This is a genomic window from Providencia sp. 2024EL-00732, assembly GCF_044006275.1.
GTDB lineage: Bacteria > Pseudomonadota > Gammaproteobacteria > Enterobacterales > Enterobacteriaceae > Providencia > Providencia huashanensis.
In genome coordinates, this window is sequence record NZ_JBIPDG010000003.1 from 115,343 (window position 1) to 173,013 (window position 57,671).

53 protein-coding genes (1 of these 53 cut by a window edge) are annotated in these 57,671 nt (G+C 39.5%); 20 read left to right on the plus strand and 33 right to left on the minus strand.

Going from position 1 to position 57,671, the window contains the following annotated elements; all coding sequences use genetic code 11:
• The first annotated feature begins 103 nt into the window (after positions 1-103).
• A complete protein-coding gene (locus ACHB7C_RS07295; protein WP_048607963.1) occupies positions 104-745 on the plus strand; it encodes an NAD(P)-dependent oxidoreductase in 642 nt (213 codons plus the stop codon).
• 91 nt (positions 746-836) lie between these two features.
• On the opposite strand, the gene iolB is transcribed toward ACHB7C_RS07295, so the two are convergent.
• From iolB to ACHB7C_RS07340, 9 genes are all read right to left on the minus strand, one after another.
• Positions 837-1,667, minus strand: a complete 831-nt coding sequence (iolB, locus tag ACHB7C_RS07300; protein ID WP_042845181.1) for a 5-deoxy-glucuronate isomerase — start codon at positions 1,665-1,667, stop codon at positions 837-839.
• A 501-nt stretch (positions 1,668-2,168) separates the two neighbouring features.
• The gene (gene iolE / locus ACHB7C_RS07305; RefSeq protein ID WP_042845183.1) at positions 2,169-3,062 is read right to left on the minus strand and encodes a myo-inosose-2 dehydratase; all 894 of its coding nucleotides are present in this window, start codon (positions 3,060-3,062) and stop codon (positions 2,169-2,171) included.
• Between the two features lie 30 nt (positions 3,063-3,092).
• Positions 3,093-4,997, minus strand: a complete 1,905-nt coding sequence (iolC, locus tag ACHB7C_RS07310) for a 5-dehydro-2-deoxygluconokinase (RefSeq protein ID WP_042845185.1) — start codon at positions 4,995-4,997, stop codon at positions 3,093-3,095.
• Positions 4,998-5,022: 25 nt separating this feature from the next.
• Positions 5,023-6,156 (minus strand): Gfo/Idh/MocA family protein, encoded by a 1,134-nt coding sequence (locus tag ACHB7C_RS07315; RefSeq protein ID WP_395346890.1) that lies wholly within the window; start codon positions 6,154-6,156, stop codon positions 5,023-5,025.
• Positions 6,157-6,767: 611 nt separating this feature from the next.
• The gene (locus ACHB7C_RS07320) at positions 6,768-7,196 is read right to left on the minus strand and encodes a PTS sugar transporter subunit IIA (protein ID WP_042845189.1); all 429 of its coding nucleotides are present in this window, start codon (positions 7,194-7,196) and stop codon (positions 6,768-6,770) included.
• Positions 7,197-7,250: 54 nt separating this feature from the next.
• On the minus strand, positions 7,251-8,657 hold the full coding sequence (locus ACHB7C_RS07325; RefSeq protein ID WP_042845190.1) for a sugar porter family MFS transporter: 1,407 nt from the start codon (positions 8,655-8,657) through the stop codon (positions 7,251-7,253).
• A 391-nt stretch (positions 8,658-9,048) separates the two neighbouring features.
• Complete coding sequence (gene iolG / locus ACHB7C_RS07330; RefSeq protein ID WP_395346893.1) at positions 9,049-10,035, minus strand: inositol 2-dehydrogenase; 987 nt, start codon at positions 10,033-10,035, stop codon at positions 9,049-9,051.
• A 501-nt stretch (positions 10,036-10,536) separates the two neighbouring features.
• Positions 10,537-12,474, minus strand: a complete 1,938-nt coding sequence (iolD, locus tag ACHB7C_RS07335; RefSeq protein WP_349483740.1) for a 3D-(3,5/4)-trihydroxycyclohexane-1,2-dione acylhydrolase (decyclizing) — start codon at positions 12,472-12,474, stop codon at positions 10,537-10,539.
• A 12-nt stretch (positions 12,475-12,486) separates the two neighbouring features.
• The gene (locus ACHB7C_RS07340) at positions 12,487-13,998 is read right to left on the minus strand and encodes a CoA-acylating methylmalonate-semialdehyde dehydrogenase (RefSeq protein ID WP_395346897.1); all 1,512 of its coding nucleotides are present in this window, start codon (positions 13,996-13,998) and stop codon (positions 12,487-12,489) included.
• A gap of 394 nt (positions 13,999-14,392) precedes the next feature.
• Between ACHB7C_RS07340 and ACHB7C_RS07345 the strand changes: the two genes are divergently transcribed.
• Together ACHB7C_RS07345 and ACHB7C_RS07350 are read left to right on the plus strand one after the other, a co-directional pair.
• Positions 14,393-15,229 (plus strand): MurR/RpiR family transcriptional regulator, encoded by an 837-nt coding sequence (locus ACHB7C_RS07345; protein WP_042845197.1) that lies wholly within the window; start codon positions 14,393-14,395, stop codon positions 15,227-15,229.
• A 250-nt stretch (positions 15,230-15,479) separates the two neighbouring features.
• Positions 15,480-16,475 (plus strand): hypothetical protein, encoded by a 996-nt coding sequence (locus ACHB7C_RS07350; RefSeq protein ID WP_233102463.1) that lies wholly within the window; start codon positions 15,480-15,482, stop codon positions 16,473-16,475.
• Positions 16,476-16,617: 142 nt separating this feature from the next.
• Here ACHB7C_RS07350 and ACHB7C_RS07355 read toward each other — a convergent pair whose 3' ends face one another.
• Positions 16,618-16,872 (minus strand): helix-turn-helix domain-containing protein, encoded by a 255-nt coding sequence (locus tag ACHB7C_RS07355; protein ID WP_042845200.1) that lies wholly within the window; start codon positions 16,870-16,872, stop codon positions 16,618-16,620.
• Positions 16,873-17,766: 894 nt separating this feature from the next.
• Between ACHB7C_RS07355 and ACHB7C_RS07360 the strand changes: the two genes are divergently transcribed.
• Positions 17,767-18,651 (plus strand): helix-turn-helix domain-containing protein, encoded by an 885-nt coding sequence (locus ACHB7C_RS07360; protein WP_042845201.1) that lies wholly within the window; start codon positions 17,767-17,769, stop codon positions 18,649-18,651.
• Between the two features lie 54 nt (positions 18,652-18,705).
• Here ACHB7C_RS07360 and ACHB7C_RS07365 read toward each other — a convergent pair whose 3' ends face one another.
• From ACHB7C_RS07365 to napF, 15 genes are all read right to left on the minus strand, one after another.
• Entirely contained in the window at positions 18,706-20,733 is a 2,028-nt protein-coding gene (locus ACHB7C_RS07365; RefSeq protein WP_042845202.1) for a TonB-dependent copper receptor, read from the minus strand.
• A 157-nt stretch (positions 20,734-20,890) separates the two neighbouring features.
• Positions 20,891-21,334, minus strand: coding sequence for a DUF2946 domain-containing protein (locus ACHB7C_RS07370; RefSeq protein ID WP_042845422.1), 444 nt, complete (start codon positions 21,332-21,334; stop codon positions 20,891-20,893).
• Between the two features lie 439 nt (positions 21,335-21,773).
• Positions 21,774-22,844, minus strand: a complete 1,071-nt coding sequence (locus ACHB7C_RS07375) for a cytochrome c-type biogenesis protein CcmH (RefSeq protein ID WP_042845203.1) — start codon at positions 22,842-22,844, stop codon at positions 21,774-21,776.
• Positions 22,841-23,398, minus strand: a complete 558-nt coding sequence (gene dsbE, locus ACHB7C_RS07380) for a thiol:disulfide interchange protein DsbE (RefSeq protein WP_042845205.1) — start codon at positions 23,396-23,398, stop codon at positions 22,841-22,843. Before dsbE ends, ACHB7C_RS07375 begins: the two co-directional genes overlap by 4 nt.
• Positions 23,395-25,326 carry a heme lyase CcmF/NrfE family subunit gene (locus tag ACHB7C_RS07385; protein WP_042845207.1) on the minus strand — a complete coding sequence of 644 codons (1,932 nt, stop codon included), beginning with the start codon at positions 25,324-25,326 and terminating at the stop codon, positions 23,395-23,397. The genes dsbE and ACHB7C_RS07385 overlap by 4 nt, the downstream gene beginning before the upstream one ends.
• Positions 25,323-25,811, minus strand: a complete 489-nt coding sequence (ccmE, locus tag ACHB7C_RS07390) for a cytochrome c maturation protein CcmE (RefSeq protein WP_042845209.1) — start codon at positions 25,809-25,811, stop codon at positions 25,323-25,325. The genes ACHB7C_RS07385 and ccmE overlap by 4 nt, the downstream gene beginning before the upstream one ends.
• Positions 25,808-26,020 (minus strand): heme exporter protein CcmD, encoded by a 213-nt coding sequence (ccmD, locus tag ACHB7C_RS07395; protein WP_048607973.1) that lies wholly within the window; start codon positions 26,018-26,020, stop codon positions 25,808-25,810. Before ccmD ends, ccmE begins: the two co-directional genes overlap by 4 nt.
• The gene (locus ACHB7C_RS07400) at positions 26,017-26,757 is read right to left on the minus strand and encodes a heme ABC transporter permease (protein WP_042845213.1); all 741 of its coding nucleotides are present in this window, start codon (positions 26,755-26,757) and stop codon (positions 26,017-26,019) included. Before ACHB7C_RS07400 ends, ccmD begins: the two co-directional genes overlap by 4 nt.
• Before the next feature lie 199 nt (positions 26,758-26,956).
• Positions 26,957-27,595: a cytochrome c-type protein NapC gene (gene napC, locus ACHB7C_RS07405; protein ID WP_048607975.1), complete on the minus strand. Its 639-nt coding sequence runs from the start codon at positions 27,593-27,595 to the stop codon at positions 26,957-26,959.
• 9 nt (positions 27,596-27,604) lie between these two features.
• The gene (gene napB / locus ACHB7C_RS07410) at positions 27,605-28,054 is read right to left on the minus strand and encodes a nitrate reductase cytochrome c-type subunit (protein ID WP_042845215.1); all 450 of its coding nucleotides are present in this window, start codon (positions 28,052-28,054) and stop codon (positions 27,605-27,607) included.
• Entirely contained in the window at positions 28,051-28,914 is an 864-nt protein-coding gene (gene napH / locus ACHB7C_RS07415; RefSeq protein ID WP_131680664.1) for a quinol dehydrogenase ferredoxin subunit NapH, read from the minus strand. The genes napB and napH overlap by 4 nt, the downstream gene beginning before the upstream one ends.
• Entirely contained in the window at positions 28,901-29,611 is a 711-nt protein-coding gene (gene napG / locus ACHB7C_RS07420) for a ferredoxin-type protein NapG (protein WP_042845217.1), read from the minus strand. Before napG ends, napH begins: the two co-directional genes overlap by 14 nt.
• A 6-nt stretch (positions 29,612-29,617) precedes the next feature.
• Positions 29,618-32,104 carry a nitrate reductase catalytic subunit NapA gene (napA, locus tag ACHB7C_RS07425; protein WP_048607977.1) on the minus strand — a complete coding sequence of 829 codons (2,487 nt, stop codon included), beginning with the start codon at positions 32,102-32,104 and terminating at the stop codon, positions 29,618-29,620.
• The gene (gene napD, locus ACHB7C_RS07430) at positions 32,085-32,363 is read right to left on the minus strand and encodes a chaperone NapD (RefSeq protein WP_071548302.1); all 279 of its coding nucleotides are present in this window, start codon (positions 32,361-32,363) and stop codon (positions 32,085-32,087) included. Before napD ends, napA begins: the two co-directional genes overlap by 20 nt.
• A complete protein-coding gene (gene napF, locus ACHB7C_RS07435) occupies positions 32,353-32,844 on the minus strand; it encodes a ferredoxin-type protein NapF (RefSeq protein ID WP_129466237.1) in 492 nt (163 codons plus the stop codon). Before napF ends, napD begins: the two co-directional genes overlap by 11 nt.
• Positions 32,845-33,651: 807 nt before the next feature.
• Here napF and nrfA point away from each other — a divergent pair.
• The 9 genes from nrfA (at position 33,652) to ACHB7C_RS07480 (ending at position 43,859) form a co-directional block, all read left to right on the plus strand.
• Entirely contained in the window at positions 33,652-35,088 is a 1,437-nt protein-coding gene (gene nrfA, locus ACHB7C_RS07440) for an ammonia-forming nitrite reductase cytochrome c552 subunit (RefSeq protein ID WP_042845221.1), read from the plus strand.
• 47 nt (positions 35,089-35,135) lie between these two features.
• Positions 35,136-35,705, plus strand: a complete 570-nt coding sequence (nrfB, locus tag ACHB7C_RS07445) for a cytochrome c nitrite reductase pentaheme subunit (protein ID WP_042845222.1) — start codon at positions 35,136-35,138, stop codon at positions 35,703-35,705.
• Positions 35,702-36,373, plus strand: a complete 672-nt coding sequence (gene nrfC, locus ACHB7C_RS07450; RefSeq protein WP_042845223.1) for a cytochrome c nitrite reductase Fe-S protein — start codon at positions 35,702-35,704, stop codon at positions 36,371-36,373. The genes nrfB and nrfC overlap by 4 nt, the downstream gene beginning before the upstream one ends.
• Entirely contained in the window at positions 36,370-37,326 is a 957-nt protein-coding gene (gene nrfD, locus ACHB7C_RS07455; protein WP_206227039.1) for a cytochrome c nitrite reductase subunit NrfD, read from the plus strand. The genes nrfC and nrfD overlap by 4 nt, the downstream gene beginning before the upstream one ends.
• Before the next feature lie 24 nt (positions 37,327-37,350).
• Positions 37,351-39,225: a heme lyase CcmF/NrfE family subunit gene (locus ACHB7C_RS07460; protein ID WP_210831892.1), complete on the plus strand. Its 1,875-nt coding sequence runs from the start codon at positions 37,351-37,353 to the stop codon at positions 39,223-39,225.
• Complete coding sequence (gene nrfF / locus ACHB7C_RS07465) at positions 39,218-40,258, plus strand: heme lyase NrfEFG subunit NrfF (protein ID WP_166685703.1); 1,041 nt, start codon at positions 39,218-39,220, stop codon at positions 40,256-40,258. The genes ACHB7C_RS07460 and nrfF overlap by 8 nt, the downstream gene beginning before the upstream one ends.
• A 324-nt stretch (positions 40,259-40,582) precedes the next feature.
• The gene (locus tag ACHB7C_RS07470) at positions 40,583-40,981 is read left to right on the plus strand and encodes a hypothetical protein (protein WP_166685702.1); all 399 of its coding nucleotides are present in this window, start codon (positions 40,583-40,585) and stop codon (positions 40,979-40,981) included.
• 490 nt (positions 40,982-41,471) lie between these two features.
• Positions 41,472-42,824: a molecular chaperone gene (yegD, locus tag ACHB7C_RS07475; protein ID WP_349483736.1), complete on the plus strand. Its 1,353-nt coding sequence runs from the start codon at positions 41,472-41,474 to the stop codon at positions 42,822-42,824.
• Between the two features lie 90 nt (positions 42,825-42,914).
• Positions 42,915-43,859, plus strand: coding sequence for a phosphotransferase (locus ACHB7C_RS07480; RefSeq protein ID WP_071548304.1), 945 nt, complete (start codon positions 42,915-42,917; stop codon positions 43,857-43,859).
• A gap of 60 nt (positions 43,860-43,919) precedes the next feature.
• On the opposite strand, the gene ACHB7C_RS07485 is transcribed toward ACHB7C_RS07480, so the two are convergent.
• Positions 43,920-44,399, minus strand: coding sequence for a DUF4822 domain-containing protein (locus tag ACHB7C_RS07485; RefSeq protein WP_071548305.1), 480 nt, complete (start codon positions 44,397-44,399; stop codon positions 43,920-43,922).
• Positions 44,400-44,588: 189 nt separating this feature from the next.
• A complete protein-coding gene (locus ACHB7C_RS07490; RefSeq protein WP_042845235.1) occupies positions 44,589-45,443 on the minus strand; it encodes a LysR family transcriptional regulator in 855 nt (284 codons plus the stop codon).
• A 110-nt stretch (positions 45,444-45,553) separates the two neighbouring features.
• Between ACHB7C_RS07490 and ACHB7C_RS07495 the strand changes: the two genes are divergently transcribed.
• The 4 genes from ACHB7C_RS07495 to dmsD all read left to right on the plus strand — a co-directional run bounded on the left by ACHB7C_RS07495 (position 45,554) and on the right by dmsD (position 48,325).
• Complete coding sequence (locus ACHB7C_RS07495; RefSeq protein WP_042845237.1) at positions 45,554-46,024, plus strand: multidrug/biocide efflux PACE transporter; 471 nt, start codon at positions 45,554-45,556, stop codon at positions 46,022-46,024.
• A gap of 33 nt (positions 46,025-46,057) precedes the next feature.
• On the plus strand, positions 46,058-46,225 hold the full coding sequence (locus ACHB7C_RS07500) for a hypothetical protein (protein WP_272659445.1): 168 nt from the start codon (positions 46,058-46,060) through the stop codon (positions 46,223-46,225).
• Between the two features lie 358 nt (positions 46,226-46,583).
• Positions 46,584-47,336: an energy transducer TonB gene (locus tag ACHB7C_RS07505; RefSeq protein ID WP_349486788.1), complete on the plus strand. Its 753-nt coding sequence runs from the start codon at positions 46,584-46,586 to the stop codon at positions 47,334-47,336.
• A 371-nt stretch (positions 47,337-47,707) separates the two neighbouring features.
• Positions 47,708-48,325 (plus strand): Tat proofreading chaperone DmsD, encoded by a 618-nt coding sequence (dmsD, locus tag ACHB7C_RS07510; protein ID WP_042845240.1) that lies wholly within the window; start codon positions 47,708-47,710, stop codon positions 48,323-48,325.
• Positions 48,326-48,408: 83 nt separating this feature from the next.
• On the opposite strand, the gene ACHB7C_RS07515 is transcribed toward dmsD, so the two are convergent.
• From ACHB7C_RS07515 to ACHB7C_RS07535, 5 genes are read right to left on the minus strand one after another with little or no spacing between them, the layout of a single operon-like run.
• Complete coding sequence (locus ACHB7C_RS07515) at positions 48,409-48,753, minus strand: DUF3088 family protein (RefSeq protein WP_272686164.1); 345 nt, start codon at positions 48,751-48,753, stop codon at positions 48,409-48,411.
• Between the two features lie 55 nt (positions 48,754-48,808).
• Positions 48,809-49,951, minus strand: coding sequence for a PLP-dependent aspartate aminotransferase family protein (locus ACHB7C_RS07520; protein ID WP_166685696.1), 1,143 nt, complete (start codon positions 49,949-49,951; stop codon positions 48,809-48,811).
• Positions 49,952-49,979: 28 nt separating this feature from the next.
• Positions 49,980-50,975, minus strand: coding sequence for a D-cysteine desulfhydrase (locus tag ACHB7C_RS07525; protein WP_071548307.1), 996 nt, complete (start codon positions 50,973-50,975; stop codon positions 49,980-49,982).
• A 15-nt stretch (positions 50,976-50,990) separates the two neighbouring features.
• Positions 50,991-52,415 carry a Na+/H+ antiporter NhaC family protein gene (locus ACHB7C_RS07530; RefSeq protein WP_042845248.1) on the minus strand — a complete coding sequence of 475 codons (1,425 nt, stop codon included), beginning with the start codon at positions 52,413-52,415 and terminating at the stop codon, positions 50,991-50,993.
• 40 nt (positions 52,416-52,455) lie between these two features.
• Positions 52,456-53,601, minus strand: coding sequence for a PLP-dependent aspartate aminotransferase family protein (locus ACHB7C_RS07535; RefSeq protein ID WP_042845250.1), 1,146 nt, complete (start codon positions 53,599-53,601; stop codon positions 52,456-52,458).
• Positions 53,602-54,152: 551 nt separating this feature from the next.
• Between ACHB7C_RS07535 and dbpA the strand changes: the two genes are divergently transcribed.
• Positions 54,153-55,526 (plus strand): ATP-dependent RNA helicase DbpA, encoded by a 1,374-nt coding sequence (dbpA, locus tag ACHB7C_RS07540; protein ID WP_166685692.1) that lies wholly within the window; start codon positions 54,153-54,155, stop codon positions 55,524-55,526.
• Positions 55,527-55,584: 58 nt separating this feature from the next.
• Here the strand turns inward: dbpA and ACHB7C_RS07545 are convergent, their stop codons facing one another.
• Positions 55,585-56,028 (minus strand): PACE efflux transporter, encoded by a 444-nt coding sequence (locus tag ACHB7C_RS07545; RefSeq protein ID WP_042845253.1) that lies wholly within the window; start codon positions 56,026-56,028, stop codon positions 55,585-55,587.
• A gap of 100 nt (positions 56,029-56,128) precedes the next feature.
• On the opposite strand from ACHB7C_RS07545, the gene ACHB7C_RS07550 reads away from it, so the two are divergent.
• Entirely contained in the window at positions 56,129-57,016 is an 888-nt protein-coding gene (locus ACHB7C_RS07550) for a LysR family transcriptional regulator (protein WP_042845255.1), read from the plus strand.
• Between the two features lie 157 nt (positions 57,017-57,173).
• Positions 57,174-57,671 carry the beginning of a cytosine permease gene (gene codB / locus ACHB7C_RS07555; RefSeq protein WP_395346912.1) on the plus strand. It continues 750 nt past the right edge of the window, so only the first 498 of its 1,248 coding nucleotides appear in the window; the start codon lies at positions 57,174-57,176; its stop codon lies beyond the right edge, outside the window.

Below are 57,671 nucleotides of genomic sequence, written 5' to 3' on the forward strand. Positions count from 1 at the left end.
GAATAAGTCTGTTCTATACTTTGATAAGGATAAAAAACACTCAAGTCAGTAATTTTGGGATCATTATTGATGCATTTCACATTCAAGTAACGCGAGGCTCAAAATGAAAATATCCATCATTGGCGCAACAGGGTTTGTGGGTAAGGCCATCGTAGCTGAGGCGTTACTCCGTCATCATCAAGTCACGGCTATTTCTCGTCACAGCAACCAATTGTCTCAACATGCGTATTTAATTACCGCATCTGGTGATATCACCGATGTTGCTTGGCTAACCTCTCGGCTCAAAGGGCAAGATGTCGTCATTAGTGCTTTTAATGGTGGCTGGCAAAACCCAAATTTATATCAAGATACCGTGGCAGGTAACCAAGCGATTTTACAAGCTGTACAAAAATCAATGGTAAAACGGTTTATCGTTGTCGGTGGTGCGGGGAGTTTAAAAACCTCTTCAGGTGTTGATTTAATTGATTCTCCTAATTTCCCAACTGAAATAAAACCTGGGGCTCAAGCCATGAGGGAACTCAAAAGCCACTTACAATCTATCGATTCTCTTGATTGGACCTATGTTTCCCCTGCTGCGGTACTTGAACCAGGAGAAAGAACCGAAACATTCCGTTTAGGTGGAAGCCAGTTACTCATGAATGGCCAACACCCCGCAAAGATTTCCGTTGAAGATCTCGCTGTCGCCATCCTTGATGAAGCTGAACATGCACAATTTATTCGCCAACAGTTTACCGTTGCATATTAAATTAAATAAAAAAGCCGGTAACTATATACTTACCGGCAAAATTGATAACAGATTTGGTGTTTACTCAACTTAATTCACGTATAACTTTCACTTACTTTTCACGATGTTTTGCTGCATAAATCTCACTATTAACCCAATTGTGGTCTTTTTCCCACGTAAATAACCATTTACGTGTTGGGCCAGCCATCACATTAAGGTAATAGTTGTCATAACCTGCCATTGTTGCCATTGGGTGATACCCTTTTGGCACCATAACCACATCTTTGTTATACACCGCCATACACTCATCTAATTCACGATCATCTGTATAAACACGCTGCATACAAAAACCTTGAGATGGATTTAATCGGTGATAATAGGTTTCTTCCAAATACGTTTCATTTGGCTCGTTATCAGTATCATGCTTGTGGCTTGGATAGGAACTAGTACAGCCTTCATCCGTATAAACTTCCACCACTAACAAGCTATCTGCCGCTTTATCATCGGGTAAAATATTATGTACATAGCGTTTATTGTTGCCATAACCCCGTTGCTCTGCCCCAATATCATCAGGGCCAATTAAGCGAGTTGGGTAAGTGCCCTTTCCTTTTGCACTGCAAACTGCGAGTTCCAATGCTGTTTCAGCTTTAACTTCAGCAAACTCTTGGGCTGTGACATAAACTGCATATGGTTTTTTACGTTCAAAAGGGTCCATGCGGTCGCCAATATTATCAAATGTTTGATTTGGCGTTTTAATCGTCGCTTTACCTGCCACTAGCACTAAGCACATTTCATTTTCACAAGCGGGTAAAGAAATCGACTCACCTTGTTTTAATTCATAAACATCAAAGTGAACATATCCCCAGTTAGCGATTTTCGGAGTGATATGCTGAGTTCGCTTATGTGCATCTGGAGCATGATATTTCGACAGTAATTTTGACATAATTTTCCTCTGACACTTTAAGATTGCCTACTAACACCTGCAATCTGTTTTATTGACCTGTGGCCATCACTCAAAATACAGCCATCTAACTTTTTAATTCTTTTGAGCCTTTCGCTCTAAATACACTAAATAGTTCAGTTTGTGGCTAGGCGGCAAACAAGAGCAACGCAGGGAGCATACATAAGTATGTGACCTGTGTGGTCGAGTCCAACCACCAACACCTCAGAGCCTCAGACTGAAATATAATGCCTAATCGTCTAAATAGTTCAGTTTGTGGCTAGGCGGCAAACAAGAGCAACGCAGGGAGCATACATAAGTATGTGACCTGTGTGGTCGAGTCCAACCACCAACACCTCAGACTGAAATATAATGCCTAATCGTCTAAATAGTTCAGTTTGTGGCTAGGCGGCAAACAAGAGCATCGCAGGGAGCATACATAAGTATGTGACCTGTGTGGTCGAGTGCAGCCAACAACGCCACAGACTGAAATATGACGACGATTTAGATTAGCCCGGCTTCTTTGGCTAACCTATGTAAATTGTTATAGCCCAGTGTCGCGTAAGTCAACGGGTGGGCAATCGCTGGGTCTTGCTCCGCTTCTACCACTAACCAACCATTTTCGTATTGGCTATTTTTTAATACTTTAAAGACTTCTGGGTAGTTAACACAGCCATCACCGGGTACTGTAAACACCCCAGCTAATACTGCATCTAAGAAACTTGTTTTGCGGTTTTTAACATCTTTTAATACATCTGCACGCACATCTTTGCAATGCACATGATTAATTCGTTTTGCCCAACGTTTAGCGACTTCTACTGGGTCCGCACCTGCAAATGTTAAGTGCCCTGTATCCAGTAATAAGCCTACTTCATCACCGGTATGTTTCATCAGGTTATCAACATCTTCTGCTGACTCGATAACCGTCCCCATATGGTGGTGATAGGCGATTTTAACCCCTTGAGATAAGGTATATTTCGCAAACTCAGTCAGCTTCCTGCCGTATTCTTCCCATTGGTCATTTGGAAATAGTGGTCGCATATGAACGGGTTTATTTTGATCGCCATGAATACAGTGAGTCACTTCGGCAAATACCATCACTTTCGCGCCTAAATCACGCAGTAATGCTAAGTGACCTTGTACCGCTTCAATTTCCTCTTCCACGCTGCGAGTCAACAATTCACCCGAATACCAGCCTGAAACCAGTTGTAAATCATGCTGTTTTAAAATTGGCCCTAAGATTTCCGCTTTACGTGGAAACTTATTTCCTAACTCAAAACCAGCAAACCCTGCTTGACGACCTTCAGTTAAACATGTTTCTAGAGACGTTTCTGCCCCTAAAGTGGGTAAATCATCATTGGTCCATGTCAAAGGGTTAATACCAAGTTGGATTGCCATGATGAAGCTCCTGTGTAGGTAAGAGTAATATTATTTACGCTGACGCCATAAGGCGATCAGATTTAAGTAATTGCTTTTTATTTTCTGAACCAGCTCGTCGTCATTGATTTCACCTTTCATCCACTCATAAGAAGGCTTACCAAATAAAGTACGACCAACGGCAAATCCTTTTACGATTGACTTCCCAGCAGCGGCATTAAAGCCCGCTTGTAATTCTGCTTGTGGCGCATCAAGCCCTAGTAATACAACACCACGGCAATAAGGGTCACGCTCTTGGACCAATGCATCAACCTCATCCCAATTTTCTGCCTGTAGCGGTGGTAATTTCCACCAGTCTGGCTTGATGCCTAAGTTATAAAAACGTTTAATGGCTCGTAAATACAACTCATCATTACGCTCCATATCAGCTGGTAATATTACTTCCAGTAATAATTCATGGCCTGATTGGCAGCATGCGCTATACACCTCTTGAACGGTTTTCTCTTGCTCTAAACGCAGCGGATGATTATCTTCAGGGTGGAAAAATACTAAGCATTTCACGATATGCTCTTTCGGCCAGCTAATCAGCTGCGAACCAATATTGCCATGCTCTAAACATAGTGGTCTGGACGCTGGTAGCTCAATGGGTCGCCCTATCCACCAACCACGCCCTGTCACATCATTCAAAACATCCTGACCAAAAGTGCTATCACACAATAAACCTGCTTTACCCTGTAAGTTTGCCTCTTCAGCTACTTCACGGCTGGCACGGAAAATCAATTTTTTCAAATAAGGGATACATGAAATATCTGCACCTGCATTACGTGCCATATCGACAAATTGGATCCGATGGTCAAACGCCATTACACATAATTCATCCCACTGAGTGCTACGTGATGTCACTCGGTGCAAGTGATTAAGCATCGGGTCGAGATCAGGACGCGGTACAGCCGCAGCGCGCTCAAGGTAGTTATCCAGTTCAACTTTCGTTGGCATCGCGGGCGCACAACCGTGGCGCGAAACAACTAATGCCCCACATGCGTTAGCAAAAGCGCAGGCTTTTTCCCAACCATCTCCATTCAAATAACCGCGTAATAGACCAGACATGAAGGCATCACCTGCACCTAATACATTAAGGACTTCCACCCTCACGCCATGTACTGTAATCCCTTCGTCTAAGGTCTCTGGGATCTCACCACTGAACACTGAGCACCCTAAAGAACCGCGTTTACACACTAGTTCAGCATTTGTTAATTGACGAATATTTTTAAGGGCTTGAACAGTATCCGTTGTCCCACCGGCAATATGAAACTCTTCTTCGGTTCCGACAATCAGATCAAACAGTGACAACACGTCTTGTAATTGCTGAGTTACGCTTTGAGAAGCAATAAAACGCGTTTCACCATCACCTAGGGAAGTTAGCCCCCATAAGACTGGGCGATAATCTATATCAATGGCAGTTTTTACATCATTACGTTTGGCATATTCCAATGCTTTTAGCACAGCGGCACGGGTTTTAGGGTTAGATAAATGCGTCCCTGTAATTGCCAGACAACGAGAGGATGCAATATATTCTTCCGTAAAATCGTCTGGACTAATTGCCATATCAGCACAATTATCACGATAGAAAATCAATGGAAAAGTGTCTTGATCTTTGATCCCTAATATTACCAATGCCGTTAATCTATCTTTATCAGTAATAAGATGACTGGTATCGCACCCTACACGCTTTAATTCCTCACGTAAAAAACGGCCCATATGCTCATCACCAACACGGGCAAGCATTGATGACCTTAATCCTTGTATCGCAGTTCCAAATGCCACATTCCCCGAAGAGCCACCTAAATATTTGGCAAATGTACTCATATCTTCTAAACGAGAACCTATCTGTTGTCCGTACAGGTCAACGGCAATACGGCCCATACAGATAACATCTAACTTCTTCTGCTTATCCATTAATCACCCCTTAACTACAACAGAATCAATTGATTTCTTTGACTTTAACCCAGCGCTGTTCTTCATATGAGCGCGCGATTGCATCTAAAATTCGCGATACTTTCCAGCCTTCTTCAAAATCAGGCCACATTGGTGTGCCTGTGGCTACCCCATTAATGAGATCGCGCACTTCTACGGTTTTTTGATCGTTAAAGCCAATACCATGGCCTGCACCACCACAAAACGGTGCATAATCTGGATGTTCTGGCCCAACTAAGATTGTTTTAAAACCTTGACGGTTACTTGGGTCGTCGTGACGATATAGTTTTAGTTCAGCCATTCTTTCTTGTGTGAAGGTTAATGTCCCTTTAGTACCCGTCACCACATAGGTCAGCCCCATTTTACGTCCAGCTGCAATGCGTGAAGTTTCGATAACCCCCATCGCTCCGCTTGAAAAACGTACCATCGCATGTGCTTGGTCTTCATTTTCAACAGGCACCATCACAGATGAGCCTTCTTTCTCTGGGCGTTGTTTAATAACAATTTCCATGTCACCACAAACGGTTTCAATATCGCCAACTAAAAATTGTGCCATATTGATAATGTGTGCAGATAAGTCACCCAGCGTCCCTAAACCCGCTTTTTCTTTGAAACAATGCCAATGAATGGGGGCATTGGGATCTGCCATATAATCTTCATTATGGGTACCATAAAAATGGATAACCTCACCAATCTCACCATTAGCAATAATTTCTTTTGCGAGTTGTGATGTTGGGTTTTTCATGTAATTAAAACCCACCAAGGTTAAAACACCGGCTTTCTTTGCCGCTTCTACCATTTTTTTTGCATCATCAGAGTTAAGCGCTAATGGCTTTTCACAATAAACATGTTTGCCATGTTTAATTGCTTCCATTGCCATTTCTTTATGCAGAAAATTAGGGGAACAAATATCCACCACATCAATATTTGGGTCAGCCACGAGTTTGCGCCAATCATTGGTTGAACGATTGAACCCCATTTCTTGAGCCCGAGCTTGAGCTAGCTCTGGTGTAATCTCGGCAATCATTTCGCGAACCAATTTTCCTTGTAGTGGAAAAACAGTAGGGGCCTGTGCATAAGCAATGGCATGAGCTCGCCCAATATAGCCAGTACCAATCATACCGATACGGATTTCCTTCATTTGTTCTTCCCCTCGCTCATTTTTAGTGGCGCACTGGCTAACCCAATGCGGGTCTGATTTATTCAGAAGTTGATAATAATGTTATACGGAATATTCATTTCATTTTCAATGAAATCAGGAATATTAGTTTCATTATGTGATCTAGCGTTAATTTTTTATGTAATTAGCTAATATATAAAGAATTAACTCTATTACTCAGGAACCTAAAGAGGTAAGGCGGAGATAAATGATGAAATAAAAGAATAAAAAATGGAATGAAAAAGCAAAAAATGAAATGAAATGAAACATTGCACCTCAGTTGTTCATTGCTGTTTTACACAGCTAAGTAAATAAACAATGTGTTTATTCCCTGTATGTTTGCAGACCATACCGTTCCTTGGGCTCGTAAGTTATCATCGCTGGTTTGTTCTAGGTGTACATTAACTTAGTTAGTTGGTATATGAAATGACATCAATGACTTCCTATCAATTAAGGTAAAGGAGCAATATCATTTTATAAAAAGAGCGACTATCTTCCCAATATTGTCCCTATTCTTACTTTTTCAGTGAATATAAAAAACCGTCATGAGTATGTTATTGTTCTCATAACGGTTTAAGATGAAAACAGTATAATTAGCGATGTAAAATACTGAGAAATTCTTCTTTACTCGACGTTAAAGATAATGCATTAGCAATAAACTCATCACTGAAAATCAATGCAATCTCTTTGAGTACATCAATATGCTCCCTTGATTTAGCAATCACACCGATGGCAATGAACATCACATTGGTTCTATCCCAAATCACCCCATCAGGGAATTGAAAAATTTCCACTCCCGTATGTAAGATGATGTCATTCGCTGATTTAGGTAAATGTGGCAGAGTGATACCATTGCCTAAAAAAGTCGAGATTTGCTGCTCTCTTTCAGTTAGAAAATGGACACAGTCCCTATCTACGTAGCCTTTATTTTTAAACTCGGTACCTACCATCTTTAATACTTCAGCTTTATTTCTGGCCTGACACCCTAAATGCAGATTATTTGTGGTCAGTTGTTCAATCATATCTAACCCTCTTTTAAGTTAACTAGGTACATTCGTATCATGAATGGTTAACAACTACATTGATGACAACTCTTCTTCTAACTGCTCTAACGATTTATTCGATGTTTCAGGAAGTAGTTTCACCACAAAGACAATTGCTAAGTAGTTTATTACCGCGAAAATTAAGAATACAGGTCCTAAACCAAGTTCGGCTTGCAATACAGGGAACAAGTAACTCACGATCGCATTCATAATCCACATAAAGAAAACAGAAATCCCCATCGATAACCCACGGATTTTTAATGGGAATAACTCGGCTAATACCACCCAAGTTAAAAAGCCCATTGTCCCTTGCATCACACCAACAAATACCGCACCAAGTAACCAGATCAACGTTGCTTTAATATCCCCAGTTAAGAAATAATCCGTTGCTGCGATTAATAAATGTAACGATGCCATTAAAGCAAAACCACCGACAATTAATGTCTTGCGCTTAAAGCGGTCAACTAAGAACAGTACCCCGATAACCATTCCCCCAACAGAGAACACACCATTTAATACGTTAAAAACCAAAGAAGTTTGTTCAGAAAAACCAGCCGTTTTCAGTATTTCTGTACCATAGTACATAATTACGTTAACCCCTGTGGTTTGCTGTAAAGCAGCCCATACCATCCCAATCAAAACTAATTTAAAAATCCAAGGGGTATTGAAAATTAAAGCTAGATTTTGTTTTTTTCCATTTGGGTTTTTCTTTGCTTCTGCGGCTTCAACATCTAACAATGTGACAATATCTTCATATTCCTGAATAGCACGTTTTTCTGGGCGAATTTGTTTTAAAATGTTCAATGCTTCTTCACGACGATTTTTACTCATCAACCAACGCGGGCTTTCCGGAGCTTTCCACATACCAAAAAGTAAGCATAAAGCAGGTACAGCTTGCACTAACAACATATAACGCCAAACGTCTGGTAAATGCCCCCAAATAGAACCAATAATCGCATTAATCGCAAAGGCAGCAAGTTGACCTATCACAATTGCCACTTCGTTTAACCCGGTGAGTTTGCCTCGCATTTCTGTAGGCGCAACCTCTGAAATAAATGTTGGTGCAGTGACTGATGCACCACCAACAGCAAAACCGAGAATAAATCGAGCTACAAGGAGAATTTCAATATTCGGTGCAGCGGCAGATAAAAAAGCGCCAAATAGGAAAAGAAACGAAAGGTAAAGTAAATAGGTGCGTCGCCCGATAAAATCAGCCACTCGCCCGCCGCAAACACTTCCAAGTGCGGCACCAACCAACAAGACACTCATCACAAGGCCTTCAGTGGTCGGTGTTAACCCCATGTTTTCTTTCAGTGAGGAAAATGCCCCGTTGATTACACCAGTATCATAACCAAAAAGTAACCCACCAAAGGTTGCTACCAAGGTGATTTGGTGCAACCTTTTTCTCTGTTGTTCATTGAGATTCATTATTAATGACATATTATTACCTTATTATTTGAATCATTATGTCTACCAAAAAAGCAAATTTTCAGTATTTAAATAAATTCTTTACATGTTAAGTATTAAATAATGAAAAATTTTTGGCGCTCTTATTGAATCACTACTTGCAAGCTTCAAGACTATTTTATAAATCAAAATTCACAAATAAAAACAAACACTTAGATTGAATTTAAAAATTAAACAGTAAAATAGCCACAAATTTTATAGAAGCATTACTGCTTGTAGGGTATTTAATTAATACGTAAGACAAATATTAATGTATATATTTATTAAATAATCGGATGAATATATCTGAATTCTATTGCGGGCGAAAAATCATTTTTTCGTCCGCATATTAATAATCAATTAAAATATAATTTAAAAATATAAATTAGAGTTTAACTTCTTTTCCTGTTTTTAATGATTCAAGTGCTTTGTCTGCAAGATATAATGCAAACTCACCATCGGTACCTGTGGTTTCTGATTCAGCACGTCCAGCTAAAATATCAACAAAATGTTCCCATTCAGCTTTGTATGCCTCATGATAGCGTTGTAAGAAGAAATATTCGGGTTTAGCAGACAAACAACCGACTTCGCTTAATAACGCAACGCTATTTTCTTTTATATTCTCAGCTGTCAGCAGCCCCTTCTCACCATGCAGTTCAATGCGCTGGTCATAACCATACCCTGAGCGGCGGCTATTCGATATGGTCGCCATGGCCCCTGAAGGGAACTTCAAAATAATGAATGCGGTATCGATATCACCCGCAAGGCCAATCGCAGGGTCTACTACATTACTTCCTTGGGCAAATACAGAGCAAGGTTCTTCACCAATCATAAAGCGCGCCATATCAAAGTCATGAATCGTCATATCTCTGAACATACCACCGGAGACTTTGACATACTCTGCTGGTGGCGGTGACGGGTCTCTAGATGTAATAATTAAAGACTCAGCTTTACCAATCGCCCCTTGCTGGAATAAATTTTTGAGATGGCGAAATTGCGGGTCATAACGGCGATTAAAACCAATAAACAATGGGACATTGTGTTGTTTAACACTTTTAAGGCATTGTCTTACTCGTTCAAGATCGAGATGAACTGGCTTCTCACAAAAAATGACTTTTTTATGTTGAGCCGCTAACTCAATTAAATCAGCATGTGTATCTGTGGCAGAAGCAATTAAAACGCCATGCACATTTGGGTCTTGCATCGCTTCTTCTGTGGTTTGTACTTTAGCTTGGTACTTTTCAGCCAACGCAGATGCATTAGCTTGGTACGGATCAATAACAGAATAAAGTGCGGTTTCTTTATGGCCGGCAATATTAACAGCATGAACCTGTCCAATACGTCCTGCGCCGAATAGTGCTATGTTGAACATTCAAATGCTCCTTGATACCTTAAATCCACTATTTGGATATTACGAAATATACCAAATAAAACATTCATTTCAATTTATAATTTTTTGGAAATTATGTTTTTGGGCTCTAGGTAACAAATGTTGCATTAAAGTGTATTTTTAGTGTTATTTAGATCACAAAATAATAATGTAACTCATCACTATCTGACAATAAAGTATGTACTTTACTGCAACTTTATTTTCTGTTTCTGTTTTATTAATTCCGACTAACTTAAATTTAAAACATACATTTCAACAAAAAGAAAATTAAACTATTAAAACCATAAAAAAACCCAGCAAACGCTGGGTTTAAAAATACACATGACGACAACTCATAAACACAATAAGTGAAATCCTTGCGGATATTCACAATAATACCCGACGAAATGAGGCCTACACCATCACTCAAAATAAAACACCTCCTCAATGGCATAACACCATCGAGTTATTTTGATGATACGTAAACCACCAATAACGCGTTAATTAATAAAGCCGTACCTTATGTTCAACTTTATGTTTAATTTCCTCAGCCGCCGCAACAATTTCAGGCTTTTTAGCAACTTGAGCTGTTCCTGTACGCCACCACGCTTCATAACCATTAGTCATGGTTTTTGGAAGCACTTTAATATCAATCAATACACAACCTGAATGCGTTTTAGCATCCTCCAAAGCAGAGATCAGCTGAGCTTCATCATGAACTCGATAACTTTTACAACCATAGCTTTCTGCATTTTTAGCGAAATCCACTTTCACTAATGGCCCATCCAGTAGGCCTGTTTGTAGATTGCGTTGGCGATTTTCAGTCCCAAAACTCCCCATGCCTTGGCTCATTTGTAAATTATTGATGCAACCAAAGCCCGCATTATCAAATAATAAAATAGTGATTTTAATATTTTCTTGAATTGCCGTTTGCAACTCACTGTGTAGCATCAAATAGGAGCCATCCCCGACCATGGCATATACAGGTTGTTCTGGAGCCGCAATTTTCGCGCCAACAGCCGCAGCAATTTCATACCCCATACATGAATAACCATATTCTAGATGGTAAGTATCCCGCTGCTTTGGTAGCCAAATACGCTGTAAGTCCCCCGGTAATGACCCCGCTGCCCCCACAATAATCGCGTCACTCTCCATGTGCTGCTGCATCAAACCTAGAACCCGAGTTTGCGCAAGTTCAGTGCCGAGTGTTTTACTGTATTCTTCAAGTTTATCATCAAGGTGGCCTGCAATTTCTGGGATAAAATCCAACGGCCGATACTGAATGCTAAACAACCGGTCTAATTCGTTCTTCCATTGTTGCTTCGCCAGTTGAATTTCATGTCCCCATTGGACCTGATAGCCTGACCCCTTCATTTTTGCATCAAGAGCTTGCAAAGCTTCTTTTGCATCTGCTACCACTTTTAATGCATCTAACTTACTGGCATCGAATTCAGCAACGTTAATATTTAAAAACCGCACACCTTCTTTACTAAACAATGACTTAGATGCCGTGGTAAAATCAGTAAAACGAGTCCCAACACCAATAACCAAATCAGCTTCTTTTGCAAGTAAGTTTGCCGCAAGCCCACCTGTCGTGCCTATTCCCCCTACATTTAAAGGATGGTTGGCAACAACAGCACTTTTACCCGCTTGAGTTTCACCAAACGGAATACCGTAAGCCTCCGCAAATTGAACGAAATCATTATGTGCTTCTGAATAACGCACACCACCACCACATATCAGAAGCGGCTTTTGTCTACTTTGAATAAGATGAGCGGCTTCCTCTAGACTTACACTTGTTGGCGGCCGGCGTTCAATGCGATGAATTCGCTTTTCAAAGAAGTAATCAGGGTATTCCCATGCTTCCCCTTGAACATCCTGAGGTAAGCAAATGGTAACGGCCCCCGTATCAGCAGGGTCAGTTAATACACGCATTGCATTAATCATCGCTGCCATTAGCTGTTCAGGCCGCGAAATCCGGTCCCAATAACGAGATACAGGGCGGAAACAATCATTCGTGCTGATTGTCCCATCACCATATTGTTCGACTTGCTGCAAAACAGGGTCTGGTTGACGAGTGGCGAAGGTGTCTCCTGGTAGTAATAACAACGGAATACGGTTGGCTGTAGCTGTTGCCGCCGCCGTTACCATATTAGCTGCCCCCGGCCCTACCGAAGAAGTCACTGCAAAAATTTGTTTCCGTTTTTTCTGTTTGGCAAAGCCAGTCGCAATATGCGCCATACCTTGCTCATTACAACCTTGATAAACTCGCAGATGTCCAGGCGCTTCTTCAAGCGCCTGACCCAAACCGACAACGTTACCATGGCCAAAAATCGTAAATATTCCCTGAATAAACGGATACTGCTCACCATCGACATCAACATATTGTTGGTTAAGAAACTTTACCAATGCTTGGGCTGTAGTCATTTTCTGCTTATTCATATGGGTCTCCATTTATTCCATGGTTGGCATTGTGAAACTACTTTCATGATGTTCTAAACGTACACTAGCAGGCCAACGACTAGTCACTGTTTTCATGCGAGTATAGAAGCGAACACCATCATTTCCATGAACATTGAGAGGCCCAAAAATTGAACGTTTCCAACCACCAAAACTGTGGAAAGCCATTGGTACTGGGATTGGGATATTAATTCCGACCATTCCAGCTTGAACATTTTCTTGGAACTCACGGGCTGTTTCACCATCACGTGTAAAAATTGCGGTTCCATTGCCGTATTCGTGTTGGTTAATTAGTTTCAACCCTGTTTCAAAATCAGGTACTCGTACAACAGCTAATACAGGCCCAAAAATTTCTTCTTTATAAATATCCATTTCAGGAGTCACATTATCAAATAATGTTGGCCCAACAAAATAACCCTTTTCAAAACCCGTTACTTTGAAATCACGACCATCAACCAATAATGTCGCCCCTTGTTTTTCACCACTCGCAATATAGTCGCAGATTTTCGCTTTATGCTGTGCTGAGATTACTGGCCCCATATCATTTTCTTTGCCATCTGTAATACCGGGTCCCACGGTCATTTTGGCTATCTGAGTTTTCAAATTAGCAATTAATGTATCTGCCGTTTCATCCCCTACGGCTAATACAACAGAAAGTGCCATACAACGCTCACCCGCAGCCCCAAATGCAGCGCCCATTATTGCATTCGTAGCCTGCCCCATATCCGCATCAGGCATTAAAATACAATGGTTTTTTGCTCCACCTAACGCTTGGCAACGCTTACCATGCTGAGACGCTGTGGTATAAATATATTCGGCAATCGGAGTTGAACCAACAAAGCTTACCGCTTGAACTTCTGGTGCAGTTAGCAGCGTATCAACAGATTCTTTATCCCCTTGAACGACGTTAAATACACCGTCAGGTAAACCAGCTTGCTTTAACAATTTAGCCAATTCAAGAGCCAAAGACGGGTCTTTCTCAGATGGTTTTAAAACAAAAGTATTACCGGTAGCAATTGCCACTGGGAACATCCACATCGGTACCATAGCAGGGAAATTAAACGGGGTAATACCAGCACAAACACCTAGCGGTTGCATTAATGAATGACTGTCCACACCTGTGGCGACATTGGCCGAGTGTTCACCTTTTTGTAAGTGAGGAATGCCACAAGCAAATTCAACAACCTCCAGACCTCGTGTAATCTCACCCACCGCATCAGAAAACACTTTACCGTGTTCTTTAGAAATAAGGCGCGCTAAATCATCCATGTTATCTTCAAGTAACGCTTTAAATTTAAATAAGATTCGAGAGCGCTTTAATGGCGAAAGTTTCGACCATTTTGGAAATGCTTTATGAGCAATCGCTATGGCGTGTTTCGTTTCATCAGCACTGCTTAATACCACCTGTGCAATTTGCTCGCCCGTTGCTGGGTTGAATACAGGTGCAAATCGACCGCTTTTGCTCAAAACTATTTCACCACCGATGAAATTATTAATCTGTTCCATGTTGCCTCTCTTTAACTGACAGGATTACGTTGTTACCCAATGTATATGAAATATTTGTTTCATTTGCAATGAAATTTGAAATAACATTCAATTTATGTGATCTAGACAAAGTTTTTATGAAATTTCTAATTCAAGATAGAAAATGCCATTTTAAAAAGTCTCCTAATCACTTATTTAATTAGATATACACGTCTATTGCAGTGCAGACAGAAGCACTTACCAACTAGGCACAATAAGAAAAGCAATCAATGTAACTCATTCAATTTGCTAACCGAAATTCAAATTATTTTAGATATATAAAGATAGAGAATGTAGAAATTTGAACTAACCGTTTCAAAATAATTCGACTAACCGTGCAAAACAACTACAATTAGAGCCAAATCATGGAGGTTATATGTCAAGTGCATCAAATTTAAATGAGTTTCAAGAGCAAGTTCGCTCTCGTTATGATGAGCTAAGTAAACGCTTGCAACAGGTGGCTAGGTACGTACTCGATAATACAAATAGTGTCGCATTTGATACCGTTGCCGTTATTGCAAAAGAAGCCAATGTTCCACCATCAACATTAATTCGTTTTGCAAATGCGTTTAATTTCAGTGGCTTTAATGAAATGAAACAATTGTTTCGTATGAACCTTGTTGAAGAAACAGCAAGCTACACTGATAGAGCAAGGCTATTTCGCGAAATGGATAGTGCTCAAGAATTGAGTGATGACCCTGCTCAAATTTTAAAAGAATTTGCTCACTCCAATGCACAAGCCTTGCAGCAAATGGCAGCTAGGACCTCTGCCGAAGATTTAGAAAAAGCAGTTTCATTATTAGCTAATGCACAAAATGTCTACATAATTGGCTTGCGTCGCTCATTTAGTGTCGCGACCTACCTCAGTTATGCATTAAGCCATTTGGAGTGCCGCCCTGTTCTAATAGATGGTCTTGGGGGAATGTTTAAAGAACAGATCAGTAAAATTAGTGAAAACGATGTGGTTATTTCAATTAGTTTCACCCCCTATGCATCAGAAACAGTAATGGTTAGTGAAAAAGCAGCACAGTCTGGTGCTAAACAAATCGTAATTACTGACAGCCAGATTAGCCCACTCGCCAGTTTTAGTGACGTTTGCTTTGTGATTAAAGAAGCGCAAGTGGATGCATTTCGTTCCCAGTCAGCAACGTTATGTTTAGCTCAATCATTGACAGTCGCCTTAGCCTACCGTCAAGGAAGTAAGTTAGTTTAACGCTACTTTGGCTCGAAAACTAAATACCTCCATTAGTTTAGAGCCCCTATTTGGCCGTTTCCATTACTAAATTGATTTCTCTTTGCTACATACCGCCGCTCAAGTGGGTTTACATAAATGATTTCTTTAATTTGTGAGTTTCATCAGAAAATACAAATTTCGACAATACATTAATATGAAATTATTATTTCATCCTGTTATGTTGGGAGCACATGAATTTCTGATTTAAAACCGATAATAAGGAACGACCATGTTAAATACACACTTTCTTTATTTACTGGGCCATCTTCGATTGCTTGAAGAGCAGCACTCTGTCACTTCTCTTCATCGCTCAGGGATTGGTTTAATCGGAACGTCCATTCATAATCAACCTTATATTCATGCAGTAAAATGCAGTGCTCATCATAGTGAGTTGGTATCTGTTTGTGATATTGCTCCCCCACTTCCCTCTATGTCTTATTTTATGTATCAAAAACAACAAATAGAGGCACTGGTTAATAACGATGACGTTGATTGCATCATCATGACAGCAGTCTGTAGTGATGAGCTATTGAAATTTACAATCAATGCAGCAATTGCAGCAGGAAAAGATATCTTACTCACTAATATCCCAAGCTTTAATGAAAAAGAACTTGAAGAATTATTCATAAAAGCAATACGAAACGATGTTTTAATTGACTACAGTCAAGCACTCACTTTTGAGGACTCATTTAATCAAATAAAGCATGTCTTGCACACTCAAAACAAATTAGAAACAGGGTTATTACGCTTATCCGCTCACCGGGTCATTGAGCCAGAAAATAGGTTACCATTCAATATACTAAGAGGTACGATTACACAAAAAATTGAACTGTTATTAACCTTACTCCCTGATTTTTCATTTTCTACAGCGTCAATTCAGTTTTCACACCCTTTCGCAAAAATGGAAGATGGGGATGTGCTAATAATCAATTTGCGTCATAAAGGGGGGTTGTTAATTTCATTTGAGCTATTTTTTAATACGGGGAATATTTCAGACAAATTATCTCTAAAACAGTGCAATCAAAGTTATGAGGTTGAAAATAAAGTACTATTTAACCCACAAAGACAACAACTTAATGAAAAAAATACTATTTTTAAACAAATAGACCAATTCATTCTAAAACTGCACGGCGGTACTAAACTTACACAACCAGCTCATTGGGCACGTACTAATGAACTTACCAATGAAATATTAAAACAATTATACGATGAGGGGTTTATTTAAGTACGATAATGACAAATTAAGAGATACAGCAGCTCTGTTAACCTATTTTTTAACTTACAGAGTTAAGTTTTCCAACATTATCGTGTGGATACGTTTAACCAATTGATCATTAAGTTTTTTATTCAGCCAATACTAAACAATGTTAGTGTAGAGTACTGCGCATCCCGCTGTTAACATTCACTACGCCATATAAGAAAGAGGCTGGCTCAATATTGAATAAGTAGGCAAACTGAAATAATGAATCTACATCAATACAACTTTCACCGTTTTCGAAACGTCGCATTTCATCTTCAGTTACCCCAATTAAATTCGCAGTTTGTTTAACGGTCATTTTATGACTTTCTCGTTGATTACGAATTTTTATCCCCAACATCTTAGCGATACTGTCTTTACTCATAATACCCCCCTGGGTTACATACGTATAAGCTATCTAATTAAGCGACGCGTAAATTAACACCACTTTTCAATTTATAAATTGACTTAAAATAACTAAATTCCGATTAAACCAATCATTAAAAGACTATTTCTATCGAAGGAAAACACAATAAAAACATAACATTATGATATTATTATTTTTTATTATTTCATTGTTGCAGATAAGATTCGATTGGTACTACATTAACCCCAATGAAGAATGGGTTAATTTACTCACCTATCTCTAATCGTGAACAATGTATCTATCAGATTACAATAATATTTTAGCTTATTTTTTAAATTTGATGAAATAAACTCTATACATTTAATGTTATTTACTTATGGAAATCGTGACAATTTGTAGTTAAGCGTATCAATAAGTTTCCATACGGCTATTGTATAAAAAAATAATATTTATGGTTATAAAAAATAGCCCTATTTTTTATAACTAATCATCGTTTCAGCAACCCATTAAAGATAAACGGCTTATATTTTCATTATAAATCACAACAATCCAAGCTGGATCTGTTTTTTATATCAATCCATTTACAATCATCTCAAAAGGATTATCGGCATTTAGCAATAATAATATTAACTGTTCTTTATCTATTTCTATAGTTGTACGTTTATTTACTTTAAACTTAAATAGTTATTAATACATATTTAATGTTAAATTAACAACAAATAATTGTATTTCAGTCGGTAACAACAATACTTTTAGAAGAAAAACTTACTTAACTTCACATCTTTTTAATCAAACTGTCTGTAGACATGGTATTCTATTGCGAGCATCCATGAATTCTTATCTAGTATCATTGTCAGTATTAAGCATTATTTACTTTACTGATCTAGGTAATAGCAACTTGAAAGGATAATCATGCTACAAGAAAGCGTTATCAGGGAAATCATTCTCTGGATAGAACAAAATTTAGAATCTCGCCTATCCCTAGATACTGTTGCCGATAAATCAGGATACACTAAATGGCATTTTCAGCGCCTATTTAAAAACCAAACTGGCTTGGCACTTGGCTCGTATATCCGAGCAAGGCGCCTTTCCTGTTCAGCGGTAGCATTACGATTAACTAACGACAGCATTATGGATATCTCACTGAGATACCGATTTGATTCGCAACAAACATTTTGTCGCGCTTTCAAAAAGCAATTTAACCTTACCCCTTCTGAATATAGAAAACGCAAAGGTTGGAAGGTCGATGGGTTCTGTCTGCCACTTCGTGAAAATAAAGAACTTCAATTCCAAGTCAGACTTACTCAATTGCCCGCAATAAATTTACTTGGTATTAAGCATCGATATACCAAAGATATAAATGGTTGGAACCTTAAAACCGATGAATTACGCAGACAATATTGGAAAAAATTTCTTGATAAAAACCAATATGTGACGCAGCACCTATATGCTATTCATGGTGTAGACTTGAGCTCTAATGAAGAAGGGACTTTCTTATATATTACTGCATTAGATGAAAAAGATGTTGATATCACCCCACCACAAGCAACAAACTTTCAACTACCGAGTGGAAATTATTTGGAAATTAAATTAGATGGTAGTCTGCAGGGGATTGATTACAACGATATTATCTATACTGCTTATGGTAAAGTTCTAGCTGAAATGGATATTGTCCGTGGAACTGGTTCGGATATAGAAATGTATGTTTTAAACTCCAAACCTACTTACGAAGCATTTATAAATAACCCCCATCACTACATCCAAGAATTGAATTATTATATTCCAGTGCTTGTTTAACTACTCACAAACAACCCGCATTACTCTGCGGGTTGTTTGCAAATTTAATTGAAATTAAAAGGTCACATTAACTTTTGCCCAAAAAGTTCTTCCTGGCTCATTAACAGGCTGGTTTGATGAATAACCAAATCCACTGTTACCCGCTAAATTCAAATGCTCGCTATATGTTTTATCAAATAGATTATCAACCCCTGCACTTAATTTCATATTTTGATTGACAACATACGCTGTATTTAATGAGAAAATAGTGAAACCCGCACTCTGACTAAAATCTTTTCCAACAACATTACCATCATTAATCGCAACACGGTTTTGACGACTCACAACACGTAATAGACCAGTTGTTGTCCAATCCCCTTTTTCCCATGACAACCCTAAACGCCCTTCTAATGGGGGCATTTGTGGCAATGCTTTACCATCTGTACGGTTTTCTCCCCATGAATAAGCGAGACTCGCATCTGCTTTCCATTCATCATTCAGTTTTTGGGCAATACCGAGCTCCCCGCCCATAATAAGCGCATTTACATTTTCTATCTGGCTCATGCGTGGGTTTGTTGGGCTATAACGAAACAAAATAAAATCATCCACATGACCAATATATGCAGAAACCCATGCATTTGTATTTTCATGTGCATATTTAGCTCCAATATCTAACTGGGTTGTTTTTTCAGTTTTCACCTTATCAAATACATTATTGGTACCATCCGGTCCCAGTTTAGGTGAAAATAACTCCCAATAATCTGGGAAACGCTCGGTATATCCTACACCGGCATACAGCATAACAGGGGTATCAGATAACGAATGTTCATAACGAGCAAAGCCTGCTGGCATTACTGTATTACGCCCAGAAGCCCCTATACCTGTATTATTATCAACGATCACACGATCTAACCGTGCTCCACTGACCATTTTGCCTTGTGTGGTTGCATGCCAAGTCAACTCACTAAATACCCCATAGTCTTGGAATTGAGCATCCTTTTTCCAACTATTATTCTGATTTTTTCGGTGCTTATTTGTTTGCATATCCGCACCGCTACGTAGCTCATAGTCAGTCCATAACCATGTACCCATAACACGCCCACCCATGGTTTCACGGTCAACTCGCATTTTCATTGGCATATTCATCATGCCATGACCGCCATGTCCCATATGCCCCATTCCCCCACCTGAAGGTGAACGCAAAGAGTAATTATCCATAATATGATCAGCGTAATTGTAATAAACATTCGCTTCAACCTTATCAAGAACATCACCAATATTGCTCTTTTCAAAGCGCAAACCTAAACTTTCCCGTTTAAATTGAGAACCATCCATCCCTCTTCCAGCATAACGAGCCTCCCCGTCACCTTTCCCTGCGGTTAATTCTAATAAAGTATACTCATCTGGCGTCCAACCCACTGCGACATCAGCATTCCATTTATCCCATTTAGAGGGCACTTTATGCCCATTACCATCTTTATAATCATTAGAACGGGATTTATTACCAATGACTCGAATGTAACCTACTTCATTACCTAAACTGATATCAGCATTACCATCCCAGCGGTTATTTGATGCAGTTAATGCACTTGCATTCCCTTTTATACCAGCTTCAGTAAACAAAGGTTTTTCTCGTTCAAAACGGATCGTGCCAGCAGAATTCCCTGGTCCCCATAAAACGGTTTGTGGACCTTTAATCATATTAAGAACATCGAAGTTTTCTGGCGAAATATAGGATGTTGGAGCATCCATACGGGAAGGACAGGCGCCTAACATTTCACTATCGTTAGTTAAAATACGTAAACGCGAGCCAAACATCCCGCGAAAAACAGGGTCGCCATTTGTCCCACCATTACGAATTTGCGAAAAACCAGGGATAGTTTTTAGGTAATCTGAACCATCACTTGCGGGAACTGGCTGCCTTGGGGTTTTAGGCGATGTAGTGATAGTTAATGGAGAATCAACAGGTGCAGTAACAATCATCACTGAGCTATCTGTAATGAGACTCTGATTAGCCTCATTTTTAGCTGCTGTAGATTCGCTAATAACCGCACTAACCACCAACGCTGCAACGGGGGCAATTTTAAAAAATTGAGTATTCATTTGCTACCTATGTATCGATATCAACACTAATATTTCTGCTATTCACCTTTGTGTCTAAAAATTTGCAACAGGAATACCAATCCTGAAAATAGTAAAAATTCAAGATGATGAAAAACCTTCTGTGCAAAAAAACACAAAATAACAGTCTGAAAAATAATTAATTTTTAGATAAGCATAGGAATTGAGGAGGGGCTCTAGCTAAATGTAATGACCATGGCCTATACAGCCAAAATTGAATACAACGCTCAAAGGGGATAAAAATTGCCAGGGTTGCCAGTTGACGGATTACCGCAGCAACAAACAGAATTAGAAATGGGAAATGAATCAATAACTGGCAGTAACCACAGGCTATGTCTTCCATAGGCGACTGACCAACCCCTGTCATTAACATATGATTCATGGGTACCGATAGCTCACAATTTTCAGGCATTACTTCCCCCTGATGCTTATGCATCAAAGGCGCAGCCGTCTCACTATGTGCTTCTGTGCAAGCGGTTGCATGTTCCATTGATTTTGAAACCAAAGGAGCAATAAACAGCATTGCGACAGCAAGTAAAGCAAGATAAGCAGCTAACTGTCTGATAAAAGGACGCAGGTGCAACGTTTTTCCGTTATTTTCAATACCCATTTTTATAGGGCGAAAGTGTATCTTATTTGGATGCTTAATGTTATTGATTTTCACCATTAATGTTAAATCGCACAGCAATTTTGTACTATTTGTACAGTGAAAAGAGGCTTTCCGTTTTTATACAACTGTTTGTTTTAGGATTTACCTATCCTATTGGCATCATTTGTTGGATGAATATTATTTGAAAGCGGTAAATGAAAACTAGCAGATAGAAAAGACATGATTGCAATCATAAAATAATAAGTAAAAATATAAATAAGTTACCTTTAATATAATTAAAAGCTAAAACCATATTAAAATAATGATTATTAGCTTTCTTTAATAAGCAACTGAAATTAGAAAAAACTGAAGTGAACGATAAGAAATGAATGTTATACAGACTTTCGCCTGTATAACATTATCAAGAAGGATATTACTTACCTGTCGGCGTCCCTTTCTTTTCATGTACCATCATCAAAGCCTGCTCAACACTGCGCTCGATAATCGGCCGACGCTGATCATTTTCAGGTAATAATTTTAACATCATTTGCCAAGCTGAAATTGCCTCTGCATAGCGCTCTTGTTCAAATGCATTGAAAGCAAAAATGCTCAGCGCTTTCACATTCGTGCGATCTTTAGCAATTAATTTTTTGAGCAATTCAGCACCTTGGCGATTATCTTCAGGGTCAGACGAACGAGTAAGAACCTCGGCATACCCTATAATGACGTTTTCATCTTTAGGCGCAAGACGATAAGCTCTGCCATAAGCATCTGTCGCCATGGTCGCATTATTGAGTACCATGCCAATTCGCCCTAACATCACCCATGCCTCGATATTTTGAGGGTCTTCTTGTAAACGTGTCCGTAAGCCTAAAGCTAAGTGTTCCATTTCCGCATTGTTCAACGGGGGCTCAGAAGGGTCTAATGCTCTATCTAGTAAAGCTGGGGCTTGTTGGTAAGCATTATTCCAATCCGTGACTTTAGCGTAACTACCCACTTGATAATAGGCGCCGCCAGCTACACCTAAAGCAATCACTAACCCTGGAAGGTAAACCCAATTACTGGCACGGGAGGCTTCTGGTAATACGCCATCATTACCCTGTTCCACCTGCTTGATGCGCACCCGTTTTCTCGAACGGGCAAAAATAATCCATCCCCCCAATGCGATGGCGGCAAAAGGTAAGCCCCATAACATCATGGTGAGTGGCGTTAATGGCGGGTTATAAGTCACAAAATAACCATAGCGGGCAACCATGTAATCAACAATCTCGTCCCGGCTTTTACCTTCTTTCATCAACTCATACACTTTTTGACGTAAGTCCAGCGCAATCATTGAGTTAGAGTCCGCAATACTGTTATTTTGGCACTTTGGACACCGTAATTCTTCCGTTAACTTGCGAAATTGTTGTTCCTGCTGTTCGCTATCAAAAGTAAACACTTCAGTAGCCGCATATGTGACTGTTGAGCTGAGTACTAACATGAATAAACCGAGTAAATACCTCATTGGTTCGCCTCCTGATTATAGCGTTCCCAAAGGGGTTTAAACTCTTTTTCCCAAACACGTTCGTCCATTGCCCCTGCATGGCGATAGCGGATCACACCATTGCCATCGATTAAAAAGGTTTCTGGTGCGCCATAGACACCGAGATCAAGGCCCAACATCCCCTCCCCATCAAATAAACTCAGTGCATAAGGGTTACCAAGCTCTCGCAGCCACACAATCGCTTTATCACGCTTATCTTTATAGTTTAGCCCCACAACCCGTACACCTTGTGCAGACAGTTTATTGAGATACTGATGTTCTGCACGACAAGTCGGGCACCATGTCGCCCATACATTAAGTAAAATCGGTTGCCCCTGTGTTAATACATCAGATTCATAATGTTTCCCGGGGTTTTCTAATGATTCGAGCCTAAATACAGGAACAGGTTTACCAATTAGAGCAGATTCAAGTAAACGAGGATCATCCCCCTCCGCATTACGCATTAGCTGCCATAATAAGACGGCGGCTATCCCTGCAAAGATAATAAAAGGGATTAAAAAGACTTTGCGATTCATGCCGTTTCCCTCTGTAATTTACGACGACGGTAGCGTGGGTCAAACATGCAAAACAACGCACCAACTGCCATCAATACACCACCTGACCAAATCCAGCGTACAAAGGGTTTATAATACAAGCGCATGCTCCATGTACTTTTTGATATTTCTTCACCCAAAGCTGCGTATAAATCACGGGTAAAACCACCATCAATAGCCGCTTCTGTCATTACAGCACGACTAACGTTATAAAAACGTTTTTCAGGCATCAAAATACTAACCACTTTGCCTTTTTCTGTTACAGAGATGCTACCTATAACGCCTTGATAATTAGGACCATCGGCTTCTCTGACGCCATTAAACGTAAAGGTGTAAGCCCGAATATTAATGCTATCCCCTGGCTTCATTTTGACATCGCGCTCAACACTGTAGTTTTGGCTGAAGGCTATCCCAACTATCGTGACGGCTAAGCCTAAATGCGCCAAAACCATGCCCCAATAACTCGGCGTTAGTTTGATTTTTTTGCTTATACGAACTTTCATTTCAGCAAAAGCTAAAATTGCAATCCAGCACGCCATCATCAAGCCAACAACGGTTAACGCCTCAATACGATCTTCCATTAATAGCGGTAAAACAAATGACAACACTAATGTCATTATCGTTGCAATAATAAGCATTTTTTTGATAGCAGCAGGGCGATCTCGCCCCCAGCGTACTAACGGCCCAATCCCCAATAGCAAGGCAAACGGCACCATCAAGGCGATAAACATAGTATTAAAGAACGGCTCACCAATCGAAATCGTCCCCAAACCAATTTGCTTATGCACTAAAGGTAATAATGTCCCTAATAAAACAACCAACATTGCTGCCGTTAAAATAACGTTATTCCCTAATAGCATGGACTCACGTGACCACAATGCGTTGTTGACCCTTGAACGAACCTTATGCCCCCTTAATGCGAACACTAATAAAGAGCCACCGACCACCAGTACCATGAAGGCAAGGATAAATAGTCCTCGGGATGGGTCTGAGGCAAAGGCGTGTACAGAAACTAGAACCCCAGAACGCACTAAAAATGTGCCAAGCAAGCACAAGGAAAAAGCAAAAATCGACAATAATAATGACCATGCTTTAAATGTGGCTCGCTGCTCAGTGACAGATAATGAGTGGATCAGAGCTGTCCCCACTAGCCATGGCATGAATGAGGCATTCTCAACTGGGTCCCAGAACCACCAGCCGCCCCAACCTAATTCATAGTAGGCCCAAGCCGAACCTAGCATAATGCCAAGGGTTAAAAAGAACCATGCCGCCATCGTCCATGGGCGTGCAAAGCGAGTGAAAGAGCTATCTAAACGCCCGCTAAGCAATGCCGCAATGGCAAAGGCAAATGCCACAGAGAAACCAACATACCCCATATACAACAATGGAGGGTGAAAAATTAGCCCAGGGTCTTGTAATAACGGGTTGAGGTCTCGCCCTTCAATCGGGAAAGCCGGCAACGTACGTGAAAATGGGTTTGAGGTGAAGATAATAAATAACAAAAAGCCAACACTGACCATCCCCATTACCGCGAGTACTCTAGCCACAATATCAAGTGGCATACGATAACTTCCTATTGCTACGGCAAAAGTCCAACCGCTCATCAACAATACCCATAGCAATAAAGAACCTTCATGAGCCCCCCATGTTGCGGCTATGCGGTACCAAATGGGTAGTTGTGTGTTGGAATTATTAGCAACATAAGTCACAGAGAAATCGTTAACAATAAAGGCATTGACTAATACTAAAAATGCCCCTGTGACACATAAGAAAAGTAACCATGCTAATGGACGAGATGATGACATTAAGCGTGCGTCATTACGTGCCACTCCCCATAAAGGGTAAAACGACAGTAAAACCGCAATACCTAATGCTAAGCAAAGCAGAATGCTACCAATTTCAGGGATCATGATGCATTGTCCTTATAGGCAGCTGCTGGCCTGCGGTGATTTTCTTGCATCGCTTTTTCAACTTCTGGTGGAGTGTAGTTTTCATCGTGTTTCGCCAAGACTTCTTTGGCTAAAACATGGTTGTTCGCTTGTAATTCGCCTTGAACAACAACCCCCTGCCCTTCTTTAAATAAATCGGGCAAAATACCGTCATAGCTCACATCTACCTCACCTTCAGCATCATAAACCGTAAAGGTGATTTTTAATGAGTTTGGGTTTGAGTCATCGCGTACAACACTGCCTGGCATTACCATTCCACCCACACGTAAACGCTGCCCAACCTCTGGAATTTGATGGGTTTCCCGTTTACCATAAATAATTTCACCGGGTGTATAGAAGAGGTCAATACTGGAGCGTAGCGCATATAGGATCAACGCCAATGTTAAACCGACACCGACAAGTATGGAACAAATTAACCAAAGCCGGTTACGACGACGAATATTCACATCCCCTCCCTACGCGCTCTTGCCGCTTTTTGCCTTACTTCACGAGCTTGCTGTTTAAGAATTGCGTTTATAATCATTTTTCTTTGAAAAAATGTATGCAAACAGAGTAACAGAATCGGTATTAAGGTTAGCGCAACAGCCAGCCATACATAAAAACCATAGCCCCCCATCGCAAAAAAATCACTCCAAGATGCAAATGCGGATGTCATGACTTGCGGCCTCCCTTATTAACTATGTCTAATACCCATGGGCGATTGCGTTCTAGAATCAATAATTGATTACGTAAACGAATTAATGTCAAAGAAATAAATAAAAATAAGTAACCCAAGATAGCTAAACGGAGTGGTGTGCGCATTGCAGGGTTAATACTTTCTTGCATACGAGTAGAAGGCTGATGCAGCGTTTGCCACCATTCAACAGAGTAATGAATGATAGGTAAATTTATCACCCCGATTAACACTAAAATAGCCGCTGCTTTGCCCGCCATACGACGATCATCAAACGCATGCCATAAAGCAATAATCCCCACATATAGAAAAAGTAAAATCAGCTCGGAGGTTAAACGTGCATCCCATACCCACCACGCGCCCCACATTGGTTTACCCCATGTTGCACCTGTCACTAATGCAATAAACGTAAACACTGCTCCTATGGGAGCCATTGCTGCTATGGCCAATTCCGACACTTTCATTTGCCAAACTAAACCCACAAAGGCCGTGATCGCCATGGCTGCGTAAATCCCCATTGACCACATTGCAGCTGGAACATGGATATACATAATGCGATAACTTTCACTTTGAACTTTATCTGTTGGTGCGAAACCAAAACCCCAAATCCAACCGACAGCTAAACAGACTACACTCAATATAATAAACCACGGTACTAGACGGCCGCATAACCGGTAAAGGTTGACTGGAATGGCAAGTTGATGAAGCTTTTTCCACATAGTTTAGTTACCTTGATTTTTTATATTGTTAGTAAATTCTGCATAACAGCACATCATACAATACACGTTAAAAAAGCAAATATATTGATTTAACACAAATATAACTTAGGCTGATCATACTCAGATGTATAACCAGCCTATTTGTTAACCATTGTTTACAAATCATAGTTATAAGCAATGGTAAAACGACTCTCTAAGGTTAAAAGCCCGGTTCAACTTCACGCATATCCGGTAATTTATGTGCGATCCCTTTATGGCAATCAATACAGGTTTTACCTTCAGTTAAAGCTTGGTCATGCATTTTTGCCGCGACCCCTTTTTGCGCAGTAAAATCCATATACTCAAAGTTGTGACAGTTACGACATTCCTGAGAGTCATTATTTTTCATCCGGCGCCATTCGCTTTGTGCCATTGCCAAACGGTGGTCTTCAAATTTTTGTGGTGTATCAATAATGCCAAAAATCTTACCGTATAATTCTTTACTGGCTTGAATTTTGCGTACCATTTTGGGGCCAAATTCATGGGGTACGTGGCAGTCTGGACAAGTCGCCCTCACACCACTACGGTTCGTATAGTGAATGGTATCCATATATTCTTCATAGACATTTTCACGCATCTCATGGCAACTAATACAAAACTCTTCTGTATTCGCCATTTCCATCCCCGTATTAAAGCCTCCCCAGAAAATCACGCCACCCACAAAACCGATCAGCAATAAGGTGCCTAACGCTAAGCGACTTGGTCTACGCCACCAACGCCATATTCGTCCAATTAAGCCAAAGAGCCCTTTACGCGGCTGTTTTTCGCCATTGACCTGCTTATCATTGTTATTTGCCATGTCTCCCCCTTATTTCCCAAAGCCTTTGGATGGGGTAAATGTGTTATCAATGATAGGTGCCGTATCTGACTGCGGCACATGGCACTGTAAACAAAAATAGCGATTTGGTGCGACTTCACCAAGCACTTTACCTGTTGCATCCATAAAGTGTGTTGGACTCACTCTTGGCGCACCTGTTGTCCGGTAATTCTCAACACCATGGCACTGTAAACAGCGGTTAGTATTCGTCGTAATTTGGTAACCTTCAACGCTGTGTGGGATCATCGGCGGTTGGTTCACATAGTTTAGCGCCATTCTTTCCTGTTCTTTCGGAATATGAATGCTTCCCTCTGTCGTACCAGACACTTCCGGTGATTGAGACAAATCGACACCATTAGCAGCCCAAACAAGACTACTAACAACAAGGGCCATACCTGCAATTGCGCGGCTTAGCGTCTTTTTCAGGACAGGATTTTTCATGATTTAGCTCCCGAGCTCCATCGTAGTGTTATTTTAAAAACATCCTCAGAACAGACATCGATACAACGACCGCAAGTAATGCAGTCTTTATCTGTAATCTGCGCTGGGGCTTGCTTATCTAAGACCGGGGCACGCAGTACTTGCGGCTCCGGACAAATGTGGAAACAATCCATACAGCGGCTACAATTTTGTTTATTTTCCGCTGTAACAACTAATGCGCCTTTACAACCCGCGATGCCATACAGGGCACCCAGAGGGCAAAGGTGACCACACCATCCATGTTCCACAACCAATAAATCGAATAAAAACAGTGCAACGAGGACTAATGCACCGCTACCAAAACCAAAAATTAAACTGCGCCCCATTAATGAAACTGGATTTAACCATTCCCAAAGAAGAGTCCCTGTCACCGCTGAACCAATGAGGATCACTCCGAGCAATACATAGCGGATATAACGCGGTATTGTTGCGGACTGGTTTAACTCAAACTTACGGCGCAACCAAGCTGCCGCATCCGTGATCGGATTCACAGGACAGACCCAACTACAGAAAATACGCTTACCTAATAGTGCATATACCCCGAACACAATAACTGCACCTACCAGTGCCGAAATACCGGGTAAATATCCACTTGCTAAGCTTTCTAAGGTAATGAGTGGGTCAGTCAAAGGCACAGTATCTAGCAATAAGCTGCTACTGTAGTTCCCATGTAAAACCCAAACACCGAACCATGGCCCACTGAGAAACATAGCGAGCACAAGCAATTGGCTCACACGTCGAAATACCAACCACTTATGGCTATGCCACCAGCCCTTTTTAGTCTGAGCTTCACGTCCGGCATCACGCTTACGATTTGCCATTGTTGCCCTCCAGCCAGCCAAAACGGTAATGATGACCTAATTCACCTTTCGCTAGCGACCTTGGTAATACCTTGATAGCAGCTTCTTCCAGTACACAAGCCTGTTCACACTTACCGCACCCTGTACAGTAATTGCTATTGACTGTTGGTAAGAACCTCGCATGTTTACCTGTTCGGTGGTTTTGTTCCAATTCCAAGGTGATTGCTTCATCAATAAGTGGACATACTCGGTAACAGACGTCACACCTTAACCCTTGAAAATTAAGACAGTTTTCCTGATCTAACAAAACTGCCAATCCCATTCGTGCATCATTAATTGATTCAATGTCTTTATCCAGCGCACCACTTGGACATACCTTGGCGCACGGAATGTCTTCACACATTTCACATGGGTTTTCACGGGCGATGAAGTACGGGGTTCCTGCTGCTAAGCCTGATGCTAATGTTGCTAGTTTCAACATGTCATAAGGGCAAGCTTGCACGCATTGACCACAACGTACACAAGCACTTGAAAATGCCTTTTCATCAAGAGCGCCCGGTGGGCGGAGCCTAACTCCGCTGGCCCGAGATGTTTGTTGCTGAAGCCCCAGTACCACACCAACAGCCGCTAACCCGCCCGCTGCGCGAGCAACATCACGCAAAAAACGACGGCGACTGTTCTGGGACTTAGCCTTTTGAGCTTTCGCTTTCTGGGGCATTAGCTATTACACCTTTTCTAATTTAACGGCACATTTTTTGTAATCCGTTTCTTTTGAAAGTGGGTCCGTTGCATCCAGTGTTAAGTTATTCACTAGCTGCGCAGCATCGAAGAACGCCATGTACACTAAGCCTTTCGGTGGTCTGTTACGGCCACGTGTCTCCACAATCGTCGTCACATCACCACGGCGTGAAACCACTTTGACTTTGTCTCCACGACGTAACCCTCTGTCTTTCGCATCTAATGGATGTATAAAGACTAATGATTCAGGGAAAGCTCGATGTAATTCGGGAACACGGCGAGTCATACTTCCAGTATGCCAATGTTCTAATACACGTCCGGTTGATAGCCACAGGTCATATTCTTTATCTGGAGACTCTGCCGCAGGTTCAAATGGCAATGCAAAAATAACCGCTTTACCATCTGGCTTACCGTAAAATTGATAACCAGCACCGGCTTTAACGTATGGGTCGTTCCCTTCGCTATAACGCCACATGGTTTCTTTGCCATCGACAACAGGCCAACGAATACCACGTGCTTTATGATATTCATCGAAATCAGCAAGGTCGTGACCATGACCGCGTCCAAAGCCTGCATATTCTTCAAACAAGCCTTTTTGCAAATAAAAACCAAGTTCACGAGATTCGTCGTTTAACTGGTCTTCAGCGAGTTCGCTAACAGGGAATTTAGTCACCGCTTCATTGGCAAATAACACGTCATATAAGGTTTTTCCACGTAGCTCCGGTTTTTTCGCCAATAGCTCTTCAGACCAAACCTCATCCGTTTTAAAACGTCGAGAGAACAACACCATCTGCATTAAATCTGACTTTGCTTCACCCGGTGCTTTAACTTGTTGGCGCCAAAATTGAGTGCGACGCTCTGCGTTACCATACGCCCCTTCTTTTTCTACCCACATCGCCGTTGGCAAGATCAGATCGGCGGCTAACGCACTGACTGTTGGATAGGGGTCAGAAACAACAATAAAATTACGCGGATCACGCCAGCCTGGCATGCGTTCTTCATTAATATTTGGGCCTGCTTGCATATTGTTGTTGCACATTACCCAATAGAAGTTCAGCTTACCGTCTTTGAGCGCTCGGTCTTGAGCAACAGCATGTAAACCGACTTTTTCAGGAATAGTGCCAGCAGGTAAGCCCCAAACACCTTCCACTTTTTCACGGTGCTTTTCGTTAGTAACCACCATGTCAGCAGGTAAACGGTGAGAGAATGTTCCAACCTCACGCGCAGTACCGCATGCTGAAGGCTGGCCAGTTAAAGAGAAAGGACCGCAACCAGGCTGAGAGATTTTGCCGGTCAATAAATGTAGGTTATACGCTAAGTTATTTGCCCAAACGCCACGAGTATGCTGGTTAAAGCCCATCGTCCAGTAAGATACCACTTTGGTATTCGGGTCAGCGTAAAGTTTCGCTAACTCTTCTAATTGATCTTTTGGCACACCGGTCATTTCTGCCGTTTTATCTAACGTATATTCTGCGACAAATGCCTTATACTCATCCCATGTCATTGGCTCTGATGCATCGGAACCCGCATTTTTTGCACTTTTTTCTAATGGGTGAGTTGGGCGTAATCCATAACCGATATCTGTTGCACCACGACGTAAATTCACGTGTTTATCGAGGAATTCCTGATTAACTGCATTATTTTGAATAATGTAGTTTGCGATATAGTTCAGGATCACAAGGTCAGATTGCGGCGTAAATACAATCCCGTTATCCGCCAATTCAAAACTACGATGCTTAAATGTGGAGAGTACCGCAACACGTACATCTGGATTAGATAGACGGCGGTTAGTAATGCGTGACCATAAAATTGGGTGCATTTCTGCCATATTCGAGCCCCACAGAACAAATGCATCTGCGTGCTCAATATCATCATAACAACCCATAGGCTCATCCATACCAAAAGTACGCATGAAGCCAACAACCGCAGACGCCATACAGTGGCGAGCATTCGGGTCTAAATTATTCGAGCGGAAGCCCCCTTTAAACAGTTTCGACGCTGCATAGCCTTCCCAAACTGTCCATTGACCTGAACCGAACATTCCGATGCCTTCAGGGCCTTTATCCTTCAATGTGGTTTTGACTTTTTCTTCCATAACATCAAAGGCTTGTTCCCAAGTGATTGGAGTAAACTCACCATTTTTGTCATATTCACCGTCTTTCATACGCAACATCGGCTGTGTTAAACGGTCTTTTCCATACATGATCTTCGGTAAGAAATACCCTTTGATACAGTTCAGACCACGGTTAACAGGAGCCTCAGGGTCACCTTGACTTGCTACAATACGGCCATTTTGCGTTCCCACCAGAACGCCACAGCCTGTACCGCAAAAACGGCAAGGCGCTTTGTCCCATTTGATACTTTCCTGTTGACCAACAACAGCTTTCGCAATGCTGGGTGCACCAATACCGGCCGCCGCAGCAGCGGCCGCTATCGCATTGGCTTTCATAAAGCTACGACGACTGAGTTTCATAATCTTCCTCACCTTGCTCATCCTGCTGGTGATACACCAGCGAAACATCTAGTACACCATCAATATCGCGTACTAAATCAATAGTATCTAACAATGCTCTGCTATCTTGACCTTCAACCACAACGATCAGTTTTCCGTTGTCTGGAGAACTTAACGCAACTTCACAATTCGAAAATTGTTCTATTTTTTCGGTCACAGCAGACATTCGTTCACTTTTTACTTGTACGATTAAACTGCACACTTGATAGTTACTGTGCATGTTCATGCTCCACGGTAATGGCTGATACTGGGCAACTTGCAACACAAGCTCCGCAGCCTGTACAGCCTTGCGTTTCTATTTTTGGCTGGTAAATACCTGCCAGTGACGGACGAAAAGAGATGACTTCTGGCTCACAACTGTCTTGGCAACGACGACACTCGATCGAAAGATACGCAAGGCAATTCTGGCCAATCGAAATTGAGATATCCCAAGGTTGGGAATGTTTTGATAGGAAAATAGGTTCAGGGCATGATGCCGCACACGCGTAACAGAAAGTACATTCTCCGCGTTTAAAATCAACAACGGGATAGCCGCCCGCGCCTGGTCGCAAAATTGCAGTTTCACAACTTTCCACACACGCGTTGCAACGGGTGCACAATTCGATAAATTGCACTTCACTACCACTCCATGGCGGCCGAACCACTGGAGCTGCGTTACGCCACGCACCAGTTAATACTCCCCGACGGGTGAGATCAACCATGTTTTTTCCTTTACATTGCCAACAAGAAAACTAAAAAGTACTAATAAACCGCATTTTTTATATGTGTATTTATGAGAAATATTAACGAGAGAGGTTATAAAAATACATACTACCTAGGAGGTAACAGGAGTAATAACACGACTTACGCCCTAAAATGATGACATTGGTTTTATTGATGGGATTGACCTTCAAAATAGAGCCAAAAGAGGTAATTAAGACAATTTATTAATTATTTTTTAACAATCATTCAATATGATTTTTTAAATTAAACCTAACTTTTAATGTTATGGGTTTAAATTAACACCAAAAACTACTACTAAAGTGGTATATGCAATGTCATTTTGCAAAAAAATATATGCAATATTTTTGATATTACGCACATTTTACTTTTACTCTTTTATTATAAAAATAATACAAGAGTAAATAAAATTCAAAAAAACACATAAAATCAACAAATTAAATTAAAATTAATTTAATTTTAAAAAATAAGAATCATTACGATCCATTTCATTTAAAACAGTTTGAAAACTAGTGACTAATAACTATATCAGATTTAACAGTACCTCATTTTTATTATTTCTCTGCATTCTATTCCTTTAATACAAATTATCTTTTGATCAAAAACAATATTTTTAGTGTGGTTTTTTGTTACACATATAAGCTGGCAATGTCTTGATAGCATCTGTGCGCTTACTATCAAACTTATATAACAAAAATATATCCAAATTCGTCCGAGTTACAGGCTACATGCAAAAAAACAACTCGGACAATGAAGGGATGGCTGGCTAACATTACTCGAGGCCCTTTATGGCAAACATAAGAAATAATGCACTATACTTATTGAGTTTGGTGGCAGGAATATTTCTATTTACCTCTGTGCATGCACAAACCCCTACCACTAAAGATACGACTTCCACTATTAATGCTCGAAATGAAACTTTCGAGGCGGCTCACCCAGATCAATACCATTCATGGAGAGCAACTTCAGAGCAATCCAACCGCGAAGATGCGCTCGCTGAAGATCCTCGCTTAGTGGTACTTTGGGCAGGATACCCATTCTCTCGTGACTATAACAAGCCACGAGGCCATGCTTATGCAATTATCGACGTTCGTGAAACGTTACGAACTGGTGCGCCAAAAGATGCTCAAGATGGCCCATTGCCTATGGCATGCTGGAGCTGTAAAAGCCCAGATGTTGCTAGGTTAATCCAAGAACATGGCGAAGATGGCTACTTTGAAGGCAAATGGGCAAAAGGCGGTCCTGAAGTTGTGAATGTTTTAGGTTGTGCCGACTGCCACAAAACAGATTCACCCGATTTTGCTAAAGGCAAACCGGAGTTAACTCTCTCACGCCCATATGCAGAACGGGCAATGGAAGCCATTGGTAAACCATTTGCTACAGCCAGTCGCTTCGACCAGCAATCCATGGTCTGTGGTCAATGTCACGTTGAGTATTATTTCTCTGGCGATAAAAAATCAGTGAAATTCCCATGGGATAACGGGACAAAAGTCGAGGATATGGAAGTTTACTACGATAATATCGGTTTTTCTGATTGGACAAACTCCTTATCAAAAGCCCCCATGTTAAAAGCACAGCACCCTGAGTATGAAACCTGGAGTGCGGGTATTCATGGTAAAAATAATGTGACCTGTATTGACTGCCATATGCCTAAACTGCAAAACGACAAAGGTGAGCTGTATACCAGTCATAAAATCGGTAACCCATTCGATAATTTCGAACAAACCTGTAGTACTTGCCATACTCAAAGTAAACAACAACTGCAAGATGTTGTCGCTGAACGTAAACACGCTATCCAAGAAATGAAAATCAAAGTTGAAGACCAGTTAGTTCGTGCTCACTTTGAAGCAAAAGCAGCTTGGGATGCAGGTGCAACCGAAGATGAAATGAAACCAATTTTAACCGATATTCGTCATGCGCAATGGCGCTGGGATTTATCTATTGCCTCTCACGGTATTCATATGCACGCACCAGATGAAGGTTTGCGTATGTTAGGTGGTGCGATGGATAAGGCTGCGGATGCACGGACTAAATTAGCTCGCTTGCTAGGTTCCAAAGGGATCACCCATGAAATAGCTATTCCCGATATTTCGACTAAAGAAAAAGCACAGCAAGCTATTGGTTTAGATATGCAAAAAATTAATGCAGAAAAACAAGAGTTCTTAAAAACAGTCGTGCCACAGTGGGATGACCAAGCTCGTAAAAATAACCTATTAGCCAAATAAACTAGATTCGCCCGCAACCTAAGGGCGATTTAACCAATGGAGTGAATATGAGCGTACTACGTTCGTTATTAACTGCTGGGGTGCTGGCAACAGGCTTATTATGGGCAGCGGCTGCATCCGCGACACCTCAGATTGCACAAGAAAATGCAGAAGGCCGTTGGGTTGTTACACCGCAGCGTAGCGCAGATAGCGCTTGCATCGACTGCCATAAACCTGACAAAGAAGGCATGCACGGCACGCACGCAGAAGTTATTAACCCCAATAATAACTTACCGGTAACTTGTACCAATTGTCACGGGAACCCTGGACCAAAACACCGCGAAGGCGTTAAAGATGTTATGCGTTTTAACGACCCAATGTACGGTGTGGAACAGCAAAATAGTGTGTGTTTGTCCTGTCACTTACCCGAACAGCTACAAAAAGCGTTTTGGCCACATGATGTCCACGTCACCAAAGTAGCCTGTGCTAGCTGCCATGACCTTCATCCTAAACAAGACACTATGAAGGTACTGACAGATAAAGGGAAAGTGAAAATTTGTGTCGACTGCCACTCTGATCAACGCAATAACCCTGACTTTAACCCAGCAGCGGTAAAATTGCGTAAGGAGCAACCATGAGTTGTTCTCGTCGTCAATTCATCATCTACTCAGGCGCACTGGCGGCGGTGGGGGGGATAGCGAGTCATACTCTAGCGAATACAATGAAAATAGACGGGGTTCGCTACGGCATGATCCACGATGAAAACTTGTGTATCGGCTGTACGGCGTGTATGGATGCGTGTAGAGAAGTTAACCAAGTCCCCGAAGGTGTTTCTCGGTTAACGATTATTCGTAGTGAACCTATTGGTCAGTTTCCTGATGTTAAATATCGTTTTTTTCGCCATTCCTGCCAACATTGTGAGAGCGCCCCTTGTGTTGATGTATGCCCTACAGGGGCCTCTTTTATCGATAAAACAACTGGAATTGTGGATGTAAACCCTGACTTATGCGTAGGTTGTCAATATTGTATTGCAGCCTGTCCTTACCGTGTCAGATTTATTCACCCCGTGAGTAAAACCGCCGATAAATGCGATTTTTGTCGTAAAACCAATCTAAAAAAAGGTAAACAACCCGCTTGTGTCGAGTCTTGCCCAACCAAAGCACTGACATTTGGTAATTTAGATGATCCTAATAGCGATATTTCGTTAATGCTAAAAGAAAAACCAACATACCGGTTCAAAATAGCGCTCGGCACACACCCCAAAATGTATCGAGTTCCCTTCAAATATGGGGAGGTTAGCCAATGACAACAGCTTCAGCTTTCCATTTTGAATCTCTCGTTTGGGATTGGCCAATTGCTGTTTATCTATTCTTAATTGGTATTTCGGCAGGGCTAGTCGTACTGGCGGTATTACTACGTCAGTATTACCCCAAAGCGGCAGGCAGTGACAGTACTCTAATGAGAACGACACTGATACTTGCGCCAACAACCATCATATTTGGACTACTGATTTTGATCCTCCACTTAACTCGTCCGTGGACGTTTTGGAAACTGATGTTCCACTACAGCCTAACTTCAGTGATGTCGATGGGGGTCATGCTATTTCAGCTATATATGGTAGTTCTGGTTATTTGGTTAGCAAAAATATATGAAAAAGAGGTGATTACATTACAACAAAAGTGGCTCCCTAAATTCAGTTTTGTTCCTCGTATATTAAGCTTATTTAATCGCGTTGTACGCTTTTTCGATATCATCATGTTAGTACTCGCGGTACTACTTGGAGCCTATACTGGCTTTTTACTCTCAGCGCTAAAATCGTACCCTTTCTTAAATAACCCGATTTTACCCGCTTTATTCCTATTTTCAGGGATATCGTCGGGGATCGCAGTCGCGCTAATTGCTATCGCCCTACGTTATCGTAAAAATGTTCATAACCCTGAAAGTGCATTTCTACATAAAGTTGAAGGCTATGTGATTTGGTTAGAAATATTCCTATTAGCTGCATTTTTTGTTGGGTTAGCACTTGGCGATGACGGGAAGATACGTTCCTTAACTGCGGCGCTGGGTGGCGGTTTCTGGACCACTTGGTTCTGGATTGGTGTCGTCGGTTTCGGCTTCATTATTCCTTTAGCATTAAAAAAATGGGCTGATAAAGGACTAGGGGCATCTCGAGTGTTGATTATCAGTGGTGCCAGCTTATTAGGTGTATTTTGCTTACGCTTTTTTGTGTTATATGCGGGGCAATTAACAGTTGCATAACTCATTCAATCATAAAGGTGATAATTGGAACTAATACTCCCTGAAATCGGCTTTCTCTGCCTTGTATTGGCTTTATGTATCGCTAGCTTTCAGGCTTTGAGTGGAGTTATTGGTCTCATCCAACACGTTCCGAGGCAAATGCCTCAGAACGTGCTTTGGACTTATTCACAGTTTTTTCTGCTACTTACTGCCTATATTTGTTTGACCATCAGCTTTATCCAAAGTGACTTTTCCGTAGTATATGTTGCACAACATAGTCATCGTTTATCCCCTTTATATATCAAGATTGCCGCAGTATGGGGAGGACATGAAGGGTCAATTTTCCTTTGGTTACTGTTTATATCGGCTTGGAGCGCATTATTTGCTTGGCGCTATCGCCAGCAAAATCATCTTGTCTTCCCACTGACATTAACCTTTCTTGCCATGATCAGTGGCGCTTTATTATGGTTCATTATTTTTTATTCCGACCCTTTTGAGCGGATTTTCCCACCCGCAATTGAAGGGCGTGATCTCAACCCAATGTTGCAGCATTGGGGGCTTATTTTACATCCTCCATTGCTGTATTTAGGCTATAGTGGGTTAATGGTTGTGACCGCCTTAATTCTCGCATCAATACTCACAGGCCAATTTAATCAAATCACGGCTTGGTTGTGTTGGCGTTTCACCGTACCAAGTTGGTGTATACTGACTCTCGGAATTACGCTGGGTTCATGGTGGGCATATAACGAATTAGGCTGGGGGGGTTGGTGGTTTTGGGACCCTGTTGAAAATGCATCACTACTTCCTTGGCTAAGTGCCACTGCCCTGCTTCATAGCTTATCCGCATCGAGGAAAACTGAAGGATATCGGCACTGGTCAATATTACTTGCCATTCTTACCTTCATCTTATCTTTATTGGGTACATTAATTGTACGCTCTGGCATTTTAATGTCTGTACATGCTTTTGCCCTTGATAATGTGAGAGCCGTTCCCCTATTTTTACTATTTAGTATCTTAAGCCTTATCGCTTTGTTTATTTATGGCTGGAAAGCAAAAAATGTAGAAAGTAAAACCGCTAAGGTGAATAAACGTGATACTTACTTATTATTAACATTAGTCCTATTTGCTACAGTATTATTTATTGTTCTTACTGGTACGCTTTATCCAATGATTTATGCCCTCTTTGGTTGGGGGAAAATTTCTGTTGGTGCGCCATATTTTAATCAAGCATTACTCCCATTCGGCATTTTAATGTTACTTATTATGGCATTAAGCGTGCTTAATCTACCGAAGAAAATCCCTTTCATCACCCAATGGCGATTTCCGGTTATATTGCTCCTCAGTACATTACTCAGTATTGTTCTATGGTCACACGGAATAATTATCGCCATTTCGTGTGGGTTTTTAATGGCTATTTTATGCATTTTTTGGTTACGTCCAATTCGTGTAATTAACCAACAATTACCCTCTCTTCTTGCCCATACTGGGGTAATTATTTTTGCTGCGGGTATTGCCCTTTCCGTTGGTAGCCGGCAAGAAATTAGTGTCAACCTTTCCATTGGGCAGTCTGTTTCTTTAGCAGATTATCAGTTCCAATTTAAACAGCTTAAACTCCTTGCTAAGGGGAATTACACAACTGAAAAAGCCGTTATACAAGTTGCCCAAGCCAACCACCCCTTACACCAATTAATTACTGAACGCCGTTTTTATACGGCACGTCAGCAATTAATGATTGAACCAGGAACCTATTGGGGCTGGGTACGTAATTGGTATGCTGTTTTAGGGGAGAAAACAGGTGCAAATAGCTACGCAATCCGCTTTTATGTGCAAGATGGCATTCAATGGATTTGGGGAGGTGCGTTATTTATGTGTTTTGGGCTGCTAATTGGTTGGGTAAAGGGAAGAACAAAGCATGAATAAAGCTTTAGTCACTTTCATTTTCTTATTTGCTTCGTTTATGGCTAAAGCACAAATTGTAGACGTGTGGCAATTTAATTCGCAGGAAGAACAAGACTATTCCTTGCAAATTGCCTCATCACTACGTTGCCCACAATGTCAAAATCAAAATTTATTAGAGTCAAATGCCCCTACTGCGGTCAGTATGCGGCATCAAGTATTCAAAATGGTAGCTGAAGGTAAAAATAAGAGCCAAATCCAACAATATATGACTGATAGATATGGCGAGTTTGTTCTTTATAACCCACCGCTAACGCTAGGAACTGCTTTATTATGGGGATTGCCCATCATTGCTCTGGCGGGGATTTTAAGTTTAACATTCTACTTAACTCGCCGACAAAAATATCATTATCGCCATGATAGCCCCGAAGTAACCCAAACTACAAAACAACTTTTAGTCTCCGTGACTGATGAATCGCCTTCTCAACAGAAACAAAGCACGGTGTTTATCATTGTATTATTCTTCGCCATTATGGGTTGTTTCTTTATACCCCGCTTTGAACTGACGTATCGCGAATATTTACGTATCTCTGATCCTCTTTTATCATTCACTCCGTTACAACAAGAACAAAATGACTTGTTACGTTTACAAAATGATATTCGTCAGTCACCTGAAAATAGTGAACTATGGGCAACACTTGGTGAATATTATTTATATCAAAATAGCTATGACAACGCGCTAATCGCTTATTATCGAGCACTAAAATATGGCGGTGAGAATGCACAAATATACTCCGCAATTGCAACTGTATTATATTATCAAGCAGGGCAGCACCTGACTCCAGATGCTCATGCTGTAATTAATAAAGCCCTAGCTCTTGATAACAATGAGGTCACAGCCTTAATGCTAGTTGCTTCTGATGCATTTATGAATGCAAATTACGAGCAAGCAATTGATATTTGGCAAAAACTATTAGATAGCAATAGCTCCCGTATTAATCGTTCACAACTAATTGAAGCCATCCAAATGGCAAAAATAATGGGAAATAAAAAATAATTCAAATATATAAAATTAATATCTTTGCATTAAGTGTTAATACATACTAAATTATCACTATAGTAACAAATATACTCCCCCTAATTAATGTCAATTCATTTAAATATGTAATTTTTCGTTTCTTACTGCTCATCATTATTTCATCTCTATATTACATTAAATAATTTTATGCTACATTCACCATATTAAACTCCTAAAATTGAACCTGTGTATAATAACGTAAGTAAAATTAACGCTCTTAATTTCACTTATATACGATTAAACATTTTTCTTTTACGACGTTATTTTTAGGAATGTAAAACAATCACATAAGAAATAAAAAACATGAAAAATAAAATATTTTCATTCTTAGTTGTTGGCCTTATTGCTGGTGCTTCCTTTATTGGCGGTGTCGCAAGTAACTATACACCTGATCTAGATATTATTGAAAAATCACAAAAAGCAGTTGAGGATTTTTTAGCTGACCCTAAAACAGCAGAGTATAAAAATGTTAAATATCATGAGATAAGGGAAACCCTTGACCATGGAATGTTAGGTTATGTTTGTGGAGAAGTACTCATTTTCACCAGCCAAACACCATATTCATTTAAACGTTTTATCGTTAAAACATATCTTCATGACGATGGTCGTAATGTTGTTTCTATCCCAATTATTGATGATAAAGACAAAGAGTTCCCTAATGATGATTTTAATATAATATGGGGTAAATATTGTAATAATTAATCCACCGGATAAAAATACAATCAAGGTTAAATTTAACACATTAATAATATAAAAATAATATTTAAATTACGTCTAAAACCATCACTCAATCTTACACATTTCAAACGAAATAAAGTATGTTGTTTTTATATTGATTCAATTACATATAATAAAAATATAATAAATGGTCGAATAAACCAGCATAAGCAATATTCTCATATTCTCAACTTGTTTATTTCTGCATTCAAGATAAGTTAGAATTAAGATGAGCACTATATGTTAATTTTCTATCTACCTCCATATACTATAGTGCATACATCTGCTTAAGAAAGGTTAAAAATAGTTCCATAACCTTAATCACACAACTGACTTTGAGAAAAGCGAAGTCATGCCTATCTTATCATTTTCTAATCTTGCAACGTTAAATTAACTAGCTATTTTGGTAGTAATTCTTGATTGCTTGATATAAAGTCACAACCCTTTTTTTCAAGGTTACTATTTTGGAGGCGAGATGTTTATAGGCTTTGATTACGGTACATCCAACTGCGCTGTCGCAATCATGAAGGACGGAATACCGACACTATTACCATTAGAGGGCCATAGTAAATATATTCCATCAACACTGTGTGCGCCAACAAGAGAATCTGTATCTGAACACCTATTTCGTCATTGCAAAATCACACCTTCAGATGAAATTGGGCAGCAAATATTAAGAAGGTCGATAACTTTTAATCAAGATGAAGGGGTCGATTTAATGCCTGAAGATATTGTTTTCGGGCAAGCTGCCTTAGATTTATATTTAAGTGACCCAAGAGATGTTTATTATGTAAAATCACCTAAGTCGTTTTTAGGCGCTTCCGGGCTTCATGAAACACAAATTAGTTTTTTCGAAGACCTTGTTTGCGCCATGATGAAAAATATCAAAGATACTGCTGAACATACCTTACAACAAGTTATAGACGATACAGTGATTGGACGGCCAATTAACTTCCATGGTCGCGGTGGAGAATTAGCTAACCAGCAAGCAGAATCCATATTATATCGTGCCGCAAAACGTGCAGGCTTTCATCATATTACATTTCAATTTGAACCTGTCGCTGCTGGCCTTGAATATGAATCAACTTTAAATAGTGACCAAATAATCCTAGTTGTTGATATTGGTGGCGGAACAACTGATTGCTCATTAATTCAAATGGGGCCAAGTTACCGAACCGCACAAGATAGAACCCCTTCCTTATTAGCCCATAGTGGCCAAAGAGTGGGTGGAAATGATCTTGATATCTATATTGCGCTAAAACAATTGATGCAACTTTTTGGGATGGAAAGCCAGTCGCTTTCAGGTATTAAAATGCCATTTTTACAGTTTTGGAACCCAATTGCGATAAATAATGTTGAAGCCCAAAAAGAATTTTATTCGCGGCAAAACCTTTCAGCGCTGACTCGATTAAAACAAGAAGCAAAAGAGCCTAAAAAATTGGCTCGCTTACTAGAAGTATATAACGAAACTCTTGGGTATAGCCTTGTCCGTATAGCTGAAGAGGCGAAAATTGCCTTATCTGAAGATGCTAATTATTTAGCTAAAATTGCGCTATTGAATGAAACGCTTGAAGTTAATATTCAACGAGAGCATTTAATTGAATCAATAGAATCACCAAAGAATAAAATGATTGAACTAGTTAAAGAGGCTGTCAATCAAGGGGGAGTGCAACCTGATGCTATTTACATTACGGGGGGAAGTGCTCGCTCACCCATATTGCATCAAGCTATCTCCCAAGAATTGCCTAATATCCCTATCGTACGCGGAGATGATTTTGGTTCCGTTACCGCAGGGCTAACTCGCTGGGCTGAAACCTGTTTTAAATAAAAACACATTATTTTCTAAGTGACTACTTACAATAAAAGGTAATGTTTAACATTACCTTTTAACCTTACTTCTTCAGTTGCTGGTAGTCACATGAAAATTAATAATATTCTCAAAAAATTTAAGCTAACAGATATTAGTCAGATCGAAAGCATCTATCCTTATTCGCCAGTATATAAAATACATAAGAATAATCATGACTATGTACTAAAACAGACTTGCTCTAATATTGATGATGCCAACAGATTAGCAAGCTATTTATCCAATTTAAATAATAAGAAAATAAATATTGTCACACCAATTTCAGTAGTTACCCCAAATCCACAAGAAATAAATAATGATGTTTGGGTGCTCTATCCGTTTATTAAAGGAAGTAAATATAGCGCTTCTACACATGAAATTATTGAAGCAGGCCGTTTACTGGGGAAAATACACTCGGTTTCCTCTATCAATAATCAAGAAAAACTCAGTGAGTATAATGAATATGAGCTTGAGGATAGCGATATAATCAATGATATCAATATCATACATGACCATTGTATAAAGCATAAATTAGCTATAGATATAAATCAGTTTAAAAGATTAATGCTAGAAACTATTGAAAATCAATCGGTTTTAAGAAAATATAATTTACCCGCTGTTGCTACGCCTTATGACTACAAAGCTGATAATTTAATTTATTTAGAGTGCAACCAAGCCTTTATTATAGACCCCGATAATGCAACTTATATTCCTAGGATTTTCGATTTAGCCTTAACATTGTTACTTTTCCATAATGTATTAGAAACAGCACCAAATCGTATTTTTACTGTAGATGAATGGGAATTGTTTAAACTCGGTTATTCTGAATTCATTACAGTTACCCCTTTTGAAAAGTCTTGTTGGCAACAAGCTATCAAACATTTATTTTTAGATGAAGTGATTTGGTTAATGTCTGATTTTGAACAAGGATGGGAAAATACACGGCAACGAAATTTATTTATTTCATTGTTATCATTAATATTAGATGAAAAATTGTTAAAAAAATACACGCTATAATTTAAAACAGCACGTTGCTAGATAATATGGATGCCGCTCAAAGCGGCATCCATAAGAAAATTATTTTTTAACTTTATGTACAATATCAAAGTACTTATCTTTGTTATCCTGCTCTGGATAAATACGATAAGTATATTCTTCAGGTGTTACAGTGACATTTTCTACAACACGAGTAAATAACACTTCCCCTTGATCATTTTTTGCAGTTAATGAACGGGTTTTTCCATTCTCATCAAATGACCAATCACCTTTCATTTTTGGTTTCCCATCAAATGTAGTCATATTAAAGGTGCCATCTGGATAATATTCAGCTAAGCCAAAGAAGTTAGAAACTTGCTTATCATCAGCACTGACTTCTTTTTTGTTTTGGTCTAAAGCTTCCGTTGTTGTCCAGACTTTACCAACCATGATTTCTTCATAAGCATTTAATTTATGCTCAGCATTTTGTGATTGCGTTGCTGCTGGAGCCGTAGCGGCTTGAATACCAAATGACATTGTAGATACAACAGCAAATAATGTAGGTACTAATAGTCTTTTCATTTTATTTCCTTTAACTAACAAGCTCAAACAAGCATTTGATTTAACTTAAGGGTAACTACATAAGACTTATTATCATAATGTTATTACGTTTATTTACATGGAAATGTTTTGTTACATACGAGGAGGAGTTCTAAATAAATTACAGTTATACCAACAATTACAAATTAATTAGAATAAATATATTCAATCCTAACTATTTAACAATTTATTGATCAACCAATATCCCGCTTTACCCGGTGGATTATGCTTAGACCACACTAAATCTACATTAATTTTACGCGGCCATAGGTCATAATTAAGGCTCACTAATAGGCCATGACCGAATTGCTTGACTAACCAAGTGGGTAGTATTGCCCAGCCAGTCCCTTGTTCAGCCATTTCTAGTAACAACAAATAATTGGGAGCCAGCCAGTTTTTTTCGCTGTTAATGACGGTTTCACTGCTGCTACTTAACCGTAGTTGACGTGTCGTCGTGAGATGTTGATAGGTAATTTGTTTTTCTTTTGCTAACGGATGGCTAGCTAACACATACAACCCTAGCTCCCCTTGAACAGGTAAACGTGAAAATGAAATATCAGCAGGATATTCGATTCGTGACTCCATCATGCCAACATGAGCCTGCTGATTTTGGATCATTTCAATGACATCATTGTTTTCGGCTATTAAGAATTCAAATTCAATATGAGGAAATTGTCTATCTAATATTGTTAATACATGCTCTGCGTGTGGAGGTTGATAAATATCTGAAAAAGCACAACTTAACCGTGGTTCAATATCAGGTGACAATTCAACTCTCAAGGCTTGTAATCGTTCATCAGCTGATAAGATATCCTCAACTAGACTTAATACCTTTCTTCCAGCAAAAGTCAGTGTTGATTCACGCCCTTGCCTATCAAATAAAGCAAACCCCATATCATCTTCAAAACCACTAATAGTCGTACTCACTGTCGATTGGCTTTTATTAAGCTTTCTCGCTGCCGCAGAGAACGATTTCAGTGCAGCGGCTTCCACAAAGGTACGCAATGTTTCTATAGAATAGTTCATAAGGTATCGATTTTTCCGATGGCTGCCATTTTGTATATATATATAAAATAGCAAATAATTGCACCTGTTTTTTTTATAACATATTAGATAGCTATATATTTGAGGTAGTTATGAGCAAGCAGACAAAAACATTAACTGAACGAATTTTTCATGCAGTTTCATTTGAAATCATCGCAATCGCGATAACTGCTCCGGTCAGTGCATGGATTTTAGGACGCTCAATTTTCCAAATGGGTACCGTCGCGATTATATTATCGACACTCGCCATGTTATTAAACCTATTCTATAACATGCTATTTGACCTCTACTGGCCTCTTTCTAAAGGGCTACGCCCAACTAAAGTACGTATTGCCCATGCTGTTGGTTTCGAATTAAGTTTTGTGATCCTCGGCCTACCGATACTGGCAGTACTCCTAAAAATGACTTTATGGGATGCATTTTTACTTGAGATTGGCTTCTTTGCTTTTTTCTTATTTTACACTTATGCATTTAACCTACTCTATGACATTTTGCGTGACCGTTGGTTTACTAACCAAGAAAACCAATCAAACTCGATTAAACCAGCCATAAAACGTACATAGTTCAGCAACGACACCGAACACGAAATATGTTCGGTGTCGATGTCAAATAGTGACCCGATATTAGCTATCATTGCAAAAAACTTTGGAGAAATGGATAGCCATGAGAAAGCAGCGGTAGCGCTTAGTTTTACACAGAATAACCAATCCTCTGCGACAATTTATGCCATGGAACAACATTTAATCCGGAGTAAAACTAAATAAGATAATAAGATACTATTAACAGTCATAATTTATCATATAAGTCATTTCATCAAGGTTTAGTTATTTGCTAAGCCTTTTTGTTTTAATAGAGAAATAAATATCCCCACTTTATCTGCTGTTAATTACTTTAATGACACTATAAAACTGAGAAACCACGACGTACCTCACGATAATGACAACAACTTGCATTTGCAATTGATAATCATTAACATAAAATAAAACATCATATTATCTTATGATTTATAACCAAATGAATTCTTTTACCCCTTATAACCTTAAAGCAATGTTAGCAATTACTTATCTTAAACACGTTTAGCCGTTACCTTTTTGGCTTTAACTGAAAGAATACCGAGGTCTTATGATGAGTCAAAAACTACTTACTTTTATTCTGTCGATAACATTGCATATTTTAGTTATCGGGTATTTTATTTATATAACGACTCAATCATTATCTCAATCTCAGAAAAACCAAGCGTTGCAGGATGCTCCAGTTATTTCTATTGCACTGACTCAGGCCGCTCAAGAAACTCAACCTGAAGAAATAGCACAAGCCCACGCTATCCTTAGTAAAATAAAGTTAGACACTGTGGTGGAAAAAGCCACTATTGTCGTCCCTAAAAAACAAAAAGAAATAAAAAAAACCGTCAAAGAACCGGTTAAACCAACAACATCTACAATGGTTAAAAATACAGAGACGCCTAAGAAGCCAGTAGAGAAAAAAACACCTCTACACACTGAAATTGCCCAACAGCAAAAAGCAGGTAGTCAAGTGACGTCCTTATCCTTGGGAAATAAAAGCCACAAAACACAACAAGCCCCTAGTAATATAGACAATCAATTAATAAGTTCCTATCGTGAAAAATTACGTCAAGAAATTGAACGCAATAAACAATATCCACGTAGAGCTAAAAAAATGAAAAGTCGAGGTGTCAGCACAGTTCAGTTCCAATTAAGCCAAACGGGAGAAATTAGTTTAGTACGCTTAGCGAGTAGTTCTGGAAACGAATTATTAGACAATGCCGCATTAACAGCGGTACAAAAAAGCCGCTCAGTAGGTAAGCCACCAGCGGGCTTTGCTCAATCAATTACCCTTAATATTGAATTTAATTAACGCTAAATAAAGCTAATAACCCGCTATCGTGATATGAGTTACTATGCTGTTAATGCCTGCAATATATTGAATAGTGAACAGCCTGATTATCATTGGGTTTAGCTGTTTGGCTTTACTATACATAAAAATGAAAAAACCGTTGAGAATAGGCTTTCTAATGCTGTTTTATTAATCGTGTATGATGAACTAATCAGTAGTGAAATTCTCTACAGGCTACAGATGATTGTTGCCAAGGCTATTGCGGGGTAATCATTACCTAATACTGTTTATATAGGACGAGAAAAAGCTTATTTATTGTTATCATCGACAAAAGCCTGATGTTTGGTTACGATCGGCTTAAAAAGCGAAATCAATATATCAAGTGGATCAATATGGAACAAAAACTACTGGCGGATTTTTCACTTTGCGCACAAACTCTTGGCGCATTATTTAGTTATAACCCTTCTGATGCCCGTGTAAATAAATTAATTCACTTATTTAGCTCAAGTGAATGGCAATCTGAGTGGCCTTTCAATAATATCTATGATTGCCAACGTATTGATAAACGCTTTCAAGATAGCTTAAATGAGCAAGAAACATTACAAGAAGCTTATCAGCGCTTATTTATTGGCCCTGATGCGCTTCCCGTACCACCTTGGGGCTCTGTTTACCTTGATAAGGAAAATAGTGTTTTTGGTATATCCACCCTTGAACTAAGGGCTTGGCTACGCAACAACCAAATTAATATTGAATTAAATCAAAATGAACCAGAAGATCATATTGGTTTATTATTGTTACTCACTGCTTGGGTTGTTGAAAATAAACCCGAGCTATTACGGGGCCTATTAGAAATGCATTTGTTACCCTGGGCTTATCGTTATTTAGAGAAAATGCAATTACAAAGTGGCCATGCTTTTTATGAAGCAACTGCACTATTAGCGAATGAAACTTTAAAATACATACAGCAAGCTATCCAATTAAATCCGATAAATAAAGAAATTTACCTTTAGTTGTTTCAATAGCTATTTGAATAGAAAATAAATACGTGTGAATAATAGCCCTAAATCAGGGTATATTTAGGGCTATTATTATACTATGGGTGTTTTTTAGGTATATGGTAGGCATCATTTAAGAACAGGATAATTTTGTCCAAGTCAGAAATATAAGCAGTATTATTGTAAACCCCCGTTTGATGTACCGAACTAATCCCTTCAGGCAATACCAACACAGGCAAAGATTGGTTCACATCCCCGATAACAGTGATCAGTTCTTGTCTAGGTTTTTCAAAACCAATATAGACCACATCAATAAATTCCCTTAAATTAGTGTTCTTAGCAAGAATGCCTTCTAACATTGTGCAATCAGGGCAATAAAATACTTCACCTTCATAATTTTTATCTGAAAAACCCATATTTAAAAGATATAACTTATATTTCATAATGTTACCTAATTGAACTGATGAGTAAACCAAAATAAACTATTCGGCATTATTGTTACTTTATTTGAGCAAGTGCAATATCAACATCTGCAATAATGTCTTCAATATCTTCACAACCTAATGAGAAACGCAAAAGCCCTTCAGTAACACCTTGTAATAGGCGTTCTTCTTCAGGTATGCAAGCATGAGACATGATCCTAGGATAAGAAACGATAGATTCTATCCCCCCTAAACTCACGGCAACTAATGGTATGCGAATTGTATCTAAAAATAATTTCACATTCTCATAACTGCCTAAATCAAAAGAAACAACCATTCCCCCATTTTTAGATTGCCGCATATGAATATCATAATTTGGATGAGAGGGTAGACCTGGATAAAATACTTGCTCAACTTTAGGATGTTCATGCAAATATTCAGCAAGCTTTTGTGCGTTTTCACTGGATCTTTCAACTCGCATCGCCATCGATTTCAACCCACGCATGGTTAACCAGCTATCAAAAGGTGCAGCAATACTACCAATAGCTACCGCAGATTTATGTAGCAATTTAGCATATTCGGGGTTGTTTGTTGCTGCCGTTCCTAAAATCACATCGCTATGGCCATTAATAAACTTTGTAGCGCTATTAATCGAATAATCAATACCTAATGAAATCACATCAGACAATAACGGTGTCATAAACGTATTATCACAAATTGTGATGAGTTGCTTTTCTTTTGCAATACGGATCACTGAGATTAAATCTGTCACCTGTAATGTTGGGTTTGATGGAGTTTCAATATAAAAAGCCTTGGTATTCTTTTTAATTGCATCCGCATAATTTTGCGGGTTTGTTGCATCAACAAATGTCACTGAAATACCATATCTTGGTAAAAATTCAGTCATTAATTGAAACGACCCGCCATAAATACTTTTGCAAGCAACAATATGGTCACCATGGCTAAAACTCAACAAAATAGCACTAATTGCTGCCATTCCGGAGGAAAAAATTTCAGCATACTTGGCATTTTCAATCGCACAGATAGCATCACTTAATGCATCTCTAGTAGGGTTAGAAAAACGTGAATAAATATAAGAATAATTTTCTTCAATATCCGATTGAGAATAAGTCGATGATTGATATAACGGAATAGACGAACTTCCAGTATATTTATCTGTCATCGGGTAACCATGTATAACTTTGGTATTAATTTTCATAAGTAAATCGCATTATTAATAAGTATATTTAAATACTTGCCACATTAATTTCAGAGTAAGCAAACATAGCGGGTGAACCGCCAGTATGAATAAAGAGTAATGGCTGATTGCCACCAATCGTTTCTTTTAAAATATTATCAATTAACCCTGCCATTGCTTTGCCTGTATAAACAGGGTCAAGTAAAATCCCTTCTTTTCTCGCCAATAGTTCAACTGCTTGTTGGCCTTTATCATTAGGCATTCCATAACAAGGGGCAAAATATTGATCCCATAATTTAATTTCAGGTAATGCTGAAAGATTAAATTGCACGGCAAGTTGATTAAGTAAATATTCAACTTTAGGTTTTTGTTGTTCTACCGTGCGAGAAACTGTAACCCCTATGACTGGGGTATGTGGTAAAAACGCTTGTAAACCAACTGCCAACCCCGCATGTGTTCCAGCACTCCCTGAGGCCACAATTACAGCCGCAAACTCGATTTCTTTTGGTTTTTGCTGCACAATTTCTAAAGCACAATTGACATAACCTATTGACCCTAATACGTTTGAACCACCTACAGGAATAATATAACTACCTTGCAAATTTAGTTTTTCAATAAGTTCCTGCAGTTGTGTATTTGGGTCTGTCAGTTCATCACAAAAATAACAATCCGCATTAAATAAGTCGGTTAGCAGCTTATTTCCATTATTCAAAAATAGTGAATTATGGCTTCGTATTGGGTTTTCTAATAGTGCAACACACTGTAAGCCATACATTGCAGCAATAGCTGCTGTTTGGCGAACATGATTAGATTGAATAGCCCCCGCGGTAACGATAACCTTGGCTTTTTTACTCAATGCATCTGCAAAAAGATATTCTAATTTACGAAGTTTATTTCCCCCCATAGCAAGGGGGGTCATGTCATCACGTTTAATATAAATATCACGGCCTAGATACTCTGAAATATTATGTAATTTCATTAAGGGAGTTACCCCATGAAGTAAATCTATTTTGGTAATAGCCGAGATTTTTTCTTGAAAATTCATTTTTAACGTATCCCGCTAATAAGTAAAACCTAAATAGAGATAAACCATTAACGCAAAGACAGCTGTTACGGTGGCATAAGGCATTTGAGTACGAATATGTTCAATATGGTCGCAATCCGTTGCCATTGAAGCCACAATCGCATCACTGGATATTGGAGAAGTCATATCGCCATAAATAGAACCCGCAATAGCTGCACCAATCATATATTCAATAGGCATACCGACGGAAATCCCTAGTTGAACGCCAATCGGGATCATAATGGCAAATGTTCCCCATGATGTTCCCGTTGCAAGAGACATCACCGCACTAATTAAGAAAATAAACCCTATTGAAAATGCAGGTGAAATAACCCCTGATGTAATTTCTGCAATATAGGCCCCGGTATTTAAATCTGAAGATACGGTCCCCATTAAAAATGCCAAAATCATCACAGAGCTAATTTTGACCATGCTGGCATAGCCGATATACAGTTCTTTAAAAAAAGTCTCAATGTTCAATACACGACGAGCTAAGAACCAAACAAAAGAAACTAAAGTTCCAAACATGACGCCCCAATATACCGAAGTTGAGCCACTACCTTTGCTAAAATCGCCATTACCAGTGATATAAAGCGCAAGAGGTACCATTAATACTGTAGATAGAATAGGAATAAAGAAATTAAGGGATGTATGGCAGTTAGGGTGGTCAATAATATCTTCATCATCCTGTTCTGTTTCTTCTGCCGCCAACATTGTCAAAGCCTGTTCTTGCGCACGTAAATCGGCTTTTTTCATTGGCCCCCAAGATGTATTAGAGAAGATATAAAACAATACTGATGCTAAAGAAAACCACGCCATGATATTAAATACCATTGAGCTTGCTAAAATTTCAAATGGTTCTCCTGTGATGAAACCTTTGGATATTTGTACGCCAATCACCCCCATCATTGCCGCCCCCCAACCGTTAATCATGGCTGAAGAACAAACTGAAACACAGGATGTTTGAACAATATATGACATTTTCTCAGGCGATACGCCGTATTTTTTAGCCAGTGTTTTAGTTGAAGCCCCTGCGATTAATTGATTAATCGAACTTTCGATAAAAATTAATGAGGTTATAATCATCGCCATTAATTGAACGGCTTTTTTATTTTTAATTAATTTTGTTTTATTCGTTAATAACCTAACCAGTGATTTTACGCCCCCAGTAACAACAACCAGTCGCATAATACCGCCAATCATTACCATAAATAGAATTGTTTTTGTATTCCCTGGTGAAGCAAACGTATTAATAATACCATCAAGTGTCCCATTCACACCTAATAATATATTGTGATCATGTATAACGGTAAAACCGACTAATATTCCCAGTAATAATGATAATATAACTTGTCGTGTAAAAATGGCTAAAAGTATTGTCACCATTGGCGTGACAATAGTCCAAATCCCATAATCATTCATTAGATGCTCTCTTATTATATTTTATTGTGATTTTAATAAATTAAGATAATGCGTTTTCTAAATCATTTAATAAGTCAGTAATATCTTCAATACCTACAGATAAACGTAATGTCGTATCATAAACACCAATACTTTCTCTTTCTTCTTTTGTCATTGAGCCATGGGACATAGTTGCAGAATGATTCACCATACTTTCTACACCACCAAGAGACTCAGCTAATACAAAGTACTTCACTTTAGATAAGAAATACTTTGTATCTTCAATATCACCTTTTAATTTAATCGTGACGACCGCCCCACCAGTACGCATTTGTTTTTTACATAGTTCATATTGTGGATGCGAAGACAGCCCTGGGTAATAAACTTGTTCAACTTTTGGGTGTGTAGATAAATATTTTGCAACTTGTTCTGCGTTACAGCATTGTGCTGACATGCGAAGTGCTAATGTTTTAAGTCCACGTAAAGCTAGATACGCATCAAAAGGAGAAGCAATCGCGCCTAGTGTGGTTTTCAAAAAATCTAGACGATTCGCTAGCTCATCACTCTGAGTAATCACTGCACCACCAATTAAATCAGAGTGGCCACCTATATATTTACTCGCCGATAGCATCACTAAATCAGCACCTAATTCCAACGGTTTTTGATTCCATGCCGTAGCGAATGTATTATCAACACAAGTTAAAATATGATGCTTTTTAGCTAATGAACAAATTGCTTTAATATCAACTAATTCTAATAATGGGTTTGTTGGGCTTTCTATCCAAATTAAACGGGTGTTTTCTTTTATTTTTGCTTTAACTTCTTCCAGATTATTAAGGTCAACATAGTCTATTTGGTGCCCACAATTTAATGTTGAGACGCGTTCAAATAACCTAAACGTTCCACCATAAACCCCTTTCATCGCAATAATATGCGAATCTTTAGGTAATAAGTTTAATACTAAGCTCGAAGCGGCAACACCTGAGGCGGTTGCTGTTGCATAAACCCCACCTTCAATTTCAGCTAGTAAGGTTTCATATGCATAACGTGTTGGGTTACTACAACGTGAATAACAATATTCTCCATGATCTGTTAAGCTTTGTTGAACAAAAGTACTGGCCGTTGTAATTGCAGGGAAAATAGCGTGATTAACTGCATCTTGCTGCTTTCCACCATGAATTAAAATTGTAGCGATATTCTTAGTCATTATCTAAACCCAGTAATAGTAAAATAAAGAACGATATATTTATATTTGTTGCTAAAAGGAATATGCCACAGAGAAATAGAAAATTTTTTCTAAAAATTGATGACATGTTGCAAATTAAGAGAAAATTTTTCTAAACTGAGTTTTATAACATTAAAAATCAATAAATTACTATAATTACAATAAATGAGTTCAGCGTCACAATATTATTATTTAGTCACTTAACGAATAGAAAAAAGGCAGCAAAGAAGCTATAACCAATTAAAAATAAACAATAAATGTATGTGAGAAGTTAAATATATCAGTGTCACATGTAATCAATCAGTATCAATATTTAAATAAATTTAACTTGTTTCTTAGGGGATTTGCTTATTCCCCCTCTATCAATACTACTGAACATGGGTTTAAGAGAATTTTATTCTCTTTGCTTTAAAATTAAAATAGATCATTGGATTAACTATTCTAGTTAAGTATTCAGAATTAAAAACAGACAGCGCAACGCTAGGATAGTATCATTAGCATCATTAGCCTTTTATTCTATTTGAGATTTTATAGTGACTTCATTTGCTGACCTTAACGCTCTTTCTACTGAACAACTTTCTAACCTACAAGAATTAGGTTATCTCAGTATGACCCCTATCCAAGCCGCCGCCCTTCCGCCAATCCTTGCCGGAAAAGATATTCGAGCACAGGCTAAAACGGGGAGTGGCAAAACCGCAGCGTTTGGTCTGGGATTATTGCAACATATCGATGCTAAGTTGTTTAAAACACAATCATTAGTCTTATGCCCTACTCGTGAACTCGCAGAGCAAGTGGCAAACGAACTACGTCGGCTAGCACGTGCAATTCCTAATATTAAGATTTTAACCCTGTGTGGTGGCGTCCCATTTAGCATACAACGGGATTCCCTCGCCCATGCTGCACATATCATTGTCGCAACGCCGGGCCGTTTACTTGACCATTTAAACCGTGAAACCGTTCAGTTAGATGCTTTGCAGACTCTAGTGTTAGATGAAGCTGATAGAATGTTAGATATGGGTTTTATGCCTGACATAGAAACCGTGATTGATTACTCCCCAGTGAATCGTCAAACCTTATTATTTTCAGCAACTTGGCCAGATGAAATCGCACGTATCAGTCAGCAAATCCAGCACGAACCACAAGCTATTGAAATTAATAGCATTGACGAATTACCCGCTGTCGAACAACAGTTCTATGAAGTTTCACGTCATGGGAAGATAGCCCTATTGCAAAAATTATTAAGCCGTGAGCAACCTGCATCCTGCGTAATTTTTTGCAATACTAAAAAAGATTGCCAAGCCGTATTTGACGCTCTAACAGAGAGTAAACAGAGTGTTTTAGTACTACATGGTGACATGGAACAACGTGACCGCGACCAAACTCTAATACGTTTTGCCAATAGCAGTAGCCGCGTTTTAGTCGCAACAGATGTTGCTTCCCGTGGGTTAGATATCAAAGCACTAGAAATGGTGATTAACTATGAATTGTCATGGGACCCAGAAGTGCATATTCACCGCATTGGCCGAACTGCAAGAGCAGGAGAAAGCGGCCTAGCAATTAGCTTATGTGCACCTGAAGAAGCTCAACGCGCTAACGTGCTCGAAGAAATGCTAAATATGAAGCTCAATTGGCACGCTGAGCCTGAGGGGCTTCATATCACACCATTAGAAGCAACAATGGCAACATTGTGTATTGATGGCGGCAAAAAGGCCAAAATGCGCCCAGGCGATATTTTAGGAGCACTAACTGGTGATGTCGGTTTAGTAAGCGATGATATTGGTAAAATTGTTATCCATCCTACCCATGCCTATGTTGCCGTCAAACGCTCTGTTGCTCAACAAGCATGGAAACAATTGCAACAAGGGAAAATTAAAGGCAAAGCGGTTAAGGTTAGGTTACTAAAATAATATTGGGCAATCTGTGTTTCCTTCCGCAATAAAAAAGGAAGGAAACACGCTATTTGTTTTATGATACGGCTTTATTATCTTGTGGCAGAGCTGATTTAGGCAACCCAAAAATTTTATCGAAAGCCCAATTAAAAAAGAAAGTATAAATTGGGATAAAAATAATTAATGCAAAATCAAGTATTAACGCCTGTAAAAGACTAATCGAGAGCCACCATGCAATTAACGGTATTAAAAAAATTACCAATGTTAATTGAAATAATATGGCATGCACAAACCGGCGCCTAAAGGTTCTAATTCGTGATTTTTGTTTTGACTCCCAATATTCAAACCCTGTATTAAAAATAAAATTCCAACTAACAGCAATCGTAGTTATCACCAATGCTAATGGCCCTGTTGTTCCCGCTGAATTCCCTGAAAGAAAGGCCAGTGCTAGCGCTGAAATCACCCACCCAACAACTTCATAGATAGTAACAAACACAATTTTCCGTTTAATTCCCTGCATATCTCCACCTCTAAATATATCGTCATCAATAGGTGGTAAAATAAATATAATTCAATGATAATAAAAGTCAGCTACTATCAATTTTATTGAAAGGTCTACCATGTCATTCAATAGTGACAATCTTATTATTTTCCTCACTGTTCTAGACAAAGGCTCATTTTCTGCCGCTGCAAGATCATTACAACGAGTCCCCTCGGCAGTCAGTATGGCAATAGCTAATCTTGAAGCAGAATTGGGTTTTGAGCTATTTGATCGTCACTCCCGTGAGCCCAAACCGACAGAGAAAGCCCTTTCATTAGCCCCCTATGCACGCCATATTATTGAAAACTTATCACAACTTAATACATTTTCCAGAGAGTTGACCCAAGGGGTAGAAAGCACTCTGGCTATAGGTGTTGCGGCAGGTATTAATTCAAATATACTCTTTGATGCTCTACGTGTTTTGAGCCAACGATATCCCTTGTTACATATTGAACTTGTCACCGCGCCCCAAGATGACCTATTACCACTACTACATAAAAAACAACTCCAGCTCGCTATTGTATTTGGTGGAATACATGTTAACTCTCAAGAACAATTTCATTATATTGGCGAGGAGTCTATTATTGCGACTATTTCGACAAAGCACCCTTCTTTGCAAGAAAGAACTTCACTTTATATTGAAGACCTCGTCGAAAGCCGACAAATTATTATTGGTAGCCGGCAGCACGAGCTCAGTGATATGCGCATTGTTGTTTCCAGCAACTATTGGAAAACAGATAGCTTTTCCCTAGCACTAGGCTTAGTCGAAGGGGGCATGGGCTGGGGGAATTTTCCCTTGTCCCTGATTAAAGATAAGCTAGCGACAGGGACTTTAAAGCCGTTACAGTTTAAAAATACACCTAATGGTTTGAAGCTCCCTATTCATGTGGTTAGCTTAAAGAGCCATGCACTTAAACGCGGCGCACAAGAATGCATTGAATTACTGAAAAAAACACATCTTACATAAAAATTTTCATGACCCCTTCTGACTTATTTCCTTAAATTAAATTGCTTTTTAATAGATTAATTATTTTAATACCACCAACGAAAACGTTTGCTTTTTATTTTTCTGGCTATAAAATGCGCCGGATTTTTTTGCCCTGAAAAAATAATTGGAGACTATCGTGAGCGAAGATAAAAATTATAGTCATGGCCCCGTGCCCATATCCGCGCGAAAAGGCGGGCTAGCATTAACCTTTGTAATGCTAGGATTAACCTTCTTTTCCGCCAGTATGTGGACCGGAGGCGCTCTTGGTACCGGTCTTGATTTTCATGATTTCTTCCTCGCAGTACTCATCGGTAATCTTCTTCTTGGTATCTACACCGCATTTCTTAGTTTTATCGGTTCTAAAACTGGCTTAACAACCCACCTCCTTGCACGCTATTCTTTTGGTATCAAAGGTTCTTGGCTTCCTTCTTTCTTATTAGGCGGCACCCAAGTCGGCTGGTTTGGTGTTGGAGTTGCTATGTTTGCAATTCCTGTCGGGAAAGCTACTGGTTGGGATATTAATTGGCTAATTGGTATTTCAGGGGTCTTAATGACGGTGACTGTTATTTTCGGTATTTCTGCACTTACGGTTCTTTCTGTCGTTGCTGTCCCTGCTATCGCCATACTGGGCAGC

Coding starts and splice junctions, on each gene's coding strand:
- yegD (WP_349483736.1), top strand. CDS start 41,472: ATGTTTATAGGCTTTGATTACGGTACATCCAACTGCGCTGTCGCAATC.
- ACHB7C_RS07295 (WP_048607963.1), top strand. CDS start 104: ATGAAAATATCCATCATTGGCGCAACAGGGTTTGTGGGTAAGGCCATC.
- iolE (WP_042845183.1), bottom strand. CDS start 3,062: ATGGCAATCCAACTTGGTATTAACCCTTTGACATGGACCAATGATGAT.
- iolG (WP_395346893.1), bottom strand. CDS start 10,035: ATGTTCAACATAGCACTATTCGGCGCAGGACGTATTGGACAGGTTCAT.
- ACHB7C_RS07525 (WP_071548307.1), bottom strand. CDS start 50,975: ATGAATTTTCAAGAAAAAATCTCGGCTATTACCAAAATAGATTTACTT.
- ACHB7C_RS07480 (WP_071548304.1), top strand. CDS start 42,915: ATGAAAATTAATAATATTCTCAAAAAATTTAAGCTAACAGATATTAGT.
- napB (WP_042845215.1), bottom strand. CDS start 28,054: ATGAAAAATCCTGTCCTGAAAAAGACGCTAAGCCGCGCAATTGCAGGT.
- ACHB7C_RS07340 (WP_395346897.1), bottom strand. CDS start 13,998: ATGGAACAGATTAATAATTTCATCGGTGGTGAAATAGTTTTGAGCAAA.
- nrfD (WP_206227039.1), top strand. CDS start 36,370: ATGACAACAGCTTCAGCTTTCCATTTTGAATCTCTCGTTTGGGATTGG.
- nrfC (WP_042845223.1), top strand. CDS start 35,702: ATGAGTTGTTCTCGTCGTCAATTCATCATCTACTCAGGCGCACTGGCG.
- iolC (WP_042845185.1), bottom strand. CDS start 4,997: ATGGATAAGCAGAAGAAGTTAGATGTTATCTGTATGGGCCGTATTGCC.
- nrfF (WP_166685703.1), top strand. CDS start 39,218: ATGAATAAAGCTTTAGTCACTTTCATTTTCTTATTTGCTTCGTTTATG.
- ACHB7C_RS07515 (WP_272686164.1), bottom strand. CDS start 48,753: ATGAAATATAAGTTATATCTTTTAAATATGGGTTTTTCAGATAAAAAT.
- ACHB7C_RS07365 (WP_042845202.1), bottom strand. CDS start 20,733: ATGAATACTCAATTTTTTAAAATTGCCCCCGTTGCAGCGTTGGTGGTT.
- ACHB7C_RS07495 (WP_042845237.1), top strand. CDS start 45,554: ATGAGCAAGCAGACAAAAACATTAACTGAACGAATTTTTCATGCAGTT.
- nrfA (WP_042845221.1), top strand. CDS start 33,652: ATGGCAAACATAAGAAATAATGCACTATACTTATTGAGTTTGGTGGCA.
- iolB (WP_042845181.1), bottom strand. CDS start 1,667: ATGTCAAAATTACTGTCGAAATATCATGCTCCAGATGCACATAAGCGA.
- ccmD (WP_048607973.1), bottom strand. CDS start 26,020: ATGACATCCGCATTTGCATCTTGGAGTGATTTTTTTGCGATGGGGGGC.
- ACHB7C_RS07360 (WP_042845201.1), top strand. CDS start 17,767: ATGCTACAAGAAAGCGTTATCAGGGAAATCATTCTCTGGATAGAACAA.
- ACHB7C_RS07400 (WP_042845213.1), bottom strand. CDS start 26,757: ATGTGGAAAAAGCTTCATCAACTTGCCATTCCAGTCAACCTTTACCGG.
- ACHB7C_RS07550 (WP_042845255.1), top strand. CDS start 56,129: ATGTCATTCAATAGTGACAATCTTATTATTTTCCTCACTGTTCTAGAC.
- ACHB7C_RS07470 (WP_166685702.1), top strand. CDS start 40,583: ATGAAAAATAAAATATTTTCATTCTTAGTTGTTGGCCTTATTGCTGGT.
- ACHB7C_RS07485 (WP_071548305.1), bottom strand. CDS start 44,399: ATGAAAAGACTATTAGTACCTACATTATTTGCTGTTGTATCTACAATG.
- ACHB7C_RS07530 (WP_042845248.1), bottom strand. CDS start 52,415: ATGAATGATTATGGGATTTGGACTATTGTCACGCCAATGGTGACAATA.
- ACHB7C_RS07520 (WP_166685696.1), bottom strand. CDS start 49,951: ATGAAAATTAATACCAAAGTTATACATGGTTACCCGATGACAGATAAA.
- ACHB7C_RS07320 (WP_042845189.1), bottom strand. CDS start 7,196: ATGATTGAACAACTGACCACAAATAATCTGCATTTAGGGTGTCAGGCC.
- ACHB7C_RS07355 (WP_042845200.1), bottom strand. CDS start 16,872: ATGAGTAAAGACAGTATCGCTAAGATGTTGGGGATAAAAATTCGTAAT.
- napG (WP_042845217.1), bottom strand. CDS start 29,611: ATGCCCCAGAAAGCGAAAGCTCAAAAGGCTAAGTCCCAGAACAGTCGC.
- ACHB7C_RS07385 (WP_042845207.1), bottom strand. CDS start 25,326: ATGATCCCTGAAATTGGTAGCATTCTGCTTTGCTTAGCATTAGGTATT.
- nrfB (WP_042845222.1), top strand. CDS start 35,136: ATGAGCGTACTACGTTCGTTATTAACTGCTGGGGTGCTGGCAACAGGC.
- ACHB7C_RS07545 (WP_042845253.1), bottom strand. CDS start 56,028: ATGCAGGGAATTAAACGGAAAATTGTGTTTGTTACTATCTATGAAGTT.
- napH (WP_131680664.1), bottom strand. CDS start 28,914: ATGGCAAATCGTAAGCGTGATGCCGGACGTGAAGCTCAGACTAAAAAG.
- dsbE (WP_042845205.1), bottom strand. CDS start 23,398: ATGAATCGCAAAGTCTTTTTAATCCCTTTTATTATCTTTGCAGGGATA.
- ACHB7C_RS07505 (WP_349486788.1), top strand. CDS start 46,584: ATGATGAGTCAAAAACTACTTACTTTTATTCTGTCGATAACATTGCAT.
- napD (WP_071548302.1), bottom strand. CDS start 32,363: ATGCACAGTAACTATCAAGTGTGCAGTTTAATCGTACAAGTAAAAAGT.
- ACHB7C_RS07345 (WP_042845197.1), top strand. CDS start 14,393: ATGTCAAGTGCATCAAATTTAAATGAGTTTCAAGAGCAAGTTCGCTCT.
- ACHB7C_RS07490 (WP_042845235.1), bottom strand. CDS start 45,443: ATGAACTATTCTATAGAAACATTGCGTACCTTTGTGGAAGCCGCTGCA.
- ACHB7C_RS07535 (WP_042845250.1), bottom strand. CDS start 53,601: ATGACTAAGAATATCGCTACAATTTTAATTCATGGTGGAAAGCAGCAA.
- iolD (WP_349483740.1), bottom strand. CDS start 12,474: ATGAATAAGCAGAAAATGACTACAGCCCAAGCATTGGTAAAGTTTCTT.
- ACHB7C_RS07325 (WP_042845190.1), bottom strand. CDS start 8,657: ATGTCATTAATAATGAATCTCAATGAACAACAGAGAAAAAGGTTGCAC.
- ACHB7C_RS07375 (WP_042845203.1), bottom strand. CDS start 22,844: ATGAGGTATTTACTCGGTTTATTCATGTTAGTACTCAGCTCAACAGTC.
- dmsD (WP_042845240.1), top strand. CDS start 47,708: ATGGAACAAAAACTACTGGCGGATTTTTCACTTTGCGCACAAACTCTT.
- napC (WP_048607975.1), bottom strand. CDS start 27,595: ATGGCAAATAACAATGATAAGCAGGTCAATGGCGAAAAACAGCCGCGT.
- ACHB7C_RS07350 (WP_233102463.1), top strand. CDS start 15,480: ATGTTAAATACACACTTTCTTTATTTACTGGGCCATCTTCGATTGCTT.
- napF (WP_129466237.1), bottom strand. CDS start 32,844: ATGGTTGATCTCACCCGTCGGGGAGTATTAACTGGTGCGTGGCGTAAC.
- napA (WP_048607977.1), bottom strand. CDS start 32,104: ATGAAACTCAGTCGTCGTAGCTTTATGAAAGCCAATGCGATAGCGGCC.
- ACHB7C_RS07315 (WP_395346890.1), bottom strand. CDS start 6,156: ATGAAGGAAATCCGTATCGGTATGATTGGTACTGGCTATATTGGGCGA.